The 56682-nt window shown below is 69.5% G+C and carries 55 protein-coding genes, 1 other RNA gene and 1 pseudogene (2 of these 57 cut by a window edge); 37 read left to right on the forward strand and 20 right to left on the reverse strand.

Annotation, left to right across the window (positions count from 1 at the left end):
- Positions 1-603, forward strand: the 3' portion of a protein-coding gene (locus VHD82_RS15980; protein ID WP_325703743.1) for a potassium channel family protein. 399 nt of this gene lie to the left of the window's left edge; 603 of the gene's 1002 nt are visible here — the last part of the coding sequence; its start codon lies off the left edge, out of view; its stop codon occupies positions 601-603.
- Positions 604-705: 102 nt separating this feature from the next.
- Complete coding sequence (locus VHD82_RS15985; protein ID WP_325703536.1) at positions 706-1155, forward strand: hypothetical protein; 450 nt, start codon at positions 706-708, stop codon at positions 1153-1155.
- A 140-nt stretch (positions 1156-1295) separates the two neighbouring features.
- Here the strand turns inward: VHD82_RS15985 and VHD82_RS15990 are convergent, their stop codons facing one another.
- On the reverse strand, positions 1296-2264 hold the full coding sequence (locus VHD82_RS15990; protein WP_414637522.1) for a neutral zinc metallopeptidase: 969 nt from the start codon (positions 2262-2264) through the stop codon (positions 1296-1298).
- Between the two features lie 122 nt (positions 2265-2386).
- Here VHD82_RS15990 and VHD82_RS15995 point away from each other — a divergent pair, with 122 nt between their 5' ends.
- From VHD82_RS15995 to VHD82_RS16015, 5 genes are read left to right on the forward strand one after another with little or no spacing between them, the layout of a single operon-like run.
- Complete coding sequence (locus VHD82_RS15995) at positions 2387-3337, forward strand: hypothetical protein (RefSeq protein WP_325703539.1); 951 nt, start codon at positions 2387-2389, stop codon at positions 3335-3337.
- Positions 3334-3960 (forward strand): DUF4129 domain-containing protein, encoded by a 627-nt coding sequence (locus tag VHD82_RS16000; protein WP_325703543.1) that lies wholly within the window; start codon positions 3334-3336, stop codon positions 3958-3960. The genes VHD82_RS15995 and VHD82_RS16000 overlap by 4 nt, the downstream gene beginning before the upstream one ends.
- The gene (locus VHD82_RS16005) at positions 3957-5063 is read left to right on the forward strand and encodes a DUF4350 domain-containing protein (RefSeq protein WP_325703546.1); all 1107 of its coding nucleotides are present in this window, start codon (positions 3957-3959) and stop codon (positions 5061-5063) included. Before VHD82_RS16000 ends, VHD82_RS16005 begins: the two co-directional genes overlap by 4 nt.
- Positions 5057-6019, forward strand: coding sequence for an AAA family ATPase (locus tag VHD82_RS16010; protein ID WP_414637525.1), 963 nt, complete (start codon positions 5057-5059; stop codon positions 6017-6019). Before VHD82_RS16005 ends, VHD82_RS16010 begins: the two co-directional genes overlap by 7 nt.
- Entirely contained in the window at positions 6019-7296 is a 1278-nt protein-coding gene (locus tag VHD82_RS16015; protein WP_325703552.1) for a DUF58 domain-containing protein, read from the forward strand. Before VHD82_RS16010 ends, VHD82_RS16015 begins: the two co-directional genes overlap by 1 nt.
- A 214-nt stretch (positions 7297-7510) precedes the next feature.
- On the opposite strand, the gene VHD82_RS16020 is transcribed toward VHD82_RS16015, so the two are convergent.
- The 3 genes from VHD82_RS16020 to VHD82_RS16030 are packed head-to-tail and all read right to left on the reverse strand — an operon-like array spanning position 7511 to position 9048.
- Complete coding sequence (locus VHD82_RS16020; RefSeq protein ID WP_325703555.1) at positions 7511-7762, reverse strand: hypothetical protein; 252 nt, start codon at positions 7760-7762, stop codon at positions 7511-7513.
- A 28-nt stretch (positions 7763-7790) separates the two neighbouring features.
- A complete protein-coding gene (locus tag VHD82_RS16025; RefSeq protein WP_325703558.1) occupies positions 7791-8009 on the reverse strand; it encodes a hypothetical protein in 219 nt (72 codons plus the stop codon).
- A gap of 31 nt (positions 8010-8040) precedes the next feature.
- A complete protein-coding gene (locus VHD82_RS16030; protein ID WP_325703560.1) occupies positions 8041-9048 on the reverse strand; it encodes a stage II sporulation protein M in 1008 nt (335 codons plus the stop codon).
- Positions 9049-9071: 23 nt separating this feature from the next.
- Here VHD82_RS16030 and VHD82_RS16035 point away from each other — a divergent pair, with 23 nt between their 5' ends.
- Entirely contained in the window at positions 9072-9851 is a 780-nt protein-coding gene (locus VHD82_RS16035; RefSeq protein WP_325703563.1) for an RDD family protein, read from the forward strand.
- On the opposite strand, the gene VHD82_RS16040 is transcribed toward VHD82_RS16035, so the two are convergent.
- Both VHD82_RS16040 and VHD82_RS16045 read right to left on the reverse strand, forming a co-directional pair.
- On the reverse strand, positions 9844-10881 hold the full coding sequence (locus VHD82_RS16040) for a neutral zinc metallopeptidase (RefSeq protein WP_325703566.1): 1038 nt from the start codon (positions 10879-10881) through the stop codon (positions 9844-9846). The two genes, VHD82_RS16035 and VHD82_RS16040, sit on opposite strands and share 8 nt — an antisense overlap.
- 137 nt (positions 10882-11018) lie before the next feature.
- The gene (locus tag VHD82_RS16045; RefSeq protein ID WP_325703569.1) at positions 11019-11354 is read right to left on the reverse strand and encodes a DUF4190 domain-containing protein; all 336 of its coding nucleotides are present in this window, start codon (positions 11352-11354) and stop codon (positions 11019-11021) included.
- 403 nt (positions 11355-11757) lie between these two features.
- Here VHD82_RS16045 and VHD82_RS16050 point away from each other — a divergent pair, with 403 nt between their 5' ends.
- The 4 genes from VHD82_RS16050 to VHD82_RS16065 are packed head-to-tail and all read left to right on the forward strand — an operon-like array spanning position 11758 to position 15787.
- Entirely contained in the window at positions 11758-13047 is a 1290-nt protein-coding gene (locus tag VHD82_RS16050; RefSeq protein ID WP_325703572.1) for a pitrilysin family protein, read from the forward strand.
- Positions 13044-14429 (forward strand): pitrilysin family protein, encoded by a 1386-nt coding sequence (locus tag VHD82_RS16055; protein ID WP_325703575.1) that lies wholly within the window; start codon positions 13044-13046, stop codon positions 14427-14429. The genes VHD82_RS16050 and VHD82_RS16055 overlap by 4 nt, the downstream gene beginning before the upstream one ends.
- Positions 14426-15427 (forward strand): NAD(+) diphosphatase, encoded by a 1002-nt coding sequence (gene nudC / locus VHD82_RS16060; protein WP_325703577.1) that lies wholly within the window; start codon positions 14426-14428, stop codon positions 15425-15427. Before VHD82_RS16055 ends, nudC begins: the two co-directional genes overlap by 4 nt.
- Positions 15428-15787 carry a YrdB family protein gene (locus VHD82_RS16065; protein ID WP_325703579.1) on the forward strand — a complete coding sequence of 120 codons (360 nt, stop codon included), beginning with the start codon at positions 15428-15430 and terminating at the stop codon, positions 15785-15787.
- On the opposite strand, the gene VHD82_RS16070 is transcribed toward VHD82_RS16065, so the two are convergent.
- A complete protein-coding gene (locus VHD82_RS16070; protein WP_325703582.1) occupies positions 15759-17126 on the reverse strand; it encodes a gluconate:H+ symporter in 1368 nt (455 codons plus the stop codon). The genes VHD82_RS16065 and VHD82_RS16070 overlap by 29 nt on opposite strands.
- On the reverse strand, positions 17123-17620 hold the full coding sequence (locus VHD82_RS16075) for a gluconokinase (protein ID WP_325703585.1): 498 nt from the start codon (positions 17618-17620) through the stop codon (positions 17123-17125). The genes VHD82_RS16070 and VHD82_RS16075 overlap by 4 nt, the downstream gene beginning before the upstream one ends.
- A 130-nt stretch (positions 17621-17750) precedes the next feature.
- Between VHD82_RS16075 and VHD82_RS16080 the strand changes: the two genes are divergently transcribed.
- Together VHD82_RS16080 and VHD82_RS16085 are read left to right on the forward strand one after the other, a co-directional pair.
- The gene (locus tag VHD82_RS16080; protein WP_325703746.1) at positions 17751-18419 is read left to right on the forward strand and encodes a FadR/GntR family transcriptional regulator; all 669 of its coding nucleotides are present in this window, start codon (positions 17751-17753) and stop codon (positions 18417-18419) included.
- A 40-nt stretch (positions 18420-18459) separates the two neighbouring features.
- Positions 18460-19281: pseudogene (locus VHD82_RS16085) on the forward strand (cobalamin biosynthesis protein CobD/CbiB); the annotation flags it as partial.
- Here the strand turns inward: VHD82_RS16085 and VHD82_RS16090 are convergent.
- Genes VHD82_RS16090 through VHD82_RS16100 form a run of 3 tightly spaced genes read right to left on the reverse strand, consistent with a single transcriptional unit; the run spans position 19232 to position 21416 of the window.
- Positions 19232-20104 (reverse strand): SURF1 family protein, encoded by an 873-nt coding sequence (locus VHD82_RS16090; protein ID WP_325703588.1) that lies wholly within the window; start codon positions 20102-20104, stop codon positions 19232-19234. The pseudogene VHD82_RS16085 and the gene VHD82_RS16090 overlap by 50 nt on opposite strands.
- Positions 20105-20127: 23 nt before the next feature.
- Positions 20128-20991, reverse strand: coding sequence for a fructosamine kinase family protein (locus VHD82_RS16095; protein WP_325703591.1), 864 nt, complete (start codon positions 20989-20991; stop codon positions 20128-20130).
- Positions 20988-21416: a low molecular weight protein-tyrosine-phosphatase gene (locus VHD82_RS16100; RefSeq protein WP_414637526.1), complete on the reverse strand. Its 429-nt coding sequence runs from the start codon at positions 21414-21416 to the stop codon at positions 20988-20990. The genes VHD82_RS16095 and VHD82_RS16100 overlap by 4 nt, the downstream gene beginning before the upstream one ends.
- Before the next feature lie 93 nt (positions 21417-21509).
- Between VHD82_RS16100 and VHD82_RS16105 the strand changes: the two genes are divergently transcribed.
- The 3 genes from VHD82_RS16105 to VHD82_RS16115 are packed head-to-tail and all read left to right on the forward strand — an operon-like array spanning position 21510 to position 24135.
- Complete coding sequence (locus tag VHD82_RS16105) at positions 21510-22328, forward strand: Nif3-like dinuclear metal center hexameric protein (protein WP_325703596.1); 819 nt, start codon at positions 21510-21512, stop codon at positions 22326-22328.
- Positions 22325-23062 carry a zinc ribbon domain-containing protein gene (locus VHD82_RS16110; protein ID WP_325703599.1) on the forward strand — a complete coding sequence of 246 codons (738 nt, stop codon included), beginning with the start codon at positions 22325-22327 and terminating at the stop codon, positions 23060-23062. The genes VHD82_RS16105 and VHD82_RS16110 overlap by 4 nt, the downstream gene beginning before the upstream one ends.
- A gap of 2 nt (positions 23063-23064) precedes the next feature.
- Positions 23065-24135, forward strand: coding sequence for a bifunctional RNase H/acid phosphatase (locus VHD82_RS16115; protein ID WP_325703748.1), 1071 nt, complete (start codon positions 23065-23067; stop codon positions 24133-24135).
- Here VHD82_RS16115 and VHD82_RS16120 read toward each other — a convergent pair.
- The 3 genes from VHD82_RS16120 to sfnG form a co-directional block, all read right to left on the reverse strand.
- Positions 24132-25361: an ArsB/NhaD family transporter gene (locus tag VHD82_RS16120; RefSeq protein WP_325703602.1), complete on the reverse strand. Its 1230-nt coding sequence runs from the start codon at positions 25359-25361 to the stop codon at positions 24132-24134. The two genes, VHD82_RS16115 and VHD82_RS16120, sit on opposite strands and share 4 nt — an antisense overlap.
- Before the next feature lie 140 nt (positions 25362-25501).
- On the reverse strand, positions 25502-26677 hold the full coding sequence (locus VHD82_RS16125; RefSeq protein ID WP_325703605.1) for an acyl-CoA dehydrogenase family protein: 1176 nt from the start codon (positions 26675-26677) through the stop codon (positions 25502-25504).
- Complete coding sequence (gene sfnG, locus VHD82_RS16130) at positions 26674-27819, reverse strand: dimethylsulfone monooxygenase SfnG (RefSeq protein WP_325703608.1); 1146 nt, start codon at positions 27817-27819, stop codon at positions 26674-26676. Before sfnG ends, VHD82_RS16125 begins: the two co-directional genes overlap by 4 nt.
- Positions 27820-27898: 79 nt before the next feature.
- Here sfnG and rnpB point away from each other — a divergent pair.
- The 10 genes from rnpB to VHD82_RS16180 all read left to right on the forward strand — a co-directional run bounded on the left by rnpB (position 27899) and on the right by VHD82_RS16180 (position 40388).
- An RNA gene (gene rnpB / locus VHD82_RS16135) (RNase P RNA component class A) lies at positions 27899-28283 on the forward strand.
- Between the two features lie 39 nt (positions 28284-28322).
- Entirely contained in the window at positions 28323-29192 is an 870-nt protein-coding gene (locus tag VHD82_RS16140; RefSeq protein WP_325703611.1) for an SCO6745 family protein, read from the forward strand.
- A 587-nt stretch (positions 29193-29779) separates the two neighbouring features.
- Positions 29780-30046, forward strand: coding sequence for a hypothetical protein (locus tag VHD82_RS16145; protein ID WP_144643150.1), 267 nt, complete (start codon positions 29780-29782; stop codon positions 30044-30046).
- A gap of 18 nt (positions 30047-30064) precedes the next feature.
- The gene (locus tag VHD82_RS16150; protein ID WP_325703614.1) at positions 30065-30496 is read left to right on the forward strand and encodes a hypothetical protein; all 432 of its coding nucleotides are present in this window, start codon (positions 30065-30067) and stop codon (positions 30494-30496) included.
- A gap of 3 nt (positions 30497-30499) precedes the next feature.
- Positions 30500-33412, forward strand: coding sequence for an ATP-binding protein (locus VHD82_RS16155; protein ID WP_414637523.1), 2913 nt, complete (start codon positions 30500-30502; stop codon positions 33410-33412).
- Positions 33409-35481 carry a magnesium transporter gene (locus tag VHD82_RS16160; RefSeq protein WP_325703618.1) on the forward strand — a complete coding sequence of 691 codons (2073 nt, stop codon included), beginning with the start codon at positions 33409-33411 and terminating at the stop codon, positions 35479-35481. Before VHD82_RS16155 ends, VHD82_RS16160 begins: the two co-directional genes overlap by 4 nt.
- A gap of 10 nt (positions 35482-35491) precedes the next feature.
- The gene (locus tag VHD82_RS16165) at positions 35492-36091 is read left to right on the forward strand and encodes a hypothetical protein (protein WP_325703621.1); all 600 of its coding nucleotides are present in this window, start codon (positions 35492-35494) and stop codon (positions 36089-36091) included.
- 2 nt (positions 36092-36093) lie between these two features.
- A complete protein-coding gene (locus tag VHD82_RS16170; RefSeq protein ID WP_325703624.1) occupies positions 36094-37089 on the forward strand; it encodes a C40 family peptidase in 996 nt (331 codons plus the stop codon).
- Positions 37090-37106: 17 nt separating this feature from the next.
- A complete protein-coding gene (locus VHD82_RS16175; RefSeq protein WP_325703627.1) occupies positions 37107-38207 on the forward strand; it encodes a hypothetical protein in 1101 nt (366 codons plus the stop codon).
- 162 nt (positions 38208-38369) lie between these two features.
- The gene (locus VHD82_RS16180; RefSeq protein ID WP_325703630.1) at positions 38370-40388 is read left to right on the forward strand and encodes an NB-ARC domain-containing protein; all 2019 of its coding nucleotides are present in this window, start codon (positions 38370-38372) and stop codon (positions 40386-40388) included.
- On the opposite strand, the gene VHD82_RS16185 is transcribed toward VHD82_RS16180, so the two are convergent.
- Entirely contained in the window at positions 40372-41202 is an 831-nt protein-coding gene (locus VHD82_RS16185) for a carbohydrate kinase family protein (protein ID WP_325703633.1), read from the reverse strand. The genes VHD82_RS16180 and VHD82_RS16185 overlap by 17 nt on opposite strands.
- Before the next feature lie 65 nt (positions 41203-41267).
- A complete protein-coding gene (locus VHD82_RS16190) occupies positions 41268-42491 on the reverse strand; it encodes a hypothetical protein (RefSeq protein WP_325703636.1) in 1224 nt (407 codons plus the stop codon).
- A 202-nt stretch (positions 42492-42693) separates the two neighbouring features.
- Between VHD82_RS16190 and VHD82_RS16195 the strand changes: the two genes are divergently transcribed.
- Together VHD82_RS16195 and VHD82_RS16200 are read left to right on the forward strand one after the other, a co-directional pair.
- A complete protein-coding gene (locus tag VHD82_RS16195; RefSeq protein WP_325703639.1) occupies positions 42694-45531 on the forward strand; it encodes an AfsR/SARP family transcriptional regulator in 2838 nt (945 codons plus the stop codon).
- Positions 45532-45669: 138 nt separating this feature from the next.
- On the forward strand, positions 45670-45867 hold the full coding sequence (locus VHD82_RS16200; RefSeq protein WP_325703641.1) for a hypothetical protein: 198 nt from the start codon (positions 45670-45672) through the stop codon (positions 45865-45867).
- A 55-nt stretch (positions 45868-45922) separates the two neighbouring features.
- Here the strand turns inward: VHD82_RS16200 and VHD82_RS16205 are convergent, their stop codons facing one another.
- On the reverse strand, positions 45923-46309 hold the full coding sequence (locus VHD82_RS16205) for an SCO5389 family protein (RefSeq protein ID WP_325703644.1): 387 nt from the start codon (positions 46307-46309) through the stop codon (positions 45923-45925).
- A gap of 27 nt (positions 46310-46336) precedes the next feature.
- A complete protein-coding gene (locus VHD82_RS16210; protein ID WP_325703647.1) occupies positions 46337-47287 on the reverse strand; it encodes an ATP-binding protein in 951 nt (316 codons plus the stop codon).
- A gap of 124 nt (positions 47288-47411) precedes the next feature.
- Here VHD82_RS16210 and VHD82_RS16215 point away from each other — a divergent pair, with 124 nt between their 5' ends.
- From VHD82_RS16215 to VHD82_RS16225, 3 genes are read left to right on the forward strand one after another with little or no spacing between them, the layout of a single operon-like run.
- Positions 47412-48824, forward strand: coding sequence for an RNB domain-containing ribonuclease (locus VHD82_RS16215; protein WP_325703650.1), 1413 nt, complete (start codon positions 47412-47414; stop codon positions 48822-48824).
- The gene (locus VHD82_RS16220) at positions 48824-49204 is read left to right on the forward strand and encodes a DUF4326 domain-containing protein (RefSeq protein WP_325703653.1); all 381 of its coding nucleotides are present in this window, start codon (positions 48824-48826) and stop codon (positions 49202-49204) included. Before VHD82_RS16215 ends, VHD82_RS16220 begins: the two co-directional genes overlap by 1 nt.
- The gene (locus tag VHD82_RS16225; RefSeq protein ID WP_325703656.1) at positions 49191-49949 is read left to right on the forward strand and encodes a helical backbone metal receptor; all 759 of its coding nucleotides are present in this window, start codon (positions 49191-49193) and stop codon (positions 49947-49949) included. Before VHD82_RS16220 ends, VHD82_RS16225 begins: the two co-directional genes overlap by 14 nt.
- Here the strand turns inward: VHD82_RS16225 and VHD82_RS16230 are convergent.
- Both VHD82_RS16230 and VHD82_RS16235 read right to left on the reverse strand, forming a co-directional pair.
- Positions 49939-50670: a cache domain-containing protein gene (locus VHD82_RS16230; protein WP_325703659.1), complete on the reverse strand. Its 732-nt coding sequence runs from the start codon at positions 50668-50670 to the stop codon at positions 49939-49941. The two genes, VHD82_RS16225 and VHD82_RS16230, sit on opposite strands and share 11 nt — an antisense overlap.
- 18 nt (positions 50671-50688) lie before the next feature.
- Positions 50689-51426, reverse strand: coding sequence for a FadR/GntR family transcriptional regulator (locus VHD82_RS16235; RefSeq protein WP_325703662.1), 738 nt, complete (start codon positions 51424-51426; stop codon positions 50689-50691).
- A gap of 117 nt (positions 51427-51543) precedes the next feature.
- Between VHD82_RS16235 and VHD82_RS16240 the strand changes: the two genes are divergently transcribed.
- The 5 genes in view from VHD82_RS16240 to VHD82_RS16260 are tightly spaced (at most 2 nt apart) and all read left to right on the forward strand, a layout consistent with a single transcriptional unit that may run on beyond the window.
- The gene (locus VHD82_RS16240) at positions 51544-52968 is read left to right on the forward strand and encodes a gamma-aminobutyraldehyde dehydrogenase (RefSeq protein ID WP_325703665.1); all 1425 of its coding nucleotides are present in this window, start codon (positions 51544-51546) and stop codon (positions 52966-52968) included.
- Entirely contained in the window at positions 52968-54059 is a 1092-nt protein-coding gene (locus VHD82_RS16245; RefSeq protein WP_325703755.1) for an ABC transporter ATP-binding protein, read from the forward strand. The genes VHD82_RS16240 and VHD82_RS16245 overlap by 1 nt, the downstream gene beginning before the upstream one ends.
- Entirely contained in the window at positions 54052-55257 is a 1206-nt protein-coding gene (locus VHD82_RS16250) for an ABC transporter substrate-binding protein (RefSeq protein WP_325703668.1), read from the forward strand. The genes VHD82_RS16245 and VHD82_RS16250 overlap by 8 nt, the downstream gene beginning before the upstream one ends.
- Positions 55258-55259: 2 nt before the next feature.
- Positions 55260-56117, forward strand: coding sequence for an ABC transporter permease (locus VHD82_RS16255; RefSeq protein WP_325703671.1), 858 nt, complete (start codon positions 55260-55262; stop codon positions 56115-56117).
- A protein-coding gene (locus VHD82_RS16260; RefSeq protein ID WP_325703674.1) for an ABC transporter permease crosses the window boundary here: on the forward strand, positions 56114-56682 show its 5' portion. 238 nt of this gene lie beyond the right edge of the window; only the first 569 of its 807 coding nucleotides appear in the window; it begins with the start codon at positions 56114-56116; the stop codon falls past the right edge of the window. The genes VHD82_RS16255 and VHD82_RS16260 overlap by 4 nt, the downstream gene beginning before the upstream one ends.

Here is a 56682-nt window from a genome sequence, read left to right on the forward strand (position 1 = left end):
GTCAAGACCCTGCTCGGCGACGAGACAGTCGAGCCGAACCGGGTGGTCGTCGTCGACACCGACCAGCAGGCGCTCGACGCCGCGGCCGCGCTCGGCCTGGTCACCGTGCACGGTTCGGCGACGCGCTCGGACGTGCTGCGCGTCGCGGGCGTACAGCGGGCGCGGGCGGTCGTCGTCGCGACGAACCGGGACGATTCGGCAGTGCTGGCCACGCTCACTGCGCGTGAAATGGCCCCGAAGGCGCACATCGTCGCTTCGGTCCGCGAAGCGGAGAACGTCCACCTCCTCAAGCAGTCCGGGGCGAACCAGGTGGTGGTCTCCAGCGAGACCGCGGGCAGGCTGCTCGGGATGGCCACGTCGACGCCGGTCGTGGTCGACATGGTCGAGGACCTGCTGACCCCGGAGTCCGGGCTGGCGATCGCGGAGCGCCCGGTCGAACCGTCGGAAGAAGGTGGCTCCCCGCGGCATTTGGCCGACATCGTCCTCGGCGTGGTCCGCGACGGGACCCTGTACCGGGTCGATTCCGCGCAGGTCGACGCCATCGAACCGGGGGACCAGTTGCTCTACGTCAAGAAAGTCACCCCGGCCGACCAGATCGAGTGATACCTCTCCGTCTGGCCGCCGTCCCTGTGCTTCCCCGGAACAATCTGGAAACATTGACCGGGTGCAGGTAGTCCAGAGCTCGTCCGTGCCGCGGCGAACCGCATGATCCATCCGCATGTCCGGTGGAACTCGCTGCTGGTCGCGGTGCTGGTGGGCATCGCGGTGGTGGTGATCGTCTGGTGGGCCGGTCCCGGCGCGCTCGGCGGCTCCGACGCGGCGCAGGGCACGGTCACCTCGGCCACCGTCACCGTCGCCGCCGAATGCTCGAACGCCGACGCGAGCGAGACGGTCCAGTTCGAGTTCGGCGGTCAGACCCACACCGGTTCGCTCGACGCCTGCGGGCATGACAAGAACGACAAGGTGGACATCCTGGTGCCGACCGGAATCGGCGCGGGCACCGTCGACGTGCACCTGGCCGACGTGAACGTCGGGCACAGCGACCTCCGCCGCCCGGTCGGCCTCGTGCTGCTGGCGTTGAGCTGCATCAGCGGAGCGGTCTACGCGTTCCTGGTGCAGCGGGGCCCGCGGCGGCCGGCGCTCGTGACGACCTGACCTTCGTCCGCGTCCTCGATCAACCTGTAGTTGAGGTAGAAGGTGCGGCCGGTGCTGAGCGCGCCGAGGCCGGTCACAGCGAGCAGTGTGAGCAATTCGAAGGCTCCGAAAGCGCGAGGGCGGAGTTCTCCCAGGCCGGGCTAGGAAACCTCCGAAGCCGGAGCGGCAAACGTGTTGCACTGGGCGATCCGGTTGTTCTGCGCGCCCTTCCGCCACCACGCGGCATAGTTCGCGTTCGTTCCGTGGTCGTGACTGCCGGAGGTGTTGTCACCGCGGGTGTCCTGATCGCGCCAGGCCTTGGCGTACATGTCCCGCGTGACGGACCCGCCGCGGTCCACCACCGCGCCGAGGAACATCCCGGAAAAGCACTGCGCCTGCAGTTCCTTGCGACGCGAAAGATCGAGGCCGGCCGGGGTGTCCTCGCCGACCTGGTAGATCTGCTGCCAGACCGCGTCCATGATCCCGGCCACTTCCTGCACGTGATGCCCGTACTCGTGCGCGAACAGCGCCAGATACACGCCCGGGTTGTTGCCGTACTGGTCGATCTGCAGCCCCTTGTACGGCACATACAGGTTGTTGTCGCAGTAGTACGCGGCCGTCGCGACGCCGACACCGATCGTGCCGCACGCGGTCTGGAAGCTCGCGCCGTTCGGGAAATGCAGGCTCGGCGGGCTGAACGGCAGGTGGTAGTACTCCAGGAACGGGCCCCACGCGTCGTTAAGGCACTGCTCGGCGGCGGTGAAGAACGCTTCGGCCGCGGCTTGCGTGCTCTGCCACGTCGGCAGGTTGCAGACGAGGTTCTGCAGGCCGGCGTTCGGATCCTGCAGGATCGGGTGGTCTGCCAGCTTCAGCACCTTTTGCCCGGATGCGGCGCCACCGCCGTCCACCGGGGCTGTGTCGGCGCCTGTCGCCGACGTGGTGGGCGCCGGGGTGCCCTGCGCGTTCCCGCCGCTGTCGCCGTTGTTGCTGCCGCGGTTCACGGCCACGAACACCACGAGCCCCGCGAGCAGCACGGCCAGGGCGCTGAAGGCGAACGCGGTCACCGGCATCGAGGAGGACGTCGAGCGCCGGTGTCTTCGACCGGGACCAGTCGGCGGCGGTTGGGTCATCGCCAGCCAGCATAGTCAGCAACAGATCACGACTGAAGAAAGTCCGGCGTGCCCGGGATGGTCGCCCGGCTCCGGCTCTGCGAGAGTGGGCGGCGTAAGCACAGGAAGACTGGAGTATCCCGATGAACGACCCCGGGGGCTGGACCAATCCCGACCAGCCGGGCGGTGGACTGCCTCCCGCACCACCGCCGCGCCAGCAGCACGACCCGGTCTCGGGGTTCGGCAAGCCCGGCGTCATCCCGCTGCGGCCGTTGCGCGTCGGCGAGATCCTCGACGGCGCGGTCGCCACCATGCGCCGGTACCCGGGCCTGGTGTTCGGGGTGTCCGCGGTGGTCGCCGTCATCTCCGTCGCGCTGAACTTCGGCGCCGACTACTGGCTGTTCAGCGGGCAGGCCGAGATCAAGGCGCCCGGCGCCGCGGCCACCCAGCAGGAGCAGCTGGACTACCTGCAGCAGGTGTTCAAGCAGACCTTCGCCCAGCTCGGCGTCGCGCTGGTGATCTCCGTGCTCGCCCGCACCTTCCTGTCGGGGTTCATGACGGTCGTGGTGGGCAAGGCCGTGCTCGGCCGCCCGGTCACCCTCGGTGAGGCCTGGGCCGAGCTGCGGCCGCGGCTGCTCGGGCTGTTCGGCGTGACAGTGCTGTTCACCATCATGGTGGCGGTCGGCGCGGCGGTCTTCCTGATCCCCGGCGTGCTGCTGTACGTGCTGTTCAGCCTGGCCGCCCCGGCGCTGGTGCTGGAACAGAGCAAGCTCGGGCAGGCGCTGAGCCGTTCGCGGCTGCTGGTATGGGGCAACTGGTGGCGGGTGTTCGGCATCCTGCTGCTGACCGTCATCGCGCAGCTGATCATCGGCAGCGTGTTGCAGATCCCGTTCAACCTGCAGGGCAGTATCACCGGCACGGACCTCACCACCGAGTCCACCGGTGCGCAGCTGCTGTCCGGGCTGGGCTCCATCGTGGCGCAGACCGTGATCGCGCCGTTCGTCGCCGGGGCGACCGCGCTGCTCTACATCGACCAGCGGATGCGCCGGGAGGGAATGGACATCCAGCTCGCCCGCGCCGCCGGCACGCGGTGATCCTGGCGAACATCCCGATCACCATCGACCGGGACGACGCGCGCCGGGCCGCGGCCGAGGAGCTGTCGAAGCCGGAGTACCGGGCCGCTGAGCCGAGCTGGTTCCAGCGCGCGCTGAGCTGGCTCGCGCAGCGGGTGAGCGACCTGTTCGCCGCCGTTTCCGGGGTCGTGCCGGGTGGGCCGCTGGGGTTGCTGGTGCTGCTGGCCGTGGTCGTGCTGGTGATCGTCGTGGTGCGGCTGCGGGTCGGGAAGGTCGCCCGCACGGTGCGCGGTCGCCGAGCCGTCTTCGAGGACACCACGCGGGCGGCGGAGGATTACCGCCGCGCCGCCGAGGATGCCTTCGCCGCCGGGGATGTCGCCACGGCCGTGCGGGAAAGGTTCCGCGGCCTCGTGCGCGGGCTGGAGGAACGGGGCGTGCTCGACGCCCGGTCCGGCCGCACGGCGGACGAGGCGGCGCGAGAGGCGGGCGCCCAGCTGCCGGAGTCCCGGGATGAGCTCGCCTTCGCGGCGAGCCTGTTCGACGCCGTGCACTACGGCGGGCGGCCAGCGACGGCCGAGGACTATCGCCGGCTTGTGGCGCTCGATGGGAGAACTCAGCGTGAGCGCCCGGGAGTGCTTGCGTGACAACGGTTTCACCGGACGGGAAGCGGATTTGGCAGGCGGCTCGGGCGCCGCTGTTCATTGCCGTGGTGGTGCTTCTCGGTGCGGTCGGGCTGCTGCTCGTCCAAGGTGGTGACACCCGTGGAGCGCTCGACCCGGGTGCCGCCGAGCCTGCCGGTTCACTCGCGCTCGCGCGGCTGCTGGAGCAGCAGGGCGTGCGGATCGTCACGGCACGCACGTTCGACGAAGCCTCAAAGGCATTGCAGGACAACGCGACCTTGCTGGTCACCGAACCCGATCTCGTGCAGCCGGCGAAACTCGGTGAGCTGCGCGGCCGGGCCGCGGACGCCGTTTTCATCGCTCCCGGCGAGGACACCCTCGACATTCTGTTGCCCGGCGTCGGTGTCGCCGGGGAGTCCGACGTGGGGGTGCGAACGCCCGGCTGCACGGTCGCCGCGGCCGTCGCGGCGGGCAACGCGGTCCTCGGCGGCACCGAATACGCCGCGCACGAGCGGGTCCGGTCCTGTTACGACGGTTCCCTGCTGCAGATGAGCGGCAGCACCACGTTGCTGGGCACCGGCGCGCCGTTGACCAACGACCGGCTCGACGACGAGGGCGACGCGGCGCTGGCGTTGCGGCTGCTCGGCAGGCAGGCGACGCTGGTCTGGTATCTGCCGACAGCGGGTGACGCCGGCGCGGGTGAGCACCAGCGTTCGCTGACGGAACTGTTGCCACGCGGGTGGTTCTTCGGCGCCGTCCAGCTCGGTGTCGCCGCTGTCCTGTTCGTACTGTGGCGGGCGCGGCGTCTCGGGCCGGTGGTGCCGGAGCCGCTGCCCGTGGTGGTGCGCGCCGCCGAAACCGTTGAAGGCCGGGCCCGGCTCTACCGCCGGTCCGGTTCGGCGGCGCACGCCGCGGAAATCCTGCGCCAGGCCACGCTTTCCCGCTTGGTGCCGGTGCTCGGGCTCGGTGCGGACGCCGAACCCGCGGCCGTGGTGAGTGCCGTCATGGCGCGCTGCGGCCGGGATGCGGGTGTGCTGTTGTACGGTCCGCCTCCGGGGGACGACGCGTCGCTGGTCGCGTTCGCCGACGAACTCGACCGGCTGGAAAGAGAGGTGCGGGGATTTTGAGCACGGACACCACGGCACGGGACGCGCTGGTCGCGTTGCGGGCCGAAGTCGGCAAGGCCGTGGTGGGCAACGACGCCGCCGTCACCGGGCTGATCATCGCGTTGCTCTGCCGCGGGCACGTGCTCGTCGAAGGTGTGCCCGGCGTGGCGAAAACGCTGCTGGTGCGCGCGCTCGCGGCGGCCCTGGACCTGGACACCACCCGGATCCAGTTCACCCCGGACCTGATGCCGGGCGATGTCACCGGTTCCATCGTGTACGACTCGCACAGCAGCGAGTTCTCCTTCCGCGAGGGCCCGGTGTTCACCAACCTGCTGCTCGCCGACGAGATCAACCGCACCCCGCCGAAGACGCAGTCGGCGTTGCTGGAGGCGATGGAGGAGCGGCAGGTCTCGGTGGACGGGCGCGCGCGGCCCCTGCCGGACCCGTTCATCGTGATCGCGACGCAGAACCCGGTGGAGTACGAGGGCACGTACTCGCTGCCCGAGGCGCAGCTGGACCGGTTCCTGCTCAAACTCTCCGTGCCGGTTCCTTCGCGGGACGAGGAGATCGGCATTTTGTCGCGCCACGCCTCGGGTTTCGACCCGCGTGACCTCGCCGCGGCCGGTGTTCGGCCGGTCGCGAACGCGGAACAGCTGGCGCAGGCGCGTGCGGCGGTCGCCGGGGTGACGGTGAATCCGGAGGTGCTCGGCTACATCGTCGACCTCTGCCGCGCGACGCGTTCACTGCCGTCGGTACGGCTCGGCGCTTCGCCCCGCGGCGCAACGGCTCTGCTCGCCGCAACGCGGGCGTGGGCGTGGCTGGCCGGGCGGGACTACGCGACCCCGGATGACGTGAAATCGTTGGCACGGCCAGCTTTACGGCATCGGCTGGAGCTGCGGCCGGAGGCCGAGCTGGAGGGCGTGACCACGGACGGCGTGCTCGACCGGCTGCTCGCCTCGGTTCCCGTGCCACGCTGATGGGCATCACCGCGAGAGTCGGCGTGTGCGCGCTCATCGGCGTCGTGGTGGTGGCGCTCGCGCTGCCTTCCTGGGCCGGGGTGCTTGCCGTGCTGGCTGTCATCGTGTTGCTGGTGCTGGTCGATCTGGCGCTTGCCGGGAGTGTGCGCGGGCTGAGTTTTTCCCGTGGTGGAGCGGTTTCCGGCCGTTCGGGCGAGCCGATCGACGTCACGCTGTCGGTGACGAACCCCGGCCGCCGCGCGGTTCGCGGTGAGCTGCGGGACGCGTGGCCGCCGAGTGCCGGAGTGGTGCAGGACCGGCATCGGCTCGTGGTGCCACCGGGGGAGCGGCGCACGATTTCGTTGCGGCTGCTGCCTTCCCGGCGTGGTGAACGGGTCGCCCACCGGGTGACCGTCCGTTCCGTCGGGCCGCTCGGTCTGGCGGCGCGGCAGGGTTCGCATCGCGTGCCGGGCTCGGTGCGGGTGCTGCCGCCGTTCCACAGCCGGAAGCATCTGCCCGCGCGGCTGGCCCGGCTACAGCAACTCGACGGTCGGCAGGCGGCGCTGACCCGCGGCGAGGGCACGGAGTTCGACTCGCTGCGCGAATACGTGATCGGCGACGACGTCCGCTCGATCGACTGGCGCGCGACGGCGCGATCCGCCGACGTGATGGTGCGAACCTGGCGGCCGGAACGCGACAGGCATCTGGTGCTGGTGCTCGACACCGGCCGCACGGCCGCGGGCCGGGTCGGCGACGCACCACGCCTGGATGCGGCGATCGAGGGAGCTTTACTACTTGGCACGCTCGCGGCGCAGGCGGGCGACAGGGTTGACTTGATCGCGTACGACCGCGAGCTGCGCGCCGCCGCGAAGGGCGCATCGACCGGCGCGAACGCGCTCGCGCCGGTCGAACCGAGCCTGATCGAGACCGACGCACGTGGCCTCGTCGGCGAAGTCCTGAAGCGCACGCGGCAACGGGCCTTGGTCGTGCTGTTCACCGGCCTCGACACGGCGCCGATCGAGGAAGGTTTACTACCGGTATTACCCCTGCTCACGGCGCGGCACCGGGTACTGGTGGCCTCGGTCCGCGACCCGCGAGTGGCGGAAATGGCCGCGGGCCGGGGCGACGCCGAGGCGGTCTACGACGCGGCCGCCGCCGAACGCACCCTCGCCGAACGCCGCTGGGTGACAGGTTTGCTGGGGCGGCAAGGGGTCGGCGTGGTCGATGCGCTGCCGGAAGAGCTGGCCCCGGCGCTGGCCGACCGGTACCTGGCGCTGAAGGCGGCCGGCCGGTTGTAGCGCGGCAAGCCAAACCCAAGTGGATGACCACCCACGCAACCACCCACTCCGTGGCGCGTGACTGCATTCCCCTGGTCATCCTGGAGCCGGCCCCTCCGGCGAGAAGAGTCTTTTCCCCTTGCGCTGCAACGGCAACGGCCGCGCGCAGGGCGCGCTCTGTGACCCCCCGCCCCAATCCGCGCAGTGTTCGCGGGCGGGGTGAGGCTCGCTGCGGCTAGGAAGTGGTCAGTACCAAGAAAAGCCGGGTGTTCACCGTCGCCAGTAGCTCGGCCGGGATAGTGCCGAAGTGGTCGGACAAGGCGCCCTTCGGGACGTGGTCGAGGCGGGTGTAGGAGATGTGCACGCCACTGTACGTGGTCACGGTGAGCGGATCGGGCTCGGCCACGACATCCATCGTGATCACGTACGGCACGCTCTCCAGCTCGTTGAACATATCGCCGCTGTAGATCAGCACCTGCCGCCGCACGGGACCGGCGACGGTCCACAGTTCGCCTCTACGCGGCTGAGGAATCACGGTGACGGTGCTGGTAGCCCTTGGTCGCCGCCCTGGCCTCGTCCGGGTGCCGGCGCCACCAGTCGTCGGTCTTCTCGCAAAGTTGCCGGAACGCCTCACGCTGCAGGGCCTCGACGATCCACTCGCCGACGGGCAACCCGGCGTCGTCCGCGCGGGCCTGCACCTGTGCCTCCAGGTCTTCGGGCAGCGGCAGTTCCATCGCGCCACTATAAAACGGGCGAGCCCCCGGTTCAGCCCGCTTCGGGCCGCGTGTCGCCGCCCGACCGGGTGTCCACGTCGCCGGTGACCCCGGCCAGCGCGGCACGGCGCCCGAGCACGAAAACGTAGGCCAGGAAAGCGAGTTCCGCGCACACGCCGATGCCGATCCGCGCCCACGTCGGCAGGCCGGACGGGGTGACGAACGCCTCGATCACGCCCGACACCAGCAGCACGCACGCCAGTCCCAGCGCCATCGCGGCCACCGCGCGGCCCTCACGGGCCAGCGCGACCGTGCGGGTGTGCGGGCCGGGATTGATCACCGTCCAGGCCAGCCGCAGCCCGGTGCCCGCGGCGACGAACACAGCGGTCAGTTCCAGCAAACCATGCGGGGTGATCAGGCCGAAGAAAATGTCCAACCGGCCGGCGGCGGCCATCAGCCCCGCGCTGACACCGACGTTCGCCGCGTTCGCCCACAAGGCGATCAGCACCGGTATCCCGCCGAGCACCCCGAAGAAAAGGCAGGTCGCCGCCACCCACGCGTTGTTCGTCCACACCTGCGCCGCGAACGAGCCCGCCGGGTTGCTGGAGTAGTACGTCTCGAAGCTGCCGCCCGGCTGGGTCAGGTCGCGGATCGCGGCCGGGGTCGCGATGCTGCCGCGCACCCCGGCGTCGACGGCGACCCACGCGGCGAGCAGGGCGCTGACCACGATCGTCCCCACCGCCGTCGACAGCCACCACCGCCGCGACCGGTAGACCGCGGCCGGAAACCGTTGGGAGAAGAACAAACCGACTTCACGCCAAGCCGGGTTGTGGCTGCCTGCGACCGCCGAACGCGCCCGGGTGACGAGCGTGGACAGCCGGGCGAGCAGCGCCGGATCGGGCGCGGACGCACGCACCATCGACAAATGCGTGGCGCTCCGCTGGTACAGCGTCACCAGCTCGTCGGCCTGCGCGCCGGTCAGCGTGCGGCTGTGGGCGGCCAGGTGGGCCAGCCTGTCCCATTCGGCGCGATGGGCGGCGGCGAACAGGTCAACGTCCACGCCGCTCAGACTACAGTTACGTGGTGCAATCCGACCCCGAGTTGGTGACCGGCGACGCGGTGGTTCTCGAACTGCGTCTCGCCCGGCTGGCCAGCCGCGCGCTGGCCTTCGCGATCGACATCGTCGTGCAGGCCGTGGTGCTGCTCCTGATCGTCCTCGTCATCACCCTGGCGGGCGTGCACGACCAGGCACTGGAAATAGCGCTGTCACTGACCGCGCTGGTCCTGGTGCGGGTCGGCTACCCGGTGCTGTTCGAGACGCTCTCCGGTGGCCGGACGCTGGGCAAGATCATGTTCGGGCTGCGGGTGGTGCGCGACGACGGCGGTCCGATCCGGTTCCGGCACGCGCTTTCCCGCGGCCTCGCCGGGGCGATCGTGGATTTCGGGCCGGCGCCGGTGTGGAGTGTGGTCGCGCTCGTGGTTTCGTTGTGCTCCGCCAAATCCAAGCGGGTCGGCGACTACCTGGCAGGCACCGTGGTGATCCAGGAGCGTGCGGACGAAGTGGACGCGCCGCTGATCGTGATGCCGCCCGCGCTCACGTACTGGGCCGCGCAGCTGGAGCTCTCCGGGCTGAGCGACGAGCTCGCGCTCGCGAGCCGCCAGTATCTCGCGCGCTACCAGCAAATGCGGCCCGAGGCGCGGGACGCGCTGGGCAGCGAGCTGGTGAACGAGATGGCCGGGCAGATCACGGCCCCGTGGTGGTCGCCGGAGGTGCCGCCGTGGGCCTACCTGATGGCGGTGCTCGCCGAGCGCCGTAACCGGATCGCCGGCCTGCCGTACGGCCCCTTCCAGCGCCCTAGCTGACCTCGCTGCTCGACGCCGAGAAGGTGTTGCACTGCGCGATGCGGTCGCTTTGCGCGCCCTTGCGCCACCACGCCGCGTAGTGCGCGTTGGTGCCGTGGTCGTGGCTGCCGGACGTGTTGTCTCCACGGGTTTCCTGGTCGTTCCAGGCGGCGTCGAACACCTTCTGGGTGACCGTGCCGCCGTGGTTCGCCGTGGACCCGAGGAACATCCCGGAGAAGCACTGCGCCTGCAGTTCCTTGCGCCGCGACATGTCCAGCCCGCCCGCGCTGTTCTGGCCGTCGGCGTCGATCACCTGCCAGGCGGCGTCCATCAGGCCGACCAGATCCTGCACGTGGTGGCCGTACTCGTGGGCGAACAGCGCCAGGTACACGCCGGGCTGGTTGCCGTACTGGTCGGTCTGCAGCCCCTTGTACGGCACATAGAGGTGGTCCTTGCAGTAGTACGCCGCGGTGGCCAGTCCGACGTCGATGGTCCCGCAGTCGGTGGTGAAGCTGCTGCCGGTGGGGAACTCCAGCTGCGGCGCGTGAAACGGCAGGTCCAGCGCTTCGAGCAGTTCGCCCCAGCGCGCGTCGAGGCACTGGGCGGCGGCGGTGAAGAAGGCCTCGGAGGCCGCGGGGCTGCTAGGCCAGCCGGGCACGCTGCACGGCGCGTTGCTCAGGCCCGCGTTCGGGTTGGCCATCAGCGGGTGGTCCTCGAGCGTGATCACCTTGTGCGGGCCGCCGGCCGTGACCGTGGTCGTGGTGGCGCTGCTGGACGAGCTGGTGCTGCGGGTGGTGCTGGCCCGCGAAGACCGCGTCGTGCTGGTGGCCTCGGTCGTCGTGCTGATCGAGGTGTCGTAGGCCGCCGCGCTGGACCCGCCGCTGGGCGGGACGGCCAGCACGACGATCACCACGCCGAGGCTCACCAGCACCACGGTGGCGAGGGTGACCGCGACGATGAGCGGGGTGTTGTACTTCTTGACCGGCGGCCGTAGCGGGTACGGGCCCCACTGCTGGTGAGGCGGCCACTGGCCGTAGGGCGGTTGGCTCATCGCCGGCTGTTCTCCCGGTGCTCAGGCACACCCGCGGCTGCTCGGCGGGCGCTTTGCAGCATAGAGGGTGCGCCTGGTGCTCCGGGTGATCTTGCCGGAATCCGGCTGCCGGACCCGGCAAGATCCACAGTGGACGGTCAGAGGGTCCCGGCGGTGCTGGCGGCGCCGATCACGGCGATCCAGAAAATTCCGAACAGCACGGCGAGGATCCCGCAGACCAGGCCGGCGACGGCCATCCCGCGGCCCGATGCGTTCTTGGTGTTCGCGTTGTGGATGCCAACGCCGGACAGGATCACCGCCACCGCGCCGAGGATGAACCCGACAATGGGGAACCAGCCGAACACCAGCCCCACGATTCCGCAGACCATCCCGCCGACGGCCACGCCGTTCGATGGCTGGCGCTGCGGGTACTGACCGGGCCCGCCGTATGGCTGCTGGTAGGGCGGCGGGGGATAGGGCTGCGGATCCGTCATCGGAGAGTGCCTTTCTTTCCGGCTCAGCTGCTAGTCGGAGCGGTTTGCGATGATGTTACGGCGATCGTCGTCCGCGGTGGGGAAAACGCCCGAATTGGCCGATCAGGCAGTTGCGACCAGCTGTTCGCCGCCATCGGCGCCATGCTCAACGTCCGAATCCGCTGGCGGGTGGGTGTGTGGTGGCGCGGGTGTGGTGCTGCATGGGTGCTTCGTTTCTGGTGAATCCTTCGACGGGTGGGTGTGTGGGGGTGGCGAGGGTGTGGTGCTGCATGGGTGCTTCGTTTCTGGTGAATCCTTCGACGGGTGGGTGTGTTGCGTTCGCGAGGGTGTAGTGCTGCATGGGCGCTTCGCTTCTGGTGAATCCTTCGACGGGCGCGCGCGTGGTGGTCGTAAGGTGGGCTGCATGGGCGCACCCGAAAATCATCGCTTCACCCTGGACAACGGCCTCCGCGTCGTGCTCGCGCCGGACGCGACCGCGCCCGTTGTCGGGGTGTCCGTGCACTACGACGTGGGTTTCCGATCGGAGCCGGAGGGGCGCACCGGGTTCGCCCACCTCTTCGAGCACCTGATGTTCCAGGGCAGTGAAAGCCTGGAGAAGCTGGCCCACTTCAAGATCGTGCAGTCCAGCGGCGGCACCTTCAACGGCTCCACGCACCCGGACTACACCGACTACTTCGAGGTGCTGCCCTCGGCCGCGCTGGAGCGCGCGCTGTTCCTCGAGGCCGACCGGATGCGCGCCCCGAAGCTGACCCAGGAGAATCTGGCCAACCAGATCGACGTGGTCAAGGAGGAGATCCGGCTCAACGTGCTGAACCGGCCGTACGGCGGGTTCCCGTGGATCCTGCTGCCGCCGGTGCTGTACCAGACCTTTCCCAACGCGCACAACGGTTACGGCGACTTCTCCGACCTCGAACAGGCCACCCTCGACGACTGCGCGGCCTTCTTCGACACCTACTACTCCCCGGCGAACGCGGTGCTCACCGTCGCCGGCGATTTCGAGCCGGACCGCGCCCGTGAACTGATCGAGAAGCACTTCGGCGACGTCCCGCACCGGCCGGCCCCGGTGCGCCGGTCCTTCGCCGAGCCGCCGCCCAGCGGCGAGGTCCGCGGCACGCACGTCGACCCGCACGCGCCGCTGCCCGCGCTCGCGGTCGGCTACCGGATGCCGGACCCGATCAACGAACTCGACTCCTACCTGGCCAACCTGGTGCTGGCCGGGGTGCTCAGCGACGGCGACGGCTCCCGGCTGCAGCAGCGCCTGGTGCACCGCGAGCCGCTGGTCACCGACATCGGCGCGGGCGCGGGGCTGTTCGGCCCCTTCGAAGCGCGTGACCCGGACACCTTCTCCATCACCGCGATCCACGCGCCCGACGTCTCGCCGGACAGGGTGCTCGGCGCGTTGGACGAAGAGCTGGAGAAGCTCGCGGCCACCCCGCCGGACGCGCAGGAGCTGCAGAAGGTCACCGCGCGCTGGAGCGCCAGCCTGCACTCGGAGCACGACAGGCTGGTGTCGCGCACCCTCGGGCTCGGCTCGTTCGAGCTGCTCTACGGCGACCCGTCCCTCATCTACCGGCTCGCCGACCGGATGGCCGCCGTCACCGCGACGGACGTTTCGGCCGCGGCCAAGGCATTGCGCCCCGATTCGCGCGCGGTCCTGGTGATCGAGCCCGCCACGAACGAAGGAGAGAAGTGACTTCTGCGACGCACCGTGACGCGGCCGAGATCGGCCGGACAGCGCAGGGCCCGCGCCCCGTCCCGGAGCTCGGCGAGCAGCGCTCCGCCGCCGATCTGTCCCATGTGGACACCACGCTCGGCAACGGGCTGCGGGTGCTGGCCGTGCGCAAGGCGAACGTGCCGCTGGTCGAGCTGCGGCTGCGGATCCCGTTCGCCGGCGCCGATCCGCTGCACGCGGCCACGGCCGAGGTGCTTGCGGAAACCCTGCTCACCGGCACCACCCGGCGCGACCGGATCGAAATCGACACCGAGCTGGCGCTGATCGGCGGCGAGCTGGGCACCTCGGTCGACCCGGAGCGCCTGGTGCTGAACGCCAACGCGCTGGCGTCCGGTCTGCCGACGCTGCTGGACGTGGTGGCCGACGTGCTCACCTCCGCGTCCTATGTGGACAACGAGGTGGCGCGCGAATCGGCGCGGCTGGTGGAGCGGCTCGCCGTCTCGCGGACGCAGCCGAGGGTGATCGCGCGGGAGGCGTTGCTCAAGCACGTCTACGGCGAGCACCCGGCCACGCGGGAGATCCCGCAGGCCGAGGACGTGGCCAAGGTGACCCCGGAAGCCGTCCGCGCGCTGCACGCCTCGGCGGTGCTGCCCCGGGGATCGGTGCTGGTCCTGGTCGGCGACATCGACCCGCAAGGTGTGCTCGGCGAGATCGAGAAGGCCTTGCAGGACTGGAAATCCGACGACTCGGCGAAGGTGCTGCCCCCGCTGCCGGAGATCACCGGCGGCGACGTGCTGCTGGTGCCGAGGGCCGGCGCGGTGCAGTCGCAGATCCGGTTCATCGCGCAGGCGCTGCCCCGCACGGACCCCCGGTACGCGGCGCTCCAGCTGGCGAACCTGGCCTACGGCGGCTACTTCTCCTCGCGCCTGGTGGAGAACATCCGCGAGGACAAGGGTTACACCTACAGCGCGCACTCCGGGTTCGAATTCACCGGCAAGACGGCGACGGTGGGCGTGGACGCGGACACCGCGAACGAGGTGTCCGCCCCGGCCGTGCTGGAAACCCAGTACGAGCTGGGCAGACTGGGGCTGGTGCCACCGTCGGAAGAGGAGGTCGAATCGGTCCGCCAGTACGCGATCGGTTCGCTGCTGACCTCCCTGGCTTCGCAGGCCGGGCTCGCCGGCCAGCTGTCCGCGCTGGCTTCGAGCGGGCTTGGCGCGGAATGGCTGGCCGAGCACCCGGCGCGGCTGGCCGCCGTCACGGTGGACGAGGTCGCGCAGGTGGCGCTGGAGTTCTTCGCGCCAAAGAGGTTCACCGGCGTGGTCGTCGGGGACGCTGAGTCACTGGCACCGAAACTCGCCGCACTGGGCGGCTTCACCGTGGGAGAACCCGCCGAGTCATGACAACCCCGTTCGGTCTCCACACGGTCCCCACCCTGTCCAGGTCCACCGTGGACCGCCAGGAAACGTTGCGCACCAACCCGGAGCGACTGGTCGCGCGCTGGCCCGAAGCGCAGGTCCTGCTGCTCGACGACGCCGCCCGCACACCGGTCCGCGAGGACGACGGCGTCGTCTCCACTCGCAAGGCCCTCGCCTTCGGCGACGCGCCGCCCGGGGAGGCGGTGTTCCTCGGTGAATGGCAGGGCGTGGACTACTGGTCCCTGCCCGGGAATCCGGCCGGCGAAGCCGAGACGGTGCGCACCCCCGGAAGCTGGGGCATGATCGAGGAAATCCCGAAGATCGACGGCGAGCTGTGGATCGACCTTCGCAGCTACGGCGACCGCCTCGACGACACCTCCGCCGGGCTGTACACCACGGCATTGGCGCTGCGGAACTGGCACCGGCGCGCCCGGTTCTGCGCCCGCGACGGCAGCCCGACGCGGCGCGTGCAGTTCGGCTGGGCCACCAAATGCGAGGCCAAGGAACACGAGGAGTATCCACGCACCGACCCGGCCGTCATCTGCCTCGTGCACGACGACGCCGGGGTGAACGGGGAGCAGGTTCTCCTTGCGCGCCAACCGATCTGGCCGCCGGGCCGGTACTCGGTGCTGGCCGGGTTCGTGGAGGCGGGGGAGTCGCTGGAAGGCTGCGTGTCCAGGGAGATCCGCGAGGAGGTCGGGGTCGAGGTCTCCGACGTGCGGTATCTCGGCAGCCAGCCGTGGCCGTTCCCGCGCTCGATCATGCTCGGCTTCACCGCCCGCGCCGACGCGTCCCAGCCGCTGGTGCCCGCCGACGGCGAGATCGAGGAAGCCCGTTGGGTGCCCCGGGCCGTGGTGCGTGCCGCGTTCGAGAACGACGGTGAAGCCACCCCGATCCCGGGCACCGACCGGACGATCATGCTGCCGGGCAACTCGTCCATCGCCAGGGTGATGCTGGAATCCTGGGCCTACGCGGAGGCGTGAGTGCGGCTGGTCAACGAGGGCCTGGCATTCCTGCTGGAACTCCTCGCGCTGGCGGTGCTGGCGTACTGGGGTTTCAAGACCGGCCACGGGATCGCGCCGAAGCTCGTGTTCGGCATCGGCGCGCCCGTGCTGGCCGCGGTGCTGTGGGGCCTGTTCGCGGCCCCACGCGCCACGGTTTCGTTGCCACTGGCCGGAGTGCTGCTGGTGAAGGCGGTGGTGTTCGGCGCGGCCGTGGCAGCGCTGGTGGCGACCGGCCACGTCGTGCTCGCGGTGGTCTTCGCCGTGGTCGTGGTCGCGAACGTCGCCTACCTCACCGTCACCAGGGCGCCGGCTAAAAGATCGCGCCCAGCGGCAGAATGATCGCGATCGCGACCACCGAGATCACCGTCTCCATCACCGACCAGCTGCGGATGGTCTGCCCCACCGTCATCCCGAAGTACTCCTTCACCAGCCAGAAGCCCGCATCGTTGACGTGCGAGAAGAACAGCGAACCCGCGCCGATGGCGAGCACCAGCAGCGCCGCGTGAGTCGGGTCCATCGTCGCCGCCAGCGGGGCCACGATGCCCGCCGCCGAAACCGTGGCAACCGTGGCCGAACCGGTCGCGAGCCGGATCGCCACCGCGACCAGCCAGCCGAGCAACAACGCGGGGATCGACGCGCCGGTCGCCAGCTGCGTGATCACGTCGCCGACCCCGGCGTCCACCAGCGTCTGCTTGAACCCGCCGCCGGCGGCCACGATCAGGATGATCCCGGCGATCGGCCCGAGCGACGCGCCCACCGTCTCGGAGATCCGGTTGCGGTCGAACCCGGCGGCGCGGCCGAGGGTGAACATCCCGACCAGCACGGCGAGCAACAGGGCCACCAGCGGGTCGCCGACGAAATCCAGCACCCGGCGCACCTCGTTGTCCTTGCCGGCGAGAATGTCCGCGATCGCCTTCGCGAGCATCAGCACCACCGGCAGCAGCACGGTGCTCAGCGTCGCGGCGAAACTCGGCCGACGGGCGTCGGTTTCCTTGTCACCAGAGGGAATCAGCCGCTCCGGCGCATGCAGGTCCGGCATCCAGCGCGCGGCCAACATGCCGAACAGCGGGCCCGCGATGATCACCGTCGGGATCGCCACCAGCAGCCCGAACGCCAGCACGATCCCGACGTTGGCGTTCAGCGCGCCCGCCGCGGCGAGTGGGCCCGGGTGCGGCGGCACCAGCCCGTGCAGCACGGAAAGCCCGGCCAGCGCGGGAATCCCGATCAGCAGCAGCGGGCGCCCGGTGCGCTTGACCACCAGCAGCACGATCGGCACCAGCAGCACCAGCCCGATCTCGAAGAACATCGGCAGCCCGACCAGCGCGGCCACAAGTGCCATCGCCCACGGCAGCGTCCGGCGGCCGGCCCGCGACACGATGGTGTCCACGATCTGTTCCGCACCACCGGAATCCGCCAGCAGTTTGCCGACCATCGCACCGAGCGCGATCAGCACGCCGACCGACGCGACGGTGGACCCGACGCCGCTGGAAAAGCTCTTCAGCAGCTTGTCCACCGGCATGCCGGCGGCCAGGCCGAGCACCCCGGAGCCGAGGATCAGTGCGAGGAACGCGTGCAGCTTGAACGCGGAGATGAGCACGACGATGACGGCGATCGCGACCAGTGTCGCGACGATCAACCGGGTGTCGTGCCCGGTCCACGCGGCAGCCAGGATTGTCACTTCGGCTCCTTTGCCAGTGCGGTGAGTGCGGTGTCGACGATGTCCCCCGGTGACCGCGTGATGTCGGCGATCAGACCGCGTTCATCGGGTTCCAGTCGTTCCAGATCGGCGAGCTGGGAGTCCAGCAGTGAAGGCGGCATGAAGTGCCCCGAGCGGCTTTTCATCCGCTCGGCGAGCACGTCGCGTGGCCCGTCCAGGTGCAGGAACCACACGTCGCCCCCGGTGCGCAGGACGTCCCGGTACCTCCGCTTGAGCGCGGAGGAGGACACGACCCCGCCGTTCGGTTCGTGCTCGCCGATCCAGCCCGCGATGGCTTCGAGCCAGGGCGCGCGGTCGGCGTCGTTCAGCGGGTGCCCGGAGGACATCTTCTCGATGTTCGCCTTGGGGTGGAAGGAATCGGCCTCGGCGTAGGGCACACCGAGCCGGCGCGCGAGCTCGCCGCCGACCGTGGTCTTGCCCGAACCGGCTACGCCCATCACCACGATGACGGTCATCTCTTCCTCCGACCTCGTCGTCTCCGGAGAAGCAGTTCACCCTAAAAGTACTACTTAATCAAGTCACAAGTACTACTTAATCGAAACAGTCGTATATCGTCGCCCCGTGGCCGACGGGATGCACGCGAAGATGCTGGACGAGCTGGGTACCGAGATCGCGTGCGGCCGGATCGCCCCGGGCACGGTACTGCGCCTGGAGGAGTTGCAGGAGACTTACGGCGCATCGCGCACCGTCGCCCGCGAAGTCGTCCGGGCGCTCGAGGTCATGCGCCTGACGAGCAGCAAGCGCCGTGTCGGTATCACGGTGCGGGACGCGGGCGAGTGGAACCACTACGACCCGCAGCTGATCCGCTGGCAGCTCGACGGCGATCACCGGGCGGCCGCGCTGCGAATGCTGATGGAACTGCGCTGGGCCGTCGAACCCAGCGCGGCTCGCTTCGCCGCGCTACGCGCCACCCCGGAGGAGCGTGGCAAGCTGCGCGCGCTGGCTACCAGATTGCGCACCACGGCGAAGGACAAGGACCTGGAAACCTTCCTCGACCACGACATCGCCTTCCATCACGTGGTGCTCGGCGCGTCCGGCAACCCGATGTTCCGCCAGTTGTCCGAGGTCGTCGCCGAGGTGCTGACCGGCCGCACCGAACACGGCTTGATGCCGGCCGAACCACAGCCCGAGGCGGTCGCCCTGCACGTGGCCGTCGCGTCGGCGATCGACACCGGCGACGCCGACACGGCCGAGCGAGCGATGCGCGACATCATGGTCCAGGCGCGCGACGAGGTCGCCGAGCAGTTCGAGTAGCCTCGCGCCGGTAGATCGTCGAACTATGGGGAGCCACGGGGTGAGTGCGGCGCGGGCGATCGGACTGCTGCTGGGGGCGGCCGCAGACGGAGTGATCGGAACACCCAAGCCCTTCGACCGCAAGAATGCCGCGTTGGCAGGCGGTCTGTTCGCCGGCAGTGTGCTGGTGGAGCGCGTGAGCAGGCGAAGCCCGGTCACGCAGGCGCTCGGCACCGCCGTCGCCACCTGGGCCGTGCTCGGCGGCGCGCGCATCGCCGCGGATGGCACGGCGCTGGCGCGGGACCTGGAGGAAGGCGAGCTGAACGACGCCCGCCGCACCCTGGCCGGGCTCGACTCCCGCAGCACCGAGGAACTCAAGGTGATCGGCCTGTCCCGCGCGGCGGTGGAAACCGTTGCCGAGCACACCGCCGCCACCGTGGTCGGGCCCATGTTCTGGGGTGCCGTCGCCGGCCTGCCGGGCCTGATCGGCTCCCGGGCGCTCGGGTGGTATCCGTCCAAACTGGCCGATCTGGTCAACCTCGTCCCGACCCGGCTCGCGTCGGCGCTCACCGTCGCCAGTGCTCCGGTTGTCGGCGGTTCGGCCGGTGGCGCGTGGCGTGCGTGGCGGCGGGACACCGTGGCCCACCCGAGCCCGAACGCCGGGCGCATCGAGGCCGCTTTCGCCGGGGCGCTGGAAATCCGGCTCGGCGGGCGCACCGTGTACCCGCACGGCGTGGAGGAACGACCGGTACTCGGCGACGGCCGCAACCCGGATGCCGGGCACGTGACACGTGCGGTCGAACTGTCCCGCGTGGTCGGCTGGCTGACCGCGCTCAGCTCCGCTGTGCTGGCTCTTCTGACGGCTCTTCGGCGCTCTCGTCAGCCTCGTCCTCGGCCAGGATCTGCGCGACGGACTTGCGTCTGCGCGCGCGCTTTTCCTTGGCGCGGTCGCCCATTTCGGCCAGCACGCCCCCCGGTTTGAGCTCCCGGATGGTGAAGTACAACAACCCGCCGATGGCCATCACGCCGAAGGCGATCCACTGCAGGGCGTAGGAGAAGAACGGCCCGGAATCCAGCTGCGGCAGCGGCAACGCGTTGAGTGTCCCCGGCTGGTTCTGGTCGAGCTGGTAGTAGCCGGGCCGGATGTCCAGACCACTCGACTTGGCCACCACGCGGGAATCCACGTCGTAGGCCTGGAGCTTGCCCGCGGTGGACGCGTCGGCGAACGCGTCCCGGTTCTTCGGGTCCGTCTCGTCCTGCCGGATCCTCGCGATCACGGTGACCGTCCCGGCGGGCGGCGCGGCGTACGGCGGCACCGCGCCGTGGTCGGCAGGCTTCTCGTAGCCGCGGTCGATCAGCACGACCTGGCCGTCTGTGGTGCGCATCGGCGTCAGGACCTCGAACGCCGGCTCGCCCTGCACCGTGCGCAGCCGCGCGACCACCTCGTCCTGCGGCAAGTACGTGCCGGTGATGGTGACGCGGGTCCACTCCGTCTTCGCGTCCGGCGCCACCCCGGGCGCGAGCACGCTGCTCAGCGGGCGCGGATCGGCGGTGAGCGACGACTGGACCGCGCTGTTCTGCGCCTCACGTTCGGAGTTGCGGCTGAACTGCCACGGCGAGAGAAGATAAAAACAGGCGAAAGCGAAAACCAGCACGCCGACTACCAAGAAGAGCCAGCTGGGCCGGAGCAAGAACTTCCACCGCACGTATCCACGGTAGCCCGGCCGGGTCAGGCGAGCGTTGCCCGGGCCGCGCTCAACGCCTGCTTCACATAGCCGCCACCGAACACCGCGGCGTGCATGAGCAGGGGAAACAGCTGGTGCAGCGGGGTTCGGGAGCGCCAATCCCCGGCCAATGGCAAGCCCTCGCCGGCGGCGCTTTCGGCGTAGGCGCCGAGGATCGTTTCCAGCAGTGACGTGCCGAACAGCTGCAACATGGCCAGGTCGGCTTCGCGATGCCCGCCGTGCGCGGCCGGGTCGATCAGCCATACGTCTCCGTCGGCGGCCCAGTGCACGTTCCCGCTCCACGCGTCACCGTGCAGCCGGGCCGGTGGCTCCGCGGGCCCGGCGACCTCCGGCAGCCGGTCGCACAACTGCTCGAACACGGCGGCGTCCCCGGCGGACATCAGCTGCTGGTCCACGCACATCCGGACATACGGCAGAATCCGCCGCTCCGCGTAGAACCCGGGCCAATCCGGATACGGGTCGTTGCGCATCGGCGCCACGCCCATCCACGCGTCGGCCGGGCCGCCGGGCGGCGGGCTGCCGAACGCCGGCGCACCGCGCAGGTGCAGCTTCGCCAGGCCGTGACCGAACCGCTCGGCGGCTTCCGCTGTCGGCGGGCCTGCCGGGACGTACTGCATGACCAGCCAGGCTTCGTCCTGCCCGTAGACCGCGGGCACCGGCACGTCACCGGACTCGCCCAACCAGCGCAGGCCCGCGGCCTCGGCGGCGGACGCTCCTTCGCCGACCCCCCGCTTCGCGACGACGCATTCGCCGTCGTCCAGCGTGACAAGGAAGATCGACCCGCCGCCCTGTCGTACCCCAGTGACCGGCCCGCGGTGCAGTCTTTCAACGGCTTCGCGCGCGTTCATTCGTGCAGTGTGCCCAGTTCCTCCCGGACCCGGTCGAGCAACCCCGGCATCGCGCGCTCGATCATCGCCAGCACGTCCTCGAAACCCTCGTCGCCGCCGTAGTACGGGTCCGGCACCTCGGCGCCCGGCGGGGCCGACGGGTCGAATTCCCGCAGCAGTTTCACCCGCTCCGGATCGTCGATCTGCTGCCGCAGGCTACGCAGATGGCTCTTGTCGGCGGCCAGCAGCAGGTCCGCGGACAGATGGTCGTCGTCCACCTGCGCGGCGGTGTGCGGCCCGCCGTACCCGTGCGCGGTGAGGGTCTCCCTCGCGCGTGGGTCGGCGGGTTCCCCGACGTGCCAAGGCCCGATGCCGGCGCTGGTCACCCGCACCCGGTCGGCGAGGCCGGCGCGGCGCAGGTGCTCGCGGAACACCAGTGCGGCCATCGGGGACCGGCAGATGTTGCCGGAGCAGACGAAGCAGACATGGGGAACAGGCTCGGTCACGTCCGCCAGTCTGCCTGATGCGAAGATCCGGGTATGCCCGCTCTCGCCGAGGTCATCACCGCACTGGAGACCGCCTATCCACCCGGACTCGCGGAGAGCTGGGACGCCGTGGGACTGGTCTGCGGCGACCCGGACGAACCCGTCGGCCGCGTGCTGTGCTGCGTCGACCCGGTGGCCGCGACCATCGACGAGGCCATCGAAATCGGCGCGCAGCTGATCGTCGCGCACCATCCGCTGCTGCTGCGCGGGGTGCACGGCGTGCCGGCGGACACCACCAAGGGGCGCCTGGTGCACCGGCTCATCCGTGCCGGGGCCGCCCTCTACTGCGCGCACACCAACGCCGATTCGGCCAGCCCCGGGGTGTCCGACGCGCTGGCCGAGGCGATCGGCCTGCGCGTCACCGGACCGCTCAACCCTGGCCAGGACGGGCGCACCGGCATCGGCCGGATCGGTGAACTGCCCGCTGCCGAGCCGTTCTCCGCCTTCGTGCAGCGGGTCGCCGACGCGCTGCCCGCCACCGAGCCCGGCGTGTTCGGCGCCGGCGACCCGGACCGTCCGATTAGGACAGTCGCGGTGTCCGGCGGGGCCGGGGACAGCTATCTCGGCGTGGCCGCCGAGGCCGGGGTCGACGCGTACGTCACGGCGGACCTGCGCCACCACCCGGCCGGGGAGCACGTCGAGGCCGGCGGTCCGGCGCTCGTCGGGGTCACGCACTGGGCCAGCGAATGGCCGTGGTGCGAGCAGGCCTCGGGGGTTCTCCGGGACGCCTTTGCGGGTAACGTCGAGACTTACGTGTCCACCAGGCGCACCGACCCGTGGACCATCCGATCATCGAGGGAGCACACCCAGTGAAGGCAGACCCCGCCGTCCAGCGTCAGCTGCTCGACCTCGCGAAGGTGGACGCCGAGCTGAACCGGGTCGCGTACCGCCGCCGCACGCTGCCCGAGCTCGCCGAGATCGAGACCGCCGAGCGCACCGTCCGCGAGAAGCGGGACGCGCTGGTCACCACCCAGACCGCGGTTTCGGATCTGGACCGGGAGATCGCCCGGCAGGAGAAGGAGATCGAGTCCGTCCGCGCCCGCGAGGACCGCGACCGCAAGATCCTCGAGTCCGGCTCCGTTTCGTCCAAGCAGATGAACGACGTCCAGCACGAGCTGGAAACCCTGGCCCGGCGCCAGTCGGCGCTGGAGGACGACCTGCTGGAGCTGATGGAGCGGCGGGAGGCGCTGGAGCTGGACGGGCAGCGCACCGGCGCCGAGGTGGACAAGGCCGAGCAGGAGCTGGCCGACGCCTCGCACCGCCGCGACGAGAACATCGCCGACCTCGACACCACGCAGGCACGCCGCGACGAGGACAGGGCCAAGCTGCTGCCGCGTTTCCCGGAGAACCTGCTCGCCCTCTACGAACGGGTCCGCGCGCACAAGGGCATCGGGGCGGCGCTGCTGCGGGCCCGCCGGTGTGGCGCCTGCCAGCTGGAGCTGGACCGCAACACGGTGTCGGAGATCAAGTCCGCCGCCGAGGACGAGGTCGTGCAGTGCGACAACTGCGGGGCGATCCTGGTGCGCACGCTGGAGTCCGGCCTGTGAAGGTGATCGTCGAGGCGGACGGTGGTTCGCGCGGCAATCCCGGCCCGGCCGGGTACGGCGCCGTGGTGAAGGACCAGTCCGGTGCGGTGCTCGCCGAGCGGTCCGAGGGGCTCGGTGTCGTCAGCAACAACGTCGCCGAGTACTCGGGCCTGATCGCCGGGCTCGCCGCCGCGGCCGAGCTCGGAGCGTCCACAGTGGACGTTCGGATGGACTCGAAACTGGTCGTCGAGCAGATGTCCGGCCGGTGGAAGATCAAGCACGCGGGCCTGCAGGCGCTGGCCGAGCAGGCACGCGAGCTGGCCGGGCGGTTCGAGCACGTGAGCTACGAGTGGATCCCGCGGGCGCAGAACTCCCACGCGGACAGGCTGGCCAACGAGGCGATGGACGCGCAGGCCGGCAAGCCGGCGGCGGCGCCCACCAGTTCGCCGGCGCGCTGGACGGGTGCCCGCGGCAACCCCACCCGGATGTTGCTGCTGCGCCACGGCCAGACGGCGATGTCGATCGACAGGCGGTACTCGGGCCGTGGTGACGTGCCGCTCACCGACCTGGGCCGCCAGCAGGCAGCGGCCGCCGCGAAACGCCTGGCGGGGATGGATCTCCTGCGTGACGGCGCGGCCGTCGTCGCCTCCCCGCTGATGCGCGCGAAGCAGACGGCGCAGGCGGTCGCGGACGCCATCGGCGGCCGGGTCGAGACGCACCAGGGCTTGCTGGAGACCGATTTCGGCGAGTGGGAGGGCCTCACTTTCAAGGAGGCCGCCGAGCGTGACCCCGAGCTGCACTCGAAGTGGCTCGGTGATCCGTCGGTGCGCCCGCCGGGCGGGGAAAGCTTCGACGCGACGTACAAGCGGGTGCTCAAGGCGCGCGACGAGCTGGTCGAGCAGTACGCGGGGCAGACGATCGTGGTGGTCAGCCACGTCACGCCGATCAAGACGCTGCTGCGGATCGCCCTGGACGCAGGCCCTTCGCTGTTGTTCCGGCTGCACCTGGATCTGGCGTCCCTGTCGATCGCCGAGTTGTACCCCGACGGCAACGCGTCAGTGCGCCTGGTCAACGACACCGGACATCTCGGCTAGAGCACCAGCCACAGTGCGACCACCGACGCGCCCAGCGTCGTCGGTACGGTGAGCAGGCCGAGGCGCAGGAAGTCCCGCCATTTCGGGTTGAGTCCGGCACCGCTCAGCACCCGCCGCCACAGCAGAGTCGCCAGCGAGCCGAGGTAGGTCGCGTTCGGCCCGAGGTTCACCCCCAGCAGCACGGCCAGCAGGATGCCCGGCGCCGGCTGTGGCCCGAGCACCGACAGCAGCAGCAAGGTCGCGGGCAGGTTGTTGAGCAGGTTCGCGAGCACGGCCGCGACCAGCGCGGTCAGCAACAGTTCCGGCAGGCCCACGGTGTCCGGCAGCAGTGCGCGCAACGGATCGCCGAGCAGATGCTGCGAGACGGCCTCGACCACGATGGCCAGGCCGAGCACGAACAGGCAGAGCAGCGGATTGGCTTCCTCGACGAGCGTGCGCACCCGCACTCGTCGCGCTGAGAGCGCGCGGGCCGCGAGCACCGCGGCCGCCAGCGCGGCCACCCACACCGGCTCCACGCCGAACAGCGGCGCCACCCCGAACCCGGCCAGCGTCACACCGAGCACCACGAGCGCGAACACCGGGGCCGGCGGGATTTCGCCGTCCGGCTCGGCGGTGCCGTCCAGGTCCCTGGCGAAGAACCGGAGGAACACGGCGAGCTCGATGAGCACCGAAACCAGCCAGGGCAACAGCATCAGCTCGGTGAACCGCAGGAAACTCAACCCGGACACGGAAAACGCGAGCAGGTTCGTCAAGTTCGACACCGGCAGCAGCGTCGAGGCCGAATTGGACAGATGCGCGCAGGCGTAGACGTGCGGCCGGGCCCGGACTCGTAACCGGTTGGCCGTCGCGAGCACCACCGGGGTCAGCAGCACCACCGTCGCGTCCAGACTGAGTACGGCCGTCGTCCCGGCAGCCGCGGCGAACGTGAGCACGAGCAGGCGCCGTGGGCTGCCCCGGCTGGCCCGCGCGAGCCGCGCGCCGAGCCAGGAGAACACCCCGTCGTTGTCGGCGAGGTGCGCCAGCAGCAGGATCGCCGCGAGGAAACCCAGCGTCGGCAGGATCTGCAGGGTCTGGTGTTTGGCGTCCTCGGGTGAAACCCAGCCCAGCAGCAGGACGATCCCGGCGGCCGGGATCGCAAGAGTCGCCTCCGGCAGGCCACGCGGCCTGGCCACCGCGAACGCCAGAACGGCGGCCAGCAACACCAGACTCCCCGCCGCCGCACCCACGGCGCAACAATACTGTGCCGATCGTTACTAGTCCGACTGCAGCCGCGGCGGAAATGGGTTTCTACGAGCAAGTCCGCTGCGGTTGGTGTCCGCCTACTTCCGGTCGGACTAGTAATCGCGGGCGCGGCGCCGGGCAGCGATCAGGTGTACCAGGTGGGGACGGGGTACTCGCCGAGCAATGCGTACTCGCCGACCTCGCGGCGCTTGTACGGCAACGGGTCGTGCAGCGAGTGGGTCCGCAGGTTGCGCCAGAACCGGTCCAAACCGTACTTCGACGCGCTCGCCCTGGCCCCGGTCAGCTCGAAGATCCGGGTGCCGATCTCCAGGCCGGTGTCGATGGTGCGCTGCTTTGCCGCGGCGATCAGCACCGCCACCTCGCCCCGCGCTTCCGGTGTGAGCTGCTCGCGCGGCGCGTGCAGCACGTTCGAGATCGCCGCACCCGCCTTGTCCGTCAGCGCCTCCGCCGCCCACAGCTTCGCCTGCAGATCGCCGTAGCCGTCGAGGATGTACCACTCCTCGCTCGCCGCCTGCTTGTCGTCCCCGCCGTAGGGCCAGGCGCGGGTCCGGTCCTTGGTATACGCCAGCGCTGTTTCCAGAGCGCCCTGTGCGATGCCGAGGTAGAAATTGGTGAACACCAGCTGGATCGCGGGCACGTTCAGCGTGTTGTAGACGAGCGGCTGGAATTTCCGGTCCACGTATCCGGCGGCGTCGGTCCAGGGCACCCGCACGTTCTCGATCGTCACGCTGCCGGATTCGGTGAGCCGCTGGCCGATGTTGTCCCAGTCGTCGTGGAAGGTTATTCCTTCCTGTTTCGACGGGACGATCGCGAAAATGTGGTCTTCGGTGCCTTCGAGCACGCCCTCCAGCACGGTCAGGTCGGAGACCTTGCTGCCGGTGGAGAACGACTTGTGTCCGTTGTAGACGATCGAGTCGCCGTCCTCGGTGATCCGCAGGTCGGAGTCACGCGGGTTAACCGCGCCACCGAAGAAGAAATTGTTGCGCGTGTACAGTTCCTCGACCGCGGCCACCTGCGCGTCGGTCGCGACCAGCCGCGCCGCCCACGCCCACAGGTAGTGGTAGCCCAGCAGCTGCCCGATCGACCCGTCGGCCTTCGCGATCTCGCGGATGACCCGGTAGGCGGTTTCCCAGGTCTGCCCGCCACCGCCGTGCTCGGCGGGGCCGATCAGGGTGACCAGTCCGTTGTCCTTGAGCAGCTGGACTTCCTGGTACGGGGTCTTGCCTTCGTGGTCGCGCTCGACGGCGTCGACGGCGAGCTTCGCCGCCACCTCGCGGGCGCGTTCGATCCAGTCGGTCATGCTCGGCTCCCTACCGGCTCGGGCGTTGCGGCGCTACGGTCGATGTCCTTTTCCAGTTCCCGGATGATCGGCAGCACGTGCTTGCCGAAGTACTCGACTTCCTCGTGGTAGTGCAGGAAACCGAGCAGCAGCAGGTTCGCGCCGCGCCGCTTGTACTCGATCGCGCGCCGGGCGATCTGCTCCGGCGTGCCGATGAGCTGGGTGCGGAACCCGTCGTTGTACTGGACAAGGTCGGCGAACTCCGAATCCGCCCACATGCCCTTCTTGTCCGAAGTGGAACTGCCGGCCTGCTGCACGGCGGACCGGAAGCCTTCCACCGCCTCCTTGTTGGCCTTCGCCACGATCTCGCGCAGCGTGTCGCGCGCTTCGGCCTCGGTCTCCCGCGCGATCACGAACCCGTTCAGTCCGAATCGGACCGCGTGGTTGTTCTCCGCGGCGTAGCCACGGACGTCGGTCACCTGCTCGCTGAACCCGTCGAAGTCCTTGCCGTTGCTGAAGTACCAGTCCGAAACCCGGCCGGCCAGCTTGCGCGCGGCGGTGGAGTTGCCGCCCTGGAAGACTTCCGGGTGCGGGCGGCCCTCGCTCGCCAGCGGCTTGGGTTTGATGTCGAAGTCGTGGATCCGGTAGAAATCCCCGTTGAACTCGGCGTTGTCGTTGGTCCACAGTTCCTTGAGCACGCGGATGAACTCCTCGGAGCGGCGGTAGCGCTCGTCGTGCTCCAGCCACGGCTCGCCGAGCCCGGTGAACTCGTCCTTGAACCAGCCGCTGACCACGTTCACCGCCGCGCGCCCGCCGGAGATCACGTCCGCGCTCGCCACGAACTTCGCGAGCACGCCCGGATGCCACAGCCCGGGATGAATCGCGGCGATCACCTTCAGCCGTTGCGTCGCCAGCAACAACGCGAGGCTGAATCCGGTGGATTCGTGCTGATAGGCCGCGCCGTAACTGGCGGTGTAGCGCACTTGCGTGAGCGCGTATTCGAATCCGTTGTTCTCGGCGAGCACCGCGAGATCGCGGTTGTATTCGTAGCCCCAGTCGGTGCGCTGTTCGATGTCACTGGTGACGAGTCCGCCACTCACGTTCGGCACCCAATAGGCGAATTTCAATGGTTCGTGCAAATCGGTTCGGTGGGAAAACGTCATGGTCGCCAAGCGTGCTCAAGGTGGTGTGGAGGGGCAACGGCGTCCACGCGATGAGAAACGGTTACGCTGGGTCCGCGGACGAGTCGGCCGGGCGGCCGCGAGGGTCACTCCCTCGAGGAAAGTCCGGACTCCGCAGGGCAGGGTGGTTGCTAACGGCAACCCGGGGCGACCCGCGGGACAGTGCCACAGAAAACAGACCGCCCCGGCCGCGAGGCCGGGGTAAGGGTGAAACGGTGGTGTAAGAGACCACCAGCATCCCGGGCGACCGGGGTGGCTAGGTAAACCCCACCCGGAGCAAGGCCAAGAGGGCACCGGCAGGTGCCTGCGCAGGCGTTCGAGGGCTGCCCGCCCGATGCCTGCGGGTAGGCCGCTCGAGCCTGCCGGCAACGGCAGGCCTAGATGGATGGCCGCCGCCGCGGTTTCGCGCCGCGGTACAGGATCCGGCTTACACGCCGACTCGTCCGCCTCCACAACACCGGTACTTCGTGGCAAAGTACCGGGCTGTGGAGATCGAAGAAGCCCGCACGCTCGCGTACCGCTGTCACCGGGTCCTCGACCCACTGCACTCGGCGATCTACTTCGCTCCGGAAGCCGACGAGCGCTTCACCGCGGCCGGGCTGCGCCCCGGGCGGATGGGCTACTTCGCGAGCCGGTCGGCCCCGATGGGCGCGGTCGGCGCCGGGACCGTCGCCGCCACCTTCTACAACTTCAACCCCAGCCTGGTGGCGAAGCACATCCCGCGCGCGTGGACGCTCGTCTCGCCCGAACGGTTGATTTCCGTCCGCTTCGACGTGGCCGACGCCGTCCTCCGCCGCCTGCTCGGCGAGCGGATCGAGTCCCCCGAAGTCGCCGAGGCCGCCGAGCTGGCCCGCGATGCGGCCGGCGCCTGCACTCCCGACGGCCGCCCGCTCTACGCCGCGACAGCGGAGGTGCCGTGGCCTGTCGAGCCGCACCTCGTGCTGTGGTTCGCGATCACACTGCTGCGCGAGTACCGCGGCGACGGGCACATCGCCGCGCTCGTCGGCAACGGGCTCAGCGGCCTCGGCGCGCTGATCACGCACACCGCGACGGGGAAGGGCTTCGTCCCGGCGGCCGCGAAGGCCACCCGCGGCTGGTCCGACGAGGAATGGGGCGCCGGGAGCGACCGGCTGCGCGCCGCCGGGGTGCTCGACGGGACGGGCGCGCTGACCGAGCAGGGCACGCAGCTGCGGCAGCGCATCGAAGACCAGACCAACGCGGCCGCCGTCGCCCCGGTGCTGGCCCTCGGCGCCGAGAAGGCGAACCGCCTGCAGGAGCTCGGCCGCACACTCAGCCGGGCGGCTGTCGCCGCGGGCGCGTTCCCCGCTGCGGTCTTCGCCACTCCTCGTGCCTGATCAAAGCTCCTTGCGCGCCGTGTTTGGTAGGTGCCGGACGTGCTGCGGGCGTTCCGGCGCGGTCTTCGCCGCTGCTTGGTCGTGCCTGATCATGCTCCCTTGCGCGGCGGCCCCCGCCGTGCCGCGAACCACGCTCAGTGAGCGCCCCGGGAAGCGCCTCATGCGCGGTGTGACCGATTTCCCGAGCTGACGTGATCGACTCGGCCGTCCGCTTCGGAAGCGCCGGGTAGCCCGTTTGCGTCCGATCGGGTCATGCCACACTTACCCGGCCGGTACCGAGCGGCGGAACCCACGAACCCAGAGTGAGCAAAAGGCTCTGCGGCGGGGGAGTTGGTGCTCGAACTACGAAATACGGGTGGACGGGGTTAATCCTGAGCGGCGTTCCAACGATGATGGAGAGCGACGAGTTCAGGGAGAGTGGCCATACTGTGCCTGGTGTGAATGCATTACTTTCGACGGAGAGCACTTTGACCGTCACCGGTAGTGACGCCATGATGAGCTAGCAACCAGGACCGGACAAGCTCCAGCCCCGTGGGCCCGCCCGGCGAGACCCACCCGACCACACTCCTCGCACCCGGGAGTACGCGATGACCATGATGACGCTTGTGCAGCACCTGGCACAGGGCGAGATCAAGACCCGAGGCGTCCAGCAATGGATGCTCGACAACGTGATTCCGCTCGTCCTGCTGGCTGTCGCATTACTGCTGCTCTGGCTGGGCGGCGGCAAGGGCGACAACGCCGGTGTCATGCGCCGGCTCGCCGGTGTCGTGATCGCGCTCGCGATCATCGGCCTGGCCGTGTCCGGCCTCGGCGTCAACGTCGGCGAGTGGATCGCCGGCTTGTTCACCGGTTAGTAGCGCGGGAGAACGTGCGTGCGGATTCGAACCGATGACGAGGTCTACCGGGTCGACGCCGTCTGGCTCGGCCCGCCGAAGGCCACCTTCCCCTGGCGGGCGAGGTACGTGGCCTGGGGCGTCGGTATCGCCGTCTTCCTGGTGGTACTGACCGTCGAACGGCAGCTGGGTGTCGGCTTCGGCTTCTTCTCCACCGCGTGGGCGTTCATCGCGACGATCTTGATCACCCGGCTCATCACGCGCAAGATCAGTCATGAACGCCCGCTCGGCGCGGTGTTCACGATGTGGCTGCGCGAACTGCACGCCCCGCGTGAACGCACGCGGGGCGACGGCGGAGCCGTCACCGCGACCAAGCTCCGGGTCCAGCCGACCAGGCCCCGGCCGAAGCACAAACGCCCTGGTACGTCACGAGCACGCCGTGGCCGCGCAGCGGCACCGGCGAGGAGGTAACTCTTGTTCGGTAGCCGGAAGAACTCCGAACGCGGCACACGCGGGGCCACCGAACAGTGGCAACCGCGTCCGGGCCGCGCCGCGCCGGCCAAGCCGAAACAGGCCGGCCGGCGGCTGCCGGGCGAGCAGGCCATTCCCACATACACCCCAGAGATCGCCGCGCGCAGCATCGACGGGCATCTGCTGCGCACCGGGCACGAGGTCTACGCCTGGTACCGGCTGGCGCCGCAGCGCTGGTCCTTCCGGTCGGATTCCCAGCGCCGCGACCTGATCGCGGCCATCGCGGGCCAGTACGCCGAACTGCAGGGCCGCTGGCTGCACCTGCGAGTCACCACCAGGCCTTACCCGATCCGCATGTGGGCCGAGGCGCACGTGCACAACGCCGTCGGCCGCCCGCCGGACACACCCGGCGCGCTGTCTTTCGACGACTACCTGATCGGCGAGCAGCAGCAGCTCATGGGCCGTTCGATGGCCGAGAAAGAGGTCTACATCGGGGTCCAGGTGCAGACCCGCCGGATGGTGGACCGCGCGGTCGAGAGCGCTGCGCCGCTGCTGCGCAAGATCCTGCCCGAGGCCGTGGACGCGGAGCTGACCGCGCTGGACTCCGAGGTCGAGCACCTGGACCAGGTGATCGGTTCGTCCGGGCTGGAGGGCCGCCCGGTGCACGCCGAGGAGATGTCCTGGCTGATGCACCGGTCCTGCTCGCTCGGGCTGCCCGCGCCGCGGAGCATGCCCGCCGTGCCGGGCGCCGCCTGGGAGCCGGAGGATCTGGCGAGCTTCACCGACGCCGCCGACTTCCACGCCGACCCGTATGCGCCCACGTTGACCGTGCGCGGCCGCACCGGCTCCAACGCCGGGGTGAAGCGCCATCTCGCGGTGCTGACGGTGGGCCAGATGCACGGGCTGAACATCCCCGAGGTGGACGACCCGTGGGTGCAGCACGCCGACCGGCTGCCCGCCGCGGTCGAATGGTCCGCGCGGATCTACGTGCGCCGGCCCGAGGAGGTCGCCGGCGAGCTGCAGCGCCAGATGAACAAGGTGCGCTCGCAGGTCAAGCACTACACCGACGAGCACGAGCTGGAGCCGCCGCAGTCGCTGTCCCGGCAGGCCACCCGGGTGCTCGAGATCGACGACGAGATGACGTCGGGGTTCACCGCCCTGGCCACCAGGGTGCGTTCCTGGTGGCGGCTGGCGGTTTCCGGCCCGACCGAGCGCGACGCGCTGCGCCTGGCCCAGCAGCTGCTGGAGCTGTACAAGCCGAAGATCGCGATCGAGCACCCCGAGGCGCAGTACGCGATGGCCAGGGAGTTCATCCCGGGCGAGCAGCTGGCGTCCTCGGCCTACATGCGCCGGGGTTCGGTCGTGTGGGCCGCCGCGGCGGTGCCGACGGCCACCGCCGAAGTCGGCGACAGGCGCGGCATCCTGCTCGGCGAGACGTGCACGGCGACCCGGCGCCCGGTGGCTTGGGACCCGTGGATGGCACAGGAAATCCGCGACGGTTCGGGGCTGACCGCGATGGTCGCCGGGCTGGGTGGCGGCAAGTCGTTCCTCGGCGGCGGCATCGTCTACAAGACGTTGCGCGCCGGGGCGCACTGGACGCTGCTGGACCCGTCCGGCCCGTTGTCCCGGCTGTGTGACCTGCCGGAGATCCGTCCGTACGCGCGGCCCATCAACTTGCTCAATGCACAACCCGGGATCCTCAACCCGTATCGCGTGGTGGCCGAGCCGTTGCTCGAACACTTCATGGACGAGGAAAACCCCGAGCGCGCGTGGCGCCGCGAGCGCGCACTGGCCGGTGCCACCCGGCGGCGGCTGGTGCTGGACGTGCTGACCGGGATCCTGCCGTACGAGGTGGCGCGGATGCCGCAGAGCCGGATCGTGCTGCTGCGCGCGGTCCGCGCCGTCGGTGGCCGCTACGACGCGGACCCCGGCCAGGTGATCGACGCGCTGCGCCGGGATTCCAGCGAGCACCACGAGCACGCGGTCGTGGTCGCCGACTTCCTGGACGAGATGCGTGAGCGCATGTCGCTGCTGATCCCGGAGACCGACGCCGACCCGTACTCGGAGACCCGCGACGACCGGCTGACAGTGCTCACGATGGCCGGGCTGACCCTGCCGAAGGACGGTGTCGGCCGCGAGCACTGGACAGACGCCGAAGCGCTCGGCGTGGAGATGCTGAACCTGGCGGCGTGGCTGACCCAGCGGTCGGTCTACGAGAAGCCGAAGGACCTGCGCAAGGGCGTCTGGATCGACGAGGCGTTCTTCCTGTCCGAGGTGCCGACTGGGCGGGTGCTGATGAACCGCTTCGCCCGTGACTCGCGGAAGTGGAACGTCCGGGTGCTGCTGTCCTCGCAGATCCCGGCGGACTTCCTGAAGATCCAGGGTTTCGTGGCATTGCTGGACTCGGTGTTCGTGGGCCGGCTCGACGACGACGAGGCGCAGGCCGATGCGCTGCGCCTGCTGAAAGTGCCGGTCGGCGTCGGCTATGAGCAGGTCGTCGCCGCCCTCGGCCGCCGCCCCGGATCGCAACGGGGCACGGAACGGGATCGCGAGCCACGGCAGTTCATCTTCGGCGACGGTGCCGGCGGCGTCGAGCGCATCCGGGTCGACTTTTCGGGGCCGCACCTGGAACACCTGCGGCGGGTCATGGACACCACCCCGGGCTCGAAGGACGCGCTGCCCGCCGACACCCGCGCGGGCCGGGCGCCCGAGCCGGAGGAGTCGCAGCACGTGGCCGTCCCGCCCCCGCTGGACGACGATCTCGAAGACGACCTCGAACTGGCGGCGGAGCGGGAGGTCGGGTTGACCGAGGAACAACTGCTCGCCGAAGAGGTCCCCGGCGGCCCGGACGACGACGATGCGGGTGAGCCCGCGACCGCCGGCAAACGGGGCGGCACCGGCCGGGACGCCGCATGACAATCGTGACGCTGCTGTCCGTGCTGGCCTGCGCTTGGGGGTGGCACGCGTTCAGGGGATTCCTCCGCCGTGGGGGATTCCGCGGCAAAAGACCGGGCCGCTGGGCGACCGTCGCGATGGTCGGCCTGCTGCTCGGCCTCCAGGCGGTGGCCACCGCCCCAGCCGCCTCGGCGGCCGCTTGCGGGGAGGCGCCGACGCCCGAGCGTCCCGGCGCGGGCATGGTGGGCGCGATCGACCCGCCCGCGACACACGGCGAGAACGGCAGCGCGTACCTGGACTACAGCTACGCCGGGATGGTCTGGTACGTCTACCAGACCGACTGCGGTCCGCTGTCCGGGCTCAACAGCCCGAACTCGACGATCGACACCTGGGCGGGCAACGAACTGTTCAACGTTGCCAAGAACATCGTCGGGGCGACCAACTCGCTGCATTACACGGTGATGGAAGGCGGGTTGCTCAACCCGATCTACAACGCCGTGAAATCCGGGGCCGAAAAGGTCTACAACAACATCTACGCGCAGCTGTTCGGCCTCGCCGCGCTAGTGCTCGCGATCATGATGTTCCGCAACATCTGGCGCGGGGATCTGGCCGCGGTGAGCAAACGCGCGCTCTACGGGCTGGGTGCTGTCTGGCTGGCGGCGTCCTCACTGGCGATGCTGCGATATTTCGATCCCATCGACAAGGCGATCGTCCAGACGACGACCAATATCCAGGCGGGGTTCGTCGACGATTCGGGAAACCGGGTCGTGCGCGAAATCCTGCCGACCGAACTGCACAACCAAGTCGTCTACAACAACTGGCTGCGCGGCGAATTCGGGGCACCCGACGCGGCGCAGGCGACCCAGTACGGCAGGCCGCTGCTCGACGCGCAGGCCTTCACCTGGGACCAGATCCGCGCCGGCGACGACGCGAACCAGGCCGTGGTGGACGCGAAAAAGGGTTCCTACAAGAACATCTCGACACAGCTGGGCACCGCCACCCCGTACTTCACCGGTGAGGGTGGCTCCCGCACCGGTGCCGGATTCCTTGCCCTGCTGCAAAGTCTCGTCTACGCCCTGTTCCAGTTGCTGGCCAAGGCGTCGGTCCTGCTGGCGCAGGTGCTGATCCGGCTGTTCGCGCTCACCGCACCGCTGATCGGGCTCGTCGCGCTGGTGCACCACGACATCCTGCGCCGCGTGGCGAAGGTGCTCGGTGGGGTCGGGTTCAACCTGATCGTGCTGGCCGTCCTCTCGGGTGTGCACGCCCTGTTGCTGCAGGCGATTTTCGCGGCGGGCAACTCGTTGTCGATGCTCACGCAGATGGTCATGGCGGGTCTCGTGACGGTGCTGCTGTTCCTCGTCGGGCGGCCGGTCCGGCGGTTGTGGCAGATGGTCGAGATGTCCGTCGGCATGGTCGGGTCGTCGATCCCGGCGCCCAGCGGCGGCATCTTCTCCCGGCTCCGGCGCAAGCAGGGGCCGACGCCGCAGGACGAGTTCTGGCAGAACGTCCGCGACGGCGACGACAGCGATCTCGAATCCCGCGGCCCGATCGGCGCCACCGCCGGTGGTGGCCGGTTCCGGCCCGAGGCCACGATTTTCGCGAACTCCCAACGACTCGACGGCGCCGGCTCGATGGCCGCGCGGCCCGCTGCGGCCTGGTCCGGTGCACCGCCCGGCGGAGCCTTGCCGGGCAGCAGGCGCCGCGCGTTGCCGTCCGGGGGTGCTCCGGGGGTGTATCCGTCGTATGCCCCGGCGGGCGGCGGTTCGGACGACTACGTCTTCTCGGCGCCGCCCGGCACCACCCGCCGCGGTGACACGGGTTGGGTGCCGCCGCAGCCGCAGAGCCGCCGGGTGGACACCTCGCCGGTGTTCGACCGCGGCTGGGACGAGCAGGAATCCGTTGTGGTGCCTTCGAGGATGGCGCGCAACACGCCCGGCGTGGTGTCGGCGGCACGGGTTCCCGCGGCGCCACAGCCGCGCCGCGCGGAGCGGGAACTCGTCGGTGGCAAACCGGTGCACGTGGTGTTCCGGCCTTCGCGGGGGATAGAGGTGCGCGACGAACCGCGCGACACAGACCAAGTCGTGCGGTGAGGTGAACTAGATGCCGATCAGGACCAACCGCGGGCGCGCCGCGGTCTACCGCCGCCTGTGGGGATTTCCGTTGCGCTCCCCGCGCCACCTCGTCGGGACCGGGATCGTGGTCGCCGCGCTGATCATCGCGATCGGGATCGTGGTGCCGCAGGTGCTCGGCCCCGGTCAGGGCAGCAGCCCGACCCCGGCGGGCCTGCCGCCGGAAAGTAGTTCGGCGCAGGTGGGCGCCGCAACCCCCGCGCCGACGACGGCGATGTCGACCCGGCTCACCGCGCCGCTGGCGCAGCCGACGTCGGCGGCACCGGACCCGGACGCGGTCAACGTCGCCAAGCAGTGGGCGGCGGCGTGGGTGAACCACCCGGCAGGAATCACCAACGCGCAGTGGCTGGACGGGCTCCGCCCTTACACCACCGACGAATTCCTGCCGCAGATGTCCACTGTGGACCCCAGCAACATCCCGGCAAGCCGGCTCACCGGTGACCCGCAGGTCACCACTTCCTTCACCAGTTCCGTCCAGGTCGTCGTCCCCACCGATGGACCGAAGCTCAGCATCACGGTGTCGCGTACCGGCGCCGGCTGGCGGGTGTCCGAGTACGACCAGGCGAGCTGAGCATGCGGATCGGGGTCATCGTCGGGGTGATCGTGGCCGCGCTCTTCGCGGCTGTGATGACGACGGGCGTGGTCGCGAAGGTGGTCACCGACCAGCAGGCGGCGCAGGCGCAGGTGGCGAACGTCAGCTGCGACGCCGCGATCGGGCCGAGCCAGCCGGGGCAGACCCAGACCGCGCAGGGGCAGGCCGCGAACCTGAACGACGGGCAGCGCGGCATCGTGGCCCAGATCGTGGCGATCGGCAAGCAGCGCGGGCTTTCCCCGCGCGCCTGGCAGATCGCGATCCAGGCCGGGATGACCGAGTCGGGGCTGCAGAACGTCGACCACGGCGACCGCGACTCGCTCGGCGTCTTCCAGATGCGCCCCAGCCAGGGCTGGGGCACCGAAGCCCAGCTGCAGGACGTCAACTACGAGATCAACAAGTTTTACGACGTGCTGCTTTCCGTGCCGGGCTGGGATCAGCAGCGGCCGGGGTCCTCGGCGCAGGCTGTCGAGCGCTCGGCTTTCCCGGAGCGATACCACAAGTGGGAGCCGATGGCCGCCTATCTGGTGGAGAACGTCGGTCAGGTCACCGACGCGGTCGGCTGTGGACAGAGCGCGGGGCTGGCGCTGCCCGCCAACAAGGCGGCTTCGACGGCGATCGCGTTTGCCTTGGGGGAGCAGGGAAAGCCCTACGTCTGGGGTGCGACGGGGCCGGATTCCTACGACTGCTCCGGTTTGATGCTGCGGGCTTACGGGGCAGCCGGAATTACCCTCGATCGGGTGTCCAGCGATCAGTACCACGACGGCGCGATGCTGCCGGTGCGTGACGCTCAGCCTGGTGACCTGCTCTTCTGGGCCACCGACCCGTCTAACCCCGCCACCATTCACCATGTCGCGATGTACCTTGGCAACGGGAAAATGGTGGAGGCGCAGCAGACCGGGGTGCCCGTGCACGTCCGGTCGATGTCGTTCGACGAGAACGAGCTCGTGCCGCAGGCCGTGCGGCCGGGCGTGTGAAGCACGAAGGATTGATTGTGGCCAAGAAATTCGGGAAGCGCGGCAAGACCGGGAATCCGCGGGACCTGTTCGGTGCGGCCCCGCCGCCGCCCCGCTCCGCCGCCCGCCCCGCCTCCAGCACCCCGCTGGCGGACTACCTGGAGTCCGGCTGGCCCGGGGTGGACGAGGGGTACGTGGTGGTGCCGCGCTCGCTCGCCGAGTCGATGTCGTTGCCGTGGCAGCAGCAGATGTCCGCCCTGCTGGCGCAGTTTCACCAGACACACCGCGGGCTGTCCTGGCCGGTGTACCGGGTGATCCCGTCGCGGTACGAGAACCTGGTCGATCTGGATGAGGAGCAGCTGGCCGAGGCAGGCTACCTGGTCGAGATCGACTCCGACGGCGACATGGTCTACCGCGAGCGCAGCGGCCGCCGGGTGGAGGACCCCGAGCAGACGACCGTGCTGGTCTCCTGTCTCGACCCGATCCCTCCGCGCGGCGCCGCCCGCCCCGCGCCCGCCGAACCGGTGCCGGACCGCCCCCGCGCCGCGCCGATGATCATCCCGCCGGCCCCGGTGTGGCGGTCGACGCCGGTGGAGCGCACGGGCGACGTCCCGCCGCTTCCCGAGACCCCGCGGCGCCAGGCCTCGGTGGCGCAGGAATCGCAGCAAACGTCCCTTGCTCCCGACCCGCAGCAAACGTCCCTTGCTCCGGGGGTGGAGCAAACGTCCCCTGCTCTCGACCCGCAGCAAACGTCCCTTGCTCCGGGGGTGGAGCAAACGCCCCTTGCTCCCGACCCGCAGCGAACACCTCCCACGCCGGAGCTGTTGCAGCCGCCCACCCCGCCCGCGGAGCCGCAGCGAACGCTCCCTGCTTCCCCGCTGGAGCGCACGCTCCCCGCTCCCGGATCGGAGCAAACATCCCTTGCTCCCGATCCGCAGGTCCAGGCGTCGCAACCGCAGCAAACGTCCCCCGCTCCGGGGGAGTCGCAGTCGCAGGCAGACGGTGATGCGAATGCCGACACCCCGCCGCGCGGCATCCCGATGTCCGACCGCGGCTGGTTCGACGAGTACCCCGAAGAGACGACGAGCTTCGGCCCGACAGGGGATCCGACGGAGCTGCCGTACCGCTATCGCCCCTGACCCCGGGGACGGCCTCGAACCGCACCCCGGCGCGGAAGAGTGCGACGCGCAGCTGGCCGGCGCTCTCGCGGGGATGGTGCCGTGTGCACCGAATGGTCCCATTACAGGCGCGAAAAAATTCCGTACTGTCGTACGGTAAGCGGCTGTGACGGGGGCGTAACAGTGAGTGATCAGGGTAACCGTGTCGACGGGCGGGTTACCGGATCCGTTGTCCAGGCAGGCGCGGTGCACGGCGACGTGCATGTGCACGTGGGCGGCCCGGAGCCGCCGGTGCCGCGCCAGTTGCCGCCGCCGCCGCACAGGTTCGTGAACCGCGGCGCCGAACTGTCCACTTTGGATGCCTGCCGGTCGGGCGTGGTCGTGCTCAGAGGACAGGGTGGCGTCGGCAAGACTGCCCTCGCGCTCTACTGGCTGAACACCGTGGTCGAACGCTTCACGGACGGCCAGCTCTATGCGGATCTTTCGCTGTCCACCGGAGAACCCGTGGCCCCGGAAGTGATCCTCGGCCGGTTTCTCCGCGCGCTGGGCGTCCCGCCGCGGCAGGTTCCCGAGGAGCTGGCCGAGCGCACCACGCTCTACCGGACCTTGACCGCCGGCAAGGCCCTGGCAGTCCTCCTTGACGACGTGGTGTCCGCCGCGCAGGCCCGGGTGCTGCTGCCCGCGTCGCCCCGGTCCGTCACGGTGGTCACCTCGCGCCATTCCCTCGTCGGTTTGGCCGCTTCCGGCGCGCATACCGTGATCGTCGAACCGCTCGACGCGCCGGCGGCACTGGAGTTGCTCAGTGATCGGATCGGGCAAGGGCGGGTCGAAGCCGAGCGCCTGCCCGCGGAGGAGCTCGCCGAGTTCTGCGCGGGTCTGCCGATCGCGTTGTGTGTCGCCGCGGCGAGGGCCGCGGCGCGGCCGAAACGTTCGCTGGCCCGCATTGTCTCCGAGCTGGCGGATGAACGTGCCCGCCTGGATGCGCTTTCCGCGGAAGGCGATCTCTCCGTACGCTCCACTTTGGACGTCGCATACACGGGTCTGTCCGACGAGCTCCGCCGCGTTTACCGTGCGGTCGGCCTGCATCCGGGCGCGGTCTTCGGATTGCCGGTGGTCGCGGCGATGATCGACGGCGACCCGCGGGACACGAAGCGAGCTCTCGACGCATTGGTCGACGCCAGTCTGGCCGAAGAGATCGCCGAGGACTACTACCGCCTCCACGACCTGGTCCGGGTGCATGCGCTGGAACAAGCGGCGGAAGACCGGGTGGAGACCGTCCACCGTGCGTTGCAGTGGTACCTCTTCGCGGCCGCGCTGGCGAACGGGATCGTGATGCCGGCCAGGACGATCCTGTCGCAGGAGTTCGCCGGGAACTTCGTGCCGCCCGAGGAATTCGACACCTATTCCGGTGCGCTCGACTGGCTCGAACGGCATCGCCCGATCCTGCTCGATGCGGCGAAGGACGCGATCAACCGTGGCTGGCCGCGGCTCGCCTACCGGCTCGCCGATGCGTTGCAGCCGTTGCTGATTCTCCACAAGCACCGCGCGGACACGCTGGCGAGCACCGAGCTCGGGCTGCAGGCCGCGGTTGCGGCTGAGGATTCCGATGCGGAAACACGGATGCGGAAGCGCCTCGCGCGCGTCCACATCGACCAGGGACATCTCGATCGTGCCGAAGAACAGACGGAGAAGTTGTTACGGGACAGTCCATCGCGGCGGGACGAAGCAGGCGCCCTGAAGACCCGGGGCTTCCTGCATGCCCGGCGTGGCCGCCTGGGCGAGGCCGCGCGGGATTTCGCCGGCACCGCGGAAATCCTGCGAGAACTGGGCAGACGGCGTGGCGAAGGGCTGGTCCTGGTCAACCTCGGTGAAACACTGCTCGAGCTCGGCCGGGCGCAAGAAGCGCTCGAACACCTTGGCAGAGCCAGGTCTCTCCTCGCCGCACTCGACGAACCGGACCCGTACAACGAGGCGCGTGCCGCCGTCGCGCTCGGCCGGGCGTATCTCGAATGTGACGCACACGCCGAAGCCCAAGCCCTGCTCGAACACGGCCTGACGGTCTTCGCCGAGCAGGGATCGGACTACGAACGCAGCCGCACCCACCGGGCGCTGGCCGAATCGGCGCGTCGCCGTGGCGATGCCGACCAGGCCCGGCGTCACGACGATCTCGCCGAAATGCTGCGCGCTAACTCAGCCGGATGACCGCCGGGAGTGCGTGGTGGGCCGACAGTTCCGCGGACACACCGGCTTCCTCCTCCGGTCCGCCACCGACCTTCCAGCCCGCGGCGAGCACAGCGTGGCGGCCCGCGGCGACGGCATCCCCGAGCGTGAAGTAGTAGTGCACGAACGCGGCGAGCATCGTGTCCCCGGCACCACCCACGAAGCGAACGCCGCGCGGCGTCGACGGCCGCACGTGCCAGACCTCGCCGTTCGACCGCCGGCCGATCACCGAACCTTCGCCGCCGCAGCCAACGATGACAACCTCGGTGCCGAACTGCCGCCAGGTTTCCCGGATCCAGCTTTCCGGCGAGCCGTCCAGAGTTTCGTGCGAGCGGGCCAGAATATGTGCTTCGGACATCCAGTCCCTGTTGTAGGACAGGGAATCGAAGAGATGCAGGTCGGTCGCGAACGGGATGCCGCGGTCGACGCACAGCGGGATGAGCGGCCGGGTGAAGCCGATGTTGGTCAGCACGGCGGCCACAACGGAACTGTCCACGGCCACCCGGTCGGCGGGATACCGCAACAGCGGGGTGGTCCGGAGATCGCTCGCGCCGGACCGGCTGCCGGCCCGGTCGTAGAGCACCATCGCGCGCGGCTGCTCCGCGCAGACCAACGTTGCCGGCCCGTACAACCCGTGCCGCCGCAAGCCGTCCACCGCCAGCCTGCCGATCGGATCGGCCCCGACATACGTCGCGAACGTGACCTCGCTGCCGAGGGTTTGCAGTGTCCGCGCCGTTGTCCAGCCGGTGCCGGCGAGCCGGATGCTGATCTCACCGGGAAGGGTCGTGCTGGACACGAATGGGACCGGAAACGAATCGAAACAGCGGGCCGCCCGCACGGTGACCACCCCAGCGACGAAAATCATCCTGTCACCGTCCTTTCGCGGAACCGCGTTGCCAGTGCTTCGACCGGTTCGACCGCGCGATGTCGTCCGGGCATCGGCAGGCCCAACAGCCGGTACATCTCCTCGCGCAGCAGGCGGTGCGCCTGCCCGGGCCGTGAGGTGAGCCGCGCCGCCACCTCCGCGCTCCACGAATCCGGTGCATTCCACTGCAGTTGTGGCGCGATCGGCTGGAACCGCGACAGCCGGGGTGCCGTGTTGCCCAGAAACGCCTGTGCCGAAGAGGAATCGAGCTCGTCGACGGCGATATCGGTGTGCAGTACCGGCTTCCCGACCGACGCGGCGTAGACGGTGGTCGAGCCGTGGTCCCCGATGACGTGGTCGGCGGCCACCACGACCGCGCGCCAGTCGAGCTCGGGTTCGACCAGCAGCAGCCCGGCCGCGCGTTCCTCGTCGAGCCAGGCCTTCAGCTGCCGGCGGCCGTGCCCGGCCCAGGCCGCGGGGTGGATCATCGCGGCGACCTGGTATTGGCGGGGATCCAGTTCCCGCAACAGTTTCCCGGGCAGATCGTGGTGACGCCCGAACAGTGAACCCGGACCCCAGGTGGACGTCAGCAACACGAGCCGCCGTCCCGGTGGCACGCCGAGCGCCTCTCGGTACTCGGCCCGCGACCCCAGGCTTGCGCGCAGCCGGTCGTAGCAGGGATCGCCCGCGACCAGTGCGATTTCCGTTGCCTCTGGACAGTCCCGGGCCAGGGTTTCCAGCTGCGCTTCGTGCGACAGCACTATCGACGCCGGAATCAGCCGTCCCGACTCGACCAGATGTTCCGCGCCGAGCCCGTACACGCTTCGCCCGACCCGGTGCCCGCCGGGCGCGCGTGGTGTCCGTTTGCCGTGCCCCGCCCCGTGCGGCAGGACCAGGACCGGCGCGTGCAGTTGTGACAGGCCGCCGTACGCCGCCGCCAGTGCGAGGTCGAATCGTTCGCGAACGGCTTGCTGCCAAGGGATTTCCAGTGCGCCCGAGGCACGCAGGAGTTCGCCGGCGCCACCACCGAAAACGTCCGGGCCCTGGGTGAAGACCACCTGGACCCGCGGGTCGGACTCGATGAGGCCCACCACGTCGAGCAGCCGTTGGCCGGATACCACGGTGTGCACGGCCACGAGCACCGTTCGCTCGCTCTCGCGGGTCGACCAGCGACCCGCGTCGATGCCGATCGGCACCGACACCCACGCTTTCCCACTCATGTTGACTCCCCTCGAAGACCGATGCGGCAGCAGCATCCGGGGCGGCGGTGGCCAAAACGGTCGCAATGCGGTTGCCAACGCGTTCAGCGTTCGGTAACGATGGGATATCGGTAGGTAGTTGCCGGACCGGAAGGAATGCCGGTGGAGTGACACTGCTGTGCGGAGGCAGTGAATTGCAGCCCAGTTTCGGGGGCGGGTACCAGTGGAATTTCAGATCCTGGGACCGCTGCGCGTCGAAGCACCGGAAAGCGCGCTGGCGGAGTTGCGTTCGGTCAAGCGTCGCGGTTTGCTCGCAATACTGCTCATGCACGCGAATAAGCACGTGCACAGCGACCGCATCCAGCAGTGGCTGTGGGACGACGAGGTGGACCTGAAGCAGCCGAACAAGGAGGTCCAGCGGTTGGTGTCGCGCGTGCGGAGAGTGCTGAAGCAGACGTCCGCGGCGCCGACCGTTACCGGCGGCAATGGCAATTACCGGCTGAACATAGACCTGAGCATCGTCGATTATTACCGTTTCCGCGGACTGTGCGAAAAAGGCCGTTCCAGGCAGCGGGAAGGCGATCATCAGGGTGTGATCGACATTCTCTCCGAAGCGCTCGAGATGTGGCCGGAAGACGGTGTGCTGGCCAACGTGCCGTTGCCGTGGGCGCGCCAGGAGGCGGACCGGATCTTCCAGGAGGATTTCATTCCGGCGTGCCGTGCGTACTTCGAAGCCAGGCTGGCGAAGGAGCACCACGACAAGGTCGTGCAGGAGACGAAAGCACTGTTGCGGCGATACGACACCGACGAAACGCTGGCAGAGTTGCACATGCGGGGGCTGATCGTCGTCGATGAGGCCGCCGGCGTCACGAGCTTCTACGAACGTTTCTCCCGCCGGCTGAGAGAAGAGTTCGACGCCGAGCCCGGACCGCAGCTGGCGGCGGTGTACCGCGATCTGATCGCGGGCGAACCGCCGGCGGCGGCGTTCGGGCGTCCGGAACCGCCTTCCTTGCTGCCGCGGGATGTTCCGGAGCTGCTCGGCCGGGAGCACGTTTTGCGGACGCTGGACGAGTGGTTGTCCGGCGTGCCCGCCGTGGTCGTGCTGCACGGTGTCGGCGGAGCCGGGAAGACGGCGATCGCGAAGCGGTGGGCCAACACGGCCGCGCCGAGGTTCCCGGACGGGCAGCTGTACTACGACATCAACGGCTACGGCGCCGACAACCCCGCCAAGCCCGCCGAAGTGCTCGCGCGCTTTCTCACCGTTCTCGGGGTCGAGAACGTTCCCGCGGAGCTTGCGGGGCGCGTGATGATGCTGCGGCATCGGTTACGGGGCACCCGCACGCTCGTCGTGCTGGACAACGTCGCGAATGCCGCCGAGATCGCTCCGCTGCTGGAAGCGACTGCACCGTGCCCGGTGCTCATCACGAGCAGACGCAAGCTCGGCGTCGCCGACGCCCGCCAGGTCACCGTGCCGGCGCTGCCCCGCGAGGAAGCGGTGACCATGCTCCGGCGGCGCATCCACGACGCACGGGTCGCGGACGAAAGCGAGGTGCTCGACGAGCTGGCGGCGGTGTGCGCGGACCTGCCGCTCGGCTTGCGGATCGCCGCCGAGTACGTGGCCACCCGCTCGCAGCTGTCGGTGCGTGTCCTGACCGACAAGCTCGGCGCCGAATCACGCCGTCGGTTGCTCAATGCCAAGGACCACGGCGGCGAACAGACCTTGCGCGCAGTCTTCGCGTCCTCGTGCGCGGCGCTCGACCCGCCCGCGAACCGGCTGATCACGTTCCTGGGACTGCATCCCAGCGCGTACATCGGTGTGCCCGCGGCGGCCGCGATCGCCGGCATGTCCCGGCCCGAAACCGAGGACGCCTTCGAGGCGCTGCTCGGCGCTCATCTCGTCGAGCAGGTGACCGGTGATTCGCACCGGCTGCACGACCTCGTGCACGCACATGTCGTGGATGCGGCGCAGCAGCTGACGGAGGCGGAAAGATCCGCCGCGGTGCGCCGGATGGCCGACTTCTACCTCGGCACGGTCGTGGCCGCGATCCGCTGGGTCGCCCCGTATCTCACCGAGGTCTCCCCGCTCGTTTCCGCGACCCCGGCCGTGCCGTCGACGTTCGTCGGGGCCGAGGACGCTCTGGACTGGTGTGTCGAGCATCGGTCACAGGTGGTCGCGGTCAGCCGGTATCTGGCGGGGCAGGGGCTGCATGCCCACGTCTGGCGGCTGATCGGCTTGTTCGACGACGTGCTGAACCGGTACGGCGACCCGCACGAGGCGGCCGAACTGAACGAGCTCGCGGTGCGATCGTCCAGAGTGGACGGTGACCGGGTCGGGGAGGCCATGCTGGCCAACAACCTGGGGTGTGTGTACCAGCATCTGGGCCGGTTCGCCGACGCGGAGTCCTGGCACCAGCGTGCGCTGGCGATCAGCCGGGAACAGGACGACGTGCTCGGCGAGGCGATCTGCCTGCACAACATCGGGGCGACCTGGTTCGCCAGGGAACGGCTGGAACCGGCGGGGCGGCAGTTCGGCCAGGTGCTCGCGCTGTTCGACCGCCTCGGTCACCGACCCGGGAGCGCGAAAGCCCATTTGTGGCTGGGAAAGGTGCGGCACGGCCTCGGCGATGCGGACACCGCGCGCAAGCACTACGAGGCCGCGCTCGACGGGGTGCCGGAATGCCGCGGCGAAGCGCTGACCAGGCTGGCCGAGCTGCATCTGGACGGCAACGGCGACCCGGCCGAGGCGGTCGACCGCTGCGCGCAGGCCGTCGAGGTCCATCGCCACGAGCGGGACGGGCGCCGCACCGGCGCCGCACTCCGCGTGCTCGCCCAGGCGTACCTGCGGCTGGGCGAGTTCGAAGGGGCGCTGGATGCGGCGACCGAGGCGGTCGATCTCGCGGAGCAGTGCGGCGATCCGCTCGGGAAGGCGGCGGCACTGGATCTGGTTAGGTCAGGCCGCTCCGTTCCCCTGCAGCGTCGACATGATGATCCAGCAAGCCGGGGTAGCCACCAGAACGGCGGACATCACCTTGATCGAAATCCGTTTCACGAGACGAAATGATCGCACCATGCCGCGTCAGAGCGCCCAATAGGGTAGCGACACCCATCACCAATGGGGGAATGGTTTACTGAGGGTTTGGGGCCTTGTTCCCGCCGTCGTCCTGATGACACAGGCGCCCGCGGGTGCGAAGCTCGTGGCATGGTCAACGATCCGAACCCGGACCAGGGCTGGTACTACAACACGCGGACCGGCGAGGTGGAGCACCTCGAACGGTCCCGCTCGATCGATCTGCTGGGCCCGTATCCCGACGAGGCCACGGCCAAGCGCGCGCTCGAGATCGCCAAGGAGCGCACGAAACAGGCCGACGAGGAAGACCGCAAATGGAGCGGTAACTGAGCAGAAGGGCCGGCTTCCCCGGCGGAAACCCCGGGGAAGCCGGCCCTTCCGGAACTCAGCAGTCCCGCAGTTCCGGGCTCTGGTTGCGCAACTGCCCGGCGGGCGAGATGAACTCCCGGTAGGCCGCGCTGTCCACGGCGGCCGGGCGGAAGGCGCCGACGCGGTGGCAGTTCTGGAAGGCGAGCTTCATCCCGAAGTGCCGCTCCAGCCCGCCCCGGATCGCGTCGGAAGCCAGCGCGCGCAGCAGTTGCCCGCGTTCGGTTTCGCTCGGGGGCGGGGTCGCGTGGTCGGCGAAGTCGGCGCCCTCCAGATCGGCGGCGACCTGGCTGATCACCTGCCACGCGTAGGGCAGTGAGTCACGCACGCAGGCGACGAACTCCTCGTCGTTCACCGCGCCGGATTCGGCTCGTTCGAGCAGGGCGGCGGGTACGTCCAGGGACAACGGTTTCTCCTTTTTCCGATTGATCTCTCAGCGCCCGGCCAGCGCGGGCGGGCCGGGCACGTACTCGGGATCGACCTGGGCCGCCAGGTCTTCCCCGGCCCAGGAGCGGGCGTTGCGCAGATGGAACTCCACGGCCTGGCGATGGAACCGGTCCCAGTCCCGCGGCGTCGAGTCCACAGTGGACAGCATGGTGGCCAGTGCGTCGAGGTTGTGCGGCTCCAGCGCGGCGATCGGCCGGGCCCGGCCGCGTTCGGCGGCGCGCACGTGCCCGGAGCCGGTGAGCCAGCACAACAGGTTCTCGCCGAGCTGCTCGCGCAGGAACTCCACGTCCTCGTCGTCGGTGACCTTGTTGCCGACCACCGCGAGCCGCACGCCGAAGTCGCGCGCGTAGTCCGCGTATTGCCGGTACACGCCGACGCTGCGCCGGGTCGGCTCGCAGACCAGGAATGTCACGTCGAAGCGGGTGAACAGGCCCGAAGCGAACGCGTCCGCACCCGCGGTCATGTCCAGCACCACGTACTCACCGGCGTCGTCGATCAGGTGGTTCAGCAACAGCTCGGCCGCGCCGACCTTCGAGTGGTAGCACGCCACGCCGAGGTCGTCCTCGGTGAACCGGCCCGTCACGCCCAGCCGCACACCGCCGATCTCGCGGAAGCACTCCGCGAAGATCGGGTTGTCCTCGAAAGGACGCACCAGCCGCGAGCCCCGGCCCGGCGGCGTGGTCTTGATCATCGCGTCCGCGCCGGCGATCAACGGGTTGTCCCCGCGCAGGTAGTCCTTGATCGCGGGCAGGTGCTCGCCGAGCGTCGGCAGCGCCGCCGCTTCCTCCTCGGTGGCGCCCAGCGCGACGGCCAGGTGCTGGTTGATGTCGGCGTCCACGGCCAGCACCGGATGCCCGGAACCCGCGACGTAGGCGGTGAACAGCGAGGTCAGCGTCGTCTTTCCGCTGCCACCCTTGCCCACGAAGGCGATCTTCACGGCGCACCACTCCTCTGCTTGAATCGAAAATGATATCGGTTTTCAATGTTGTCGGGGAAGATACACCCGAGTGGCCCTACTCGATCGAGGGATCAACCGGCCCCCGGCGGGTTAGGGTGCTTGTGTGCCTCAACCGGTTCGGACGCATCCGGCGGAAGGCGACTTCGGCCGCCTGCGCGCCGAGTTCGAGCTGCCGGAGTCCTTCGCGGCCGACGTGCTGGCGGAGGCCGAGGCCGCGGCGATGGATCCGCGCGAGCACGGGCCCCGCGAGGACGCGACGGAACTACCGCTGGTGACCATCGATCCGCCTGGTGCCAAGGATCTCGACCAGGCGATGGCGATCGAGCGGCGCGGCGCGGGTTTCCGGTTGCACTACGCGATCGCCGATCTCGGCGCCTTCGTGACCCCCGGCGGGCCGGTCGATCGTGAGGCCTGCCGTCGCGGCCAGACGTTGTACCTGCCGGACGGCAACGTGCCGCTGCACCCGCCGGTGCTGTCCGAAGGGGCGGCCAGCCTGCTGCCCGGCGAGACGCGGCCGGCGGTGTTGTGGACCATCGACGTCGATTCCGGTGGGGAGCCGACAGCGGTCAGAGTGCGGCGCGCACTGGTCCGGTCCACCGAGCAGTTCGACTACGAAACGGTCCAGGCGGCGCTCGAGACGGGCACGGCGCATCCGTCGGTGGCGGCCTTGGCGCGGCTGGGCAGGCTCCGCCGTGAGCTCGCGGTGAGCCGGGGGGCGGTCGAGTTGCAACTGCCCGAACCGGCCATCGGCGGTGATGCCGGCGACGGCTGGGTGCTCGCGATGCGGACACGCAACGAGGTGGACGCGTGGAACGCCGAGATGTCCCTGCTGACCGGGATGTGCGCGGCCTCGATCATGACCGAAGCCCGGGTCGGCGTGCTGCGCACCCTGCCGGACGCGGACGCCGATTCCGTGCGCTGGTTGCGAAAGTCCGCGCAGGCGCTCGGCATCGGCTGGCCTGCCGACGTCACCGTCTCCGAACTGTTGTCCCGGCTCGATCCGGTCCGCCCGGAGGCGATGGCGCTGTATGCGTGTTCCACTCGCTTGCTGCGCGGCGCCGGGTACACCGCTTTCGAAGGCGAACTGCCCGCCTCGACCACGCATGCCGGGATCGGCGCGCCGTACGCCCATGTCACCGCGCCCATCCGGCGCCTCGTCGACAGGTACGCCACCGAGATCTGCCTGGCTGTCACCGCCGGGGAGCCGGTTCCGCTATGGGTACGGGCCGCGCTGCCGCGCCTGCCGGAACTGATGAGCGCGTCGGACACGAACGCCGCGCGGGTCGAGCGGGCGTGCATCGATCAGGTCGAGTCCTGGATGCTGGCCGAGCACATCGGCGGTACGTTCGAAGCCGTGGTACTGCGTGCGGACGAGGCCAAGGCCGAGATCATGGTGGAGGATCCACCGGTGATGGCCAAATGCGCGGGCGCGAACCTGCCGGAGGGCGAGCGGATCACCGTCCGGCTGCTCTCGGTGGACGTCGACAGGCGGAAGGTTTCGTTCGAGCGTGCGTGATGGCGGACTGGACGGAGCGGGAGACGGAACTGGCCGAGCGCGTGCGGGCCGGCCATGCGGTCGTGGTCAACGTGCGCAAATCCGGGCCCCACAAGCATCTCGTGCCCTGGCTGGTGGAGCAGGGGCTGATCACGTACATCGGGCACGCCGGGAACAGGCATTCCTGGCCCGAGTCCGATTTCGCGAATCCTTTTGTCCGCGAGGCGAGATCCGATCGGCAGGCGATGATCGCGCACTACCGCGAGTACCTGGAAGAAAAGCCCGACCTCGTACGGCGGCTGCGGACCGGCGAGCTGAACGGCCGGGCGCTGGGCTGCTGGTGCGATCCGCAGCCCTGCCACGGCCATGTGTTGCTGGAGTACATCGATGACACTGTTTGACGATCTCGGCGAGGACGTTCCGCTGCGTGGCCGCCCGCAGCGGGTCGTGTCGATGGTCCCGTCGCTGACCGAGGCGATCGCGGTCTCCGTGCCGGGGGTGCTCGCCGGGGCAACGGATTACTGCACGCATCCGTCCACTTTGGATGTCCCGCGGATCGGCGGCTCCAAGTATCCGAAGCTGGACAGGGTCTTCGAACTGGTGCCCGACCTGGTACTGGCCAACTCCGAGGAGAACCGGCCCGAGGACGTGGAACGCCTGCGGGCCAACGGTGTTCCGGTCTGGGTGATGGAGGCTGCGGCCACGGTCCCGCAGGCGCTCGCCTCGCTGCGCCGGATTCTCACCCAGGCTTTCGACCTGGCCGAGCCGGAGTGGCTCGTGCACGCGGAGGATCTCTGGCGTGAGACGCCGCCGGTGCGCAGGCGCGCCGTGGTCCCGGTGTGGCGCAAGCCGTGGGTGATCCTCGGCCGGGACACGTTCGCCGGTGATGTGCTGCGCAGACGTGGAGTGTCCATTGTGTATGGCGAGCACAAGGACAGGTACCCGCGGCCGAAGCTGGACGAGCTCCGCTCGTGGTTCGCCGACGGCACGGCCGACCTGCTGGTGCTGCCGGACGAGCCGTACGAGTTCACCGCCGGTGACGGCCCGGAGGCCTTCCCGGAAGTGCCGTACACGCTGGTGTCCGGACGTTACCTGACCTGGTACGGACCGTCCCTTGTGGACGCATACCACGACCTCAGGCTGTGACCAGTAACGCGATCGTCGAGTCGCCGCAGCGGCGCAACGTCATCGCCGCGTCGGCCATCGCCGTGGCGCCGGAGGCCCACCAGCTCGGGATGTCCGGGTTGCGCACCAGCGAACCGGTGGCCTGTCGCGCGTTGTTCGAGGCGATCACCCGGCTCTGCGCGTTGACCAGCGCGGCACGCCCGCGCAGCGCCCGCAGCTTGTGCTGCACGGTGCGCTCCAGCTCGCGGACCACCACGTCGGCGCCCACCACTCCGGCGAACTTTCCGTTGCGGCGCACGGGAATCGTGAACGTCAGCGTGTAGGTGTCGGTGCACAGGTAGTCGACGTACGGGCCGGTGATGTGGCGGCGGCCGGAGTCGCGCGGCACGGTGAACCAGGACTGGCGGGTGTAGTCGAGAAAGCGCTCGCTGTTCGGGTCGAGGCTGATGAAGACCTGTACCGGCTCGCTTTCCCCGTTGCCGGTCCACCATTCGAAGCCGAACCGCTGGTCGTCCAGGGTGTCCGGGGCCGCGATGAAGCCCGCGCCGACGACGAGCCCGCCGAGCGCCTGCGCGATCTGCGGGCGCAGCCCGTCGAGGTGGGCGGCCTGCACCGGGCCATCGGAGTTGAGGATCGCCTCCGCGCCGGCCACGACCGGCTTCAGCCTGCCGAAGACGCCCTCCACCAGCGCGGACACCTCTTCGACGAGCTCGTCGCCTGCCAGCGTGCGGGTGTGGTTCACGGGGCCGCCCCTTGGTGATCAGGGACCGAGCAGGTCCAGGTGCAGCTCGGCCAGCCGGTCGATGGTGTTCAGTATGTGCTCTTCGGTGAGCTTGCGCGCAAGATCTCCGTCGGCTTCGCCGATCGCCGCCGTGATCGCGCGATGCTCCGCGCAGGCGGTGACGTGCGGTTCGTCGCCGAGCGGCAGCCAGAGCAGCGCACCCTGCTCGCTTTGCAGGCCGACCTCCTGCCGGGTCAATCGCGGGGACTGTGCGGCGGCGGCCATTTCGAGGTGGAACTGACGCTCCGCTCGCGACGCCGCGGCGCCTTTCGCGTGCTCCAGATCGTCGGCCGCGAGCGTCAGCCGCATGATGTCTTCGGCCGAGCTGCGCTCGGCGGCTAGCCTCGCGGACGTGCCCGCGATGGCGACGTAGTGGTCGCCGATGTCGCGAAGCTCGCTCATCGACACGTCGCGCAACCTGTCGCGCCACGACGCTTCCTCCTTCGGCGCGCGTACGAAGCTTCCGCCGCCTCGACCGCGTCGCGTCTGTACTAGGCCCTGTTGGCGAAGCGCGACAAGAGCTTCCCGAACGGTGACAGTGGAGACGCCGAACTGTGCGGCCAGTTCGGCTTCGCTGGGGAGCTGTTCGTCGTCGGCGAGCAGACCGAGGTGGATCGCGTCGACCAGGCGCCTGGTGACCGCCTCGACGCGGCCGGTCTGGTCCAGCGGCGCGAACAGCACGGCTCTCGCGCTGGGTGACTTCAACGTCCTGCGCATCGCGCTCCTTGCTCTGATCGGGTGCCCGCCTTGTCAATCCTGCCTCACCATCTTGTCATATGAAAACTGGTCTTATATGTTTTAGCGCAATCCGGCCGTGGACCAGGGAGGCCGTTCGTGGCACAGCTCAAGCACTTCATCGGCGGCGAGTACATGGAACCCCAGGGCGGCGGAGTTGCCGAGATCATCGATCCGGTCACCGGGCGCCCGTACTGCACGGCCCCGGTCGCCGGCGCCGAGGACGTCGACCGCGCATTACGCGCGGCCGCGAAGGCGTTCGAGACCTGGCGTGAGACAACGCCGGGGGAGCGCCAGCTCGCGCTGCTGCGGATCGCCGACGCCGTCGAAGCCCGCGCGGACGAGATCGTGCGCGTCGAGTCGGCGAACACCGGCAAGCCGATCGTGCTGACCAAGACCGAGGAAATGCCGATGGTCACTGATCAGCTCCGCTTCTTCGCCGGTGCGGCCAGGGCGCTCGAAGGTCGCGCTGCCGGCGAATACATGGCCGGGCACACCAGTTTCGTGCGCCGTGAACCGGTCGGCGTGTGCGCGCAGGTCACGCCGTGGAACTACCCATTGCTGATGGCCATCTGGAAGATCGCGCCCGCGCTCGCCGCCGGGAACACGGTGGTGCTCAAGCCTTCCGACACCACACCCGCGTCGACACTGTTGCTCGCCGAAATCGCCGCCGAGTTCCTGCCGCCCGGCGTGTTCAACGTCGTCTGTGGTGACCGCGACACCGGCCGGGCGCTGATCGAGCACACGATCCCGGCGATGGTTTCGATCACCGGCTCGGTGCGTGCCGGGATGGAGGTCGCGGGCTCCGCCGCTGCGGACGTCAAACGGGTGCACCTCGAACTCGGCGGCAAGGCGCCGGTGCTCGTCTTCCCCGGCGCGGACATCGGCGCGGCCGCCGAAGCGATCGCCGCCGCCGGGTACTTCAACGCCGGGCAGGACTGCACGGCCGCGACCAGAGTTCTTGTGCACCAGGACATCCACGACGAGTTCGTCGCCGCACTGACGGCGCAGGCCGAGGGCACCAGAACCGGGCTGCCCGACGACCCCGATGTCGCCTACGGGCCGTTGAACAGCGCTGGTCACCTCGCGAAGGTCACGGGGTTCATCGACCGGCTGCCCGCACACGCCGCCGTCCACACCGGAGGGAAGCGCGCCCGCGACGAAGGCTATTTCTTCCAGCCCACCGTCGTTTCCGGACTGAGCCAGGACGACGAGATCGTGCAACAGGAGGTCTTCGGCCCGGTGATCACCGTGCAGAGCTTCGCCGACGAGGACGAGGCGCTGGCCAACGCCAACGACGTCCAGTACGGCCTGGCGTCCTCGGTGTGGACCACCGACCACTCGCGGGCGATGCGGCTTGCCGCCCGGCTGGAGTTCGGCTGCGTGTGGATCAACACGCACATCCCACTCGTCGCGGAGATGCCGCACGGCGGGTTCAAGAAATCCGGCTACGGCAAGGATCTTTCGCTCTACGGGCTGGAGGACTACACCCGGATCAAGCACGTGATGACGGCGTGGTCGTGATGTCGCCCAACCAGGCACCCGCCGCGGCCGAGGCGGCGCAAAAGACCGGCGCCGGTGCGCCCGCGATCCGGCTTTCCGGGCTGCGTAAGGAGTTCGGCCCCATCGTCGCCGTGCGCGGGATCGACGTGGAGATCGCCGAGGGCGAGTTCTTCTCGATGCTCGGCCCGTCCGGCTCCGGCAAGACCACCGTGCTGCGGATGATCGCCGGGTTCGACCTGCCGACCGCCGGTTCGGTCGAACTCGCCGGCCGCGACGTGACCCGGCTGGCGCCCTTCGAACGCGATGTGAACACAGTTTTCCAGGACTACGCGCTGTTCCCGCACATGAACGTGCAGCAGAACGTCGAATACGGCCTGCGGGTGAAGCGGGTGCCACGCGCGGAACGCAAACGACGCGCCACCGAGGCGCTGCGCACCGTCCGGCTCGAAGACTTCGCCGCACGCAAACCCTCCCAGCTTTCCGGCGGGCAACGGCAGCGGGTCGCGCTCGCCAGGGCGCTGGTCAACCGGCCCAAGGTGCTGCTGCTCGACGAACCGCTGGGCGCGCTGGACCTCAAGCTGCGCCAGGCGATGCAGACCGAGCTCAAACAGATCCAGCGCGACGTCGGCATCACGTTCATCTTCGTCACCCACGACCAGGACGAAGCGCTGACGATGAGCGACCGGATCGCAGTGTTCAACGACGGCCGGATCGAACAGACCGGCACCCCCGGCGAGATCTACGAACATCCGGCAAGCGCTTTCGTGGCGGGATTCGTCGGCACCTCGAACCTGCTGTCCGGGCGTGGCGCGGAGGCGGTGATCGGGCGCGGCGGGACCTACAGCATCCGGCCGGAGAAAATCCACCTCGATCCCGATCTGTCCTCGGCCGCCGAACCCGGGGAGGTCAGCGCAACCGGCACGGTCACCGCGACACACTACGCCGGCGCCACCATCCGCTACGTGGTTTCCCTCGACGCGGGCGGGCAATTGTCCGCGGTGCGGCAGAACAGCGACCGCGCCCCCGAGCTTGCCGACGGCCGGGTCCGCCTGGTGTGGCGGCAGGAGCACAACTTCCGGATCCCAGAGGACAAGGAGCACACCGATGCGTAACAGCCGGACCCTGCGTCTGCTCGCCGGCCTGGTGTGCGTGGGTACCGCGATCGCGGCCTGCGGCACGTCGAGCCCCGGCACGTCGAACGCGGGCGGGGCGGGATTCACTCCGCCCAAACTGGAACCACTGGCCCAGCTCGGCCAGCCCGAAGGCGCGCTGAACGTGCTGGCGTGGCCCGGTTACGCGGAAAACGGATCGAACGACCCGAACGTCAACTGGGTGACGCCGTTCGAGCGGCAGACCGGGTGCAAGGTGAACGTCAAGACGTTCGGCACCTCCGACGAGGCCGTGAACCTGATGAAGACCGGCGAGTACGACGTCGTTTCGGCTTCCGGCGACGCTTCGCTGCGGCTGGTCGCGTCCGGTGACGTGGAACCGGTGAACACCAGCCTCGTGCCCAACTACGCGGACGTTTTCGACTTCCTCAAGAACAAGTCGTGGAACAGCGTGAACAACGTGTCCTACGGGATCCCGCACGGCTGGGGCGCGAACCTGCTGACCTGGCGCACGGACAAGGTGCGGCCCGCGCCGACGTCCTGGTCGTCGATGTTCGACGTGAACTCGCCGTACAAGGGCAAAATCACCGCCTACGACTCGCCGATCTACATCGCCGACGCCGCGCTCTACCTGATGAAGCACAACCCGGGGCTGGGCATCAAGAACCCGTATGCCTTGGACGACAAGCAGTTCAACGCCGCGGTGGACCTGCTCAAGCAGCAGCGCCCACTGATTTCCGAGTACTGGTCGGACTATCTGAAGGAAAGCCAGGCCCTGAAGAACGGCGACTCGGTACTGGGCACGGCCTGGCAGGTGACCGTGAACGTGACCGCGGACGAAGGTGCGCCGTTGCAGTCCATCCTGCCGAGCGAGGGCGCGACCGGCTGGTCGGACACGTGGATGGTGGCGGCCAAGTCGCAGCACAAGACGTGCGCGTACAAATGGCTGGACTACATCATCAGCCCGAAGGTGAACGCCGAGGTGGCCGAGTACTTCGGTGAGTCACCGGCGAACTCGAAGGCCTGCGCGCAGACCACGGACGCCAAGTTCTGCGACACCTACCACGCCGGTGACAGTGCCTACGCCGCCCAGATCTACTACTGGACCACGCCGATCGCCCAGTGTCTCGACGGCCGCACCGACGTGCGGTGCAAGGACTACGGAGACTGGACGCGCGCCTGGACCGAGATCAAGGGCTGAGCATGAGCCTCGCCGCCGGCGCTTCGAGTTTCCTTTACCGCAAGCCGAAACTGCGGCTGGGGCTGTTGTTGTCGGCTCCGCTGCTGTGGCTCGGGCTGGCCTACCTCGGCGCTCTGGCGGCGTTGTTCGTCACCGCCTTCTGGAGTACGGATTCGTTCACCGGCCAGGTCGTGACGTCCTGGTCGGTGGACAACTTCCGCTCCCTGTTCACCGAAGACGTCTACCGCACCATCACCCTGCGCACGGTCGGCATCGCGGCGCTGGTGACGGTGGTGGACGCGGTGATCGCGTTCCCGATGGCGTTCGCGATGGCCAAGTTCTGCTCACCGCGGGCGCAGCGGATCCTGGTGATCGCGGTGATGACACCACTATGGGCCAGCTACCTGGTGAAGGCCTACTCGTGGCGGGTCATGTTGTCGGGCAACGGTTTGTGGGCCTGGCTGCTGGGCGCGACGCCCGGCTACGGGGTGCCGGCCACGGTGATCACCCTGTCGTACCTGTGGTTGCCGTACATGATCCTGCCGATCTATGCCGGCCTGGACCGGCTGCCCGATTCGCTGGTGGATGCAGCCGGTGACCTTGGCGCCCGGCCGTGGCGAACGTTCACGTCGGTGGTCCTGCCGCTCACGTTCCCGGCGATCGTGGCCGGTTCGATCTTCACGTTCTCGTTGTCGCTGGGCGACTACATCACGGTGAAGATCGTGGGCGGGGCCAGTCAGATGCTCGGCAATGTCGTCTACGACAACATCGGCGCCGCGAACAACCTGCCCTTCGCCGCGACTGTCGCCACCGTGCCCGTGGTGATCATGCTCGGGTACCTGGCCGCCGTGCGGCGCACCGGAGCCTTGGAGAACCTGTGAACTTCTCGAAGACGACGAGGTACGTGCTGCGCGCGGCGTTGGTGGTCGGGCTCGCGGTCATCTACATCCCGTTGCTGATCGTGCTGGTGAACTCGGTCAACTCGGATCCCGCCTTCGGCTGGCCACCTTCGGGTTTCACGCTGGAATGGTGGCGCCGGGCGGTCGAGAACGCCGGGGTGCTCAGCGCGTTGTGGACGAGCCTGGTGGCCGGCGTGTCCGCCACCGCCATCGCACTCGTCCTCGGCACGATGGCCGCGTTCGCCTTGCAGCGGTACCGGTTCTTCGGGCGGGATTCGGTGTCGCTGTTGATAATCCTGCCGATCGCGTTGCCGGGGATCGTCACCGGGATCGCGTTGAACAACGCCTTCCGGACCATTCTCGGGATCGATCTTGGCCTGCTGACCGCGATCATCGCGCACGCGACGTTCTGCATCGTCGTGGTTTTCAACAACGTGGTCGCCCGCCTGCGGCGGATGGGCGGGAACCTCGAGGAGGCGTCCGCGGACCTCGGGGCGAACGGGGTGACGACGTTCCGGTTGGTGACCTTCCCGATGCTGCGCTCGGC

This window comes from Amycolatopsis sp. (assembly GCF_035546795.1).
Lineage (GTDB): Bacteria > Actinomycetota > Actinomycetes > Mycobacteriales > Pseudonocardiaceae > Amycolatopsis_E.

Coding starts and splice junctions, on each gene's coding strand:
- VHD82_RS15985 (WP_325703536.1), top strand. CDS start 706: ATGATCCATCCGCATGTCCGGTGGAACTCGCTGCTGGTCGCGGTGCTG.
- VHD82_RS15990 (WP_414637522.1), bottom strand. CDS start 2,264: ATGACCCAACCGCCGCCGACTGGTCCCGGTCGAAGACACCGGCGCTCG.
- VHD82_RS15995 (WP_325703539.1), top strand. CDS start 2,387: ATGAACGACCCCGGGGGCTGGACCAATCCCGACCAGCCGGGCGGTGGA.
- VHD82_RS16015 (WP_325703552.1), top strand. CDS start 6,019: ATGGGCATCACCGCGAGAGTCGGCGTGTGCGCGCTCATCGGCGTCGTG.
- VHD82_RS16025 (WP_325703558.1), bottom strand. CDS start 8,009: ATGGAACTGCCGCTGCCCGAAGACCTGGAGGCACAGGTGCAGGCCCGC.
- VHD82_RS16040 (WP_325703566.1), bottom strand. CDS start 10,881: ATGAGCCAACCGCCCTACGGCCAGTGGCCGCCTCACCAGCAGTGGGGC.
- VHD82_RS16045 (WP_325703569.1), bottom strand. CDS start 11,354: ATGACGGATCCGCAGCCCTATCCCCCGCCGCCCTACCAGCAGCCATAC.
- VHD82_RS16050 (WP_325703572.1), top strand. CDS start 11,758: ATGGGCGCACCCGAAAATCATCGCTTCACCCTGGACAACGGCCTCCGC.
- nudC (WP_325703577.1), top strand. CDS start 14,426: ATGACAACCCCGTTCGGTCTCCACACGGTCCCCACCCTGTCCAGGTCC.
- VHD82_RS16075 (WP_325703585.1), bottom strand. CDS start 17,620: ATGACCGTCATCGTGGTGATGGGCGTAGCCGGTTCGGGCAAGACCACG.
- VHD82_RS16080 (WP_325703746.1), top strand. CDS start 17,751: ATGCTGGACGAGCTGGGTACCGAGATCGCGTGCGGCCGGATCGCCCCG.
- VHD82_RS16095 (WP_325703591.1), bottom strand. CDS start 20,991: ATGAACGCGCGCGAAGCCGTTGAAAGACTGCACCGCGGGCCGGTCACT.
- VHD82_RS16100 (WP_414637526.1), bottom strand. CDS start 21,416: ATGGCCGCACTGGTGTTCCGCGAGCACCTGCGCCGCGCCGGCCTCGCC.
- VHD82_RS16105 (WP_325703596.1), top strand. CDS start 21,510: ATGCCCGCTCTCGCCGAGGTCATCACCGCACTGGAGACCGCCTATCCA.
- VHD82_RS16125 (WP_325703605.1), bottom strand. CDS start 26,677: ATGACCGACTGGATCGAACGCGCCCGCGAGGTGGCGGCGAAGCTCGCC.
- sfnG (WP_325703608.1), bottom strand. CDS start 27,819: ATGACGTTTTCCCACCGAACCGATTTGCACGAACCATTGAAATTCGCC.
- VHD82_RS16145 (WP_144643150.1), top strand. CDS start 29,780: ATGACCATGATGACGCTTGTGCAGCACCTGGCACAGGGCGAGATCAAG.
- VHD82_RS16160 (WP_325703618.1), top strand. CDS start 33,409: ATGACAATCGTGACGCTGCTGTCCGTGCTGGCCTGCGCTTGGGGGTGG.
- VHD82_RS16165 (WP_325703621.1), top strand. CDS start 35,492: ATGCCGATCAGGACCAACCGCGGGCGCGCCGCGGTCTACCGCCGCCTG.
- VHD82_RS16170 (WP_325703624.1), top strand. CDS start 36,094: ATGCGGATCGGGGTCATCGTCGGGGTGATCGTGGCCGCGCTCTTCGCG.
- VHD82_RS16190 (WP_325703636.1), bottom strand. CDS start 42,491: ATGAGTGGGAAAGCGTGGGTGTCGGTGCCGATCGGCATCGACGCGGGT.
- VHD82_RS16200 (WP_325703641.1), top strand. CDS start 45,670: ATGGTCAACGATCCGAACCCGGACCAGGGCTGGTACTACAACACGCGG.
- VHD82_RS16220 (WP_325703653.1), top strand. CDS start 48,824: ATGGCGGACTGGACGGAGCGGGAGACGGAACTGGCCGAGCGCGTGCGG.
- VHD82_RS16225 (WP_325703656.1), top strand. CDS start 49,191: ATGACACTGTTTGACGATCTCGGCGAGGACGTTCCGCTGCGTGGCCGC.
- VHD82_RS16235 (WP_325703662.1), bottom strand. CDS start 51,426: ATGCGCAGGACGTTGAAGTCACCCAGCGCGAGAGCCGTGCTGTTCGCG.
- VHD82_RS16245 (WP_325703755.1), top strand. CDS start 52,968: ATGTCGCCCAACCAGGCACCCGCCGCGGCCGAGGCGGCGCAAAAGACC.
- VHD82_RS16250 (WP_325703668.1), top strand. CDS start 54,052: ATGCGTAACAGCCGGACCCTGCGTCTGCTCGCCGGCCTGGTGTGCGTG.
- VHD82_RS16255 (WP_325703671.1), top strand. CDS start 55,260: ATGAGCCTCGCCGCCGGCGCTTCGAGTTTCCTTTACCGCAAGCCGAAA.